Below are 52,096 nucleotides of genomic sequence, written 5' to 3'. Positions count from 1 at the left end.
GGCCCGACGCTCCGCGTCCAGCTTCCTACGCCCCTGAGGCGACCGATCCCCACGGATCCCGAACACCACAACCCCCGAACAACCCAGGTGTTGCGACGACTACTGGAACCCGCCACATGGGGCCCTTACGGGCACCCCAGCCAGGCCGAACCCATGTCAAATCGGGCCTAGGTGGGTCGGCTGCGGGTCCGTTGTGGGGTGGTTGGTGAGAGGTTGTGGGGTCCGCGGGGAGGGAGCTTTGGGGTTCTTGGTGCTGTGGTCAGGTCAGGGCGGTGATCAGGCGGTGGCAGCGGATGGGGTCTTCGGTCAGGCCCGCGTCCAGGCCCCAGAGCCAGTAGTCGATGGCGCGGAAGACGATCCAGTTCCGGGCTTGGTCGCGGTTCAGGTTGGCGGCGGTGACGACGATGTCCAGGTGGTCGGTGATCGCGGTGTCGTCGGGCATGTCGTCGAGCCTCGTCCAGAGGACTCTGGCCAGGTCGTAGGCGATGTCGCCGCGCAGCAGGATCGGGTCGACGGTAAGCCAGGGCTCGCGGGTTCCGGCCAGGACCTGGGCCGAGTGCAGGTCACCGTTGACCGCGAGCGTGGACGTGGTGGTGACCAGGGTTTCCACTGCCTTCTCCCCCGCGCGGAGGATGGCGCGGTCGAAGGGTTTGTTCTGGCGCAGCCAGTCGGATTCCAGGCTGTCGGCGCGGGCGAGGGCCAGGTCGGCCGTCGAACGGGCGGTCGGTGGGGCCGGCACGGCCAGTCGTCGGGCCATCACGCCCAGTACCTCCATGGCCTCCTCGGACGGGAGGTTCAGGGCGCTGTGGTGCAGGTCCAGGCGTTCCAGGAGCATGGCGCCGGCGGTCGGGTCGGCGTCGACGAGGTGGACGGTGCCCCGCCCCCGCCAGAAGCGCAGGGCCTCGATGTGCGCCGTCACGTCCTCGCTCGGCGCGTTCATGCGCAGCACGAGCGGTGTGCTCTCGCGGGTCACCGGGATGACCAGGGCGTGCGAGCCGTGCCTCACCGGGCCGTCCGGGCGCAGGTCCCAGGCCGCCAGGCGGTGCTCGATGGCGGCGGGGAGGTTGGCCAGCCAGTCCTGGTCGCGTGGTATCGGCGAGTTGCGGAAGGTCTCGGGGATCACGTGGTCGTCGTGGCCGACTCGACGGTGTCGTGGATGTGCATGACCTCGGTCAACTCGGTCAGCCGGAACAGCTTGTGCACGGAGGGCTGCATCGACGCCATCCGGAACTCCCCGCCCGCGCCGTCCAGTCTGCGGTGCCAGTCGAGCATCAGGGACAGCCCCGTCGTGTCCATGAACGGCACCCCGCTCAGGTCCACCACGACGTTGGCGCCCGTGCTCTCTTCGAGGCGGTCGGACAGCACGGGGACCGTGTCCGCGTCCAGTTCGCCCGACACCGCGACGACCGTCCAGCCGCCCCGCACCTCACTGCGCACCTGCAACTCCATGGTGCACGAGCCTAGCCACCAGATGGGCCCCGTGCCGATACCGCGCCCCGACGGACTGGTCACCCACCTGCCGCCGGACGCCGCCAGGACGCCGGTCGGCGCGACCGCCCGGTGCCGCGCCAGGTGGATGTGCGACGATGCCGTAACGGCCGATCAACGGGGAGCGGATGTGCGCAATGAGCCAGCAGCGCCGGTGGCCGTGACGCTGCCCGCGTCAGCGGGCTCATCGGCGCGGGCCCGTCAGGTGGTGGGCGACGCGGTGACGGCTTGGGGTTTGTCGGAAGACGCCGGAGACGACGCCGCCTTGGTGGTGACCGAACTGGTGTCCAACGCCGTGGACCACGCCACCGGACCGGTGGGCCTGACCGTCTCGCGGACGGAGTCCGGGCTCCGGATCGAGGTGGCCGACCGGTCGTCCGCGCTGCCCCAGCAGAGACCCGTGCAGGTCGACTCGGCACGGGGGCGCGGGCTGATCATCGTGGCGGCGCTGAGCCGGGCGTGGGGCACGGACCCCACCGCCGACGGCAAGGTCGTGTGGGCCGAGCTCGACAGCTGAGTCCCACGGTCGGGTGACGGCCGAACGGAGGCGGCCAGGGCGGTGACTTCTCGGCGTTCCGCGTTCAGGGTGCGGAAACCGGGTATCCCCGGTGCGCCGACTAGTGAGGAGGTCATGTGTCCACCACGACCGAAACCGGTCAGGTGACCGGAACGCAGGACAAGGACTACAACATCATCTGGTTCGTCGAGGCGTGCCTGAGCAACGCGCTGCGGCTGGAGGCCTACATCGCCGACGCCGAGCGCGCGGGCGACCGCGAGCTGGCGGACTTCTTCCGCCGCGCCCAGGGCGAGAGCCGCAAGGGCGCGGAGCAGGGCAAGGCGCTGCTCGCCTCGCGCCTCACCCGCTCCTGATCACGCACGGAAGGGCCGCCCTCGATCGAGAGGGCGGCCCTTGGTCGTCTTCGGGCTACTGTCCTTCGCGGAATCGGTCCAGGCCTTCCTTGGCCTTGTCCGTCCCCTTCTGGATGTGCTCGGAGTGCTCACCGCCGGTGCGTTCGTCGACGAACTGACCGGCCTTGTCGAGGCCCTCGTCGGCCTTGTCGCCGTGCTGGCCGAGAGCGTCCTTGGCCTTGCCCTTGAGGTCGTCGAACTTGTCGCCAATGCCCATCTGAGCTCGAACCTCCTCCGGGTGCCCCTCGTGGACACGCCACAAGTGGGCTACCGCCGTAGTCGGCCGTTGATGCGTTCGAGCCGACAACTCACCCGGTCGAGTTAGGTCGATGGTCGACGAGTCGTGGAGGGGTCCGTGCGCCGCGGAGAGGTCCGCGACCGTCCACTTGCGACACTTGCTCAGTCGCGCACCCCTGCTTGGTAGGACGGGACCGGCGCGTCCTGGTACGGGTACTCGGGCACGCGCTGCTCGGCCGTGCGCTGGTCCTGCGCCCGCTCGTTGCGGGTGCGCACCGGCGCGTCGTCCACGGGCAGGTCGGGCAGGCCGAGCATCAGCAGCAGCTCGCGGCAGTCGTTCGCGTCGACCGAGTTGTCGGCGACGGTGCGCGCGGCCTGGTGGCGCTGCACGGTCTCGGCCCTGTCGGCCGCGGCCCTCGCGTCGGCGAAGCCGACCGCGGCACCTTGTGATCGACCAGGTCTGGTCTGCGTCATGACGACCCCGCCTCCCCTGCCGGCAGGGCCGCGCCACGCGTGGGGAAAGCGTGGTGGATCGGACCGGCGTGCCTGCGGGCCATAGGGGTAGATGATGTGAACGGATGATCCGGCGACAAGCCGGTGCTCCCGTCCCCGGCCCTGGGATGCGGCCGGACTGGATCGGGGACCGCGCCGACCGAGTGCCGACAGCTCGTGCCCCAACCCGCTGGACTCTACTCCACGACCCCCGTCGGACGAAGCGCGGCACCGGGTCGTCAACAACCAACCAACTACGGAGATGTATTGCCAACAACCGCCGGTTCGCGCTTGACTGGCTGCGCTTCGTCGGAGGTCGACCGGAGGTGGACGTGGTCAACGTCAGAGTCGCGGTGGTCGGTGCGCTGATGGGGTTGGTCGGCCTGGCGGTGCCCGCCGCCGCCGAGCCCCGGGCCGTCGCACTGCCGGTGGTCGACATGGAGTCCGTGCTCAAGGCCGCGCAGATCGACCCGCGCCGGGCCGACTCGGCGATCACGCCGGGCAGCGGCGACAGCGTGCGACTGGTGGAACGGGCGCTCGCCGCGAAGGGGCACCTCGCCTCGACGTACGTGGACGGGCACTTCGGCACCCGGACGATCGACGCCTACGCGGCCTACCAGCGCTCGCTCGGCTACACCGGGCTCGACGCGTCCGGCATGCCCGGACCGACGTCGTTGCGGCTGCTCGGCGAGACGACCTACACCGTCACCCGCGTGGTGTCGGCGGGCAGCCGGGTGACCTACCACAGCGCGCTCATGAACACCCGCACGAAGGCCATGCTGGTCGAGGCGGAACGGCTGCTCGGCCGGACGCTCGGCATCACCCAGGGCTCGTACAACCCGGGCGGCGTGCCCGGCTCGGCGGGCACCCACGACGGCGGCGGCGCGCTGGACATCTCGGTGTCGGGCATGACCGCCACGACCCGCACGAACGTGGCCAGGGTGTTGCGCCAGGTCGGGTTCGCGGCGTGGATCCGGACGCCCGCGCAGGGCTTCGACTACCACATCCACGCGATCGCGTTGGCCGACCCGGACCTGTCCACCGGCGCGCGGAACCAGGCAGGCGACTACTACCTCGGCTTCAACGGGCTGGCCAACCGCGGACCGGACGACGGGCCGGCGGTGAGCCCGAAGCGGACGTGGGAGGAGTACCAGCGGCTCTAGGATGGCCTGATGGCCGTCCGAACGGGGTCGTGATGAGCAACGTGGAGACCCACCCGTCCGAGTTGATCTGCGAGAGCACGTCCGGCGTCGCGGCGGTCGAGGTCCTCGACCCCCGCGACGTGCCGCTGGGCGGGCCGCGGGCGATGACCGTGCGGCGCACGCTGCCGCAGCGGTCGCGGTCCATGATCGGCGCGTGGTGCTTCGCCGACCACTACGGGCCCGACGACGTGTCGGTCAGCGGCGGGATGGACGTCGCGCCGCACCCGCACACCGGCCTGCAGACCGCGAGCTGGCTGTTCAGCGGCGAGATCGAGCACCGCGACAGCCTCGGCGTGCACGCGCTGGTGCGGCCCGGCGAGCTGAACCTGATGACCGCCGGGCACGGCATCTGCCACTCCGAGGTGTCGACGCCGGAGACGACCGTGCTGCACGGCGTGCAGCTGTGGATCGCGCTGCCCGACGCCCACCGCGACGCGCCGCGCGACTTCCAGCACCACGTGCCCGAGGCGGTGGCGTTGGACGGCGCCTCGGTCAGGGTGTTCCTCGGCACGGTCGCGGGTCGGACGTCGCCGGTGCGCACGTTCACGCCGTTGCTGGGCGCGGAACTCGTGCTCGAACCCGGCGCGCGGCTGGCGCTCGACGTGGACGCGACGTTCGAGCACGGCGTGCTCGTCGACGTCGGTGCGGTGGAGCTCGGCGGCACGGCGCTGGCGAGCGGCGCGCTCGGCTACGTCGGACCGGGCGCGTCGGTGCTGCACCTGGCCAACGCCACCGAGACCTCGGCCCGGGTGGTCCTGCTCGGCGGCGAGCCGCTGGGCGAGGACCTGGTGATGTGGTGGAACTTCGTGGGCCGGACCCACGAGGAGATCGTCCGGTACCGCGACCAGTGGCAGGCCGAGTCGGAGCGCTTCGGCCGGGTCGAGGGCTACCCGGGCGACCGCCTCCCCGCCCCACCACTGCCGATGGGCCGCCTCCGCCCGCGCGGCAACCCACCACCGGCCTGACGTTCCCGGCGCCTGCGCACCGCGAGACGGGCAACCACCCAGCCTGACGGTCATGACGGAGTTCCTCCAGGTGACCACGACAGCCGCCGACCGCGTCACCGCCACGAACCTGGCGCGCTCCGCCGTCGCCGCTCGCCTGGCAGCGAGCGCACAGGTGTCCGGCCCGGTGCTGTCGTTCTTCTGGCACCTGGGAGAACAGGGCGAGGGTGAAGAGTGGCAGGTGGTGCTGAAGACCACGGCCGAGCGCTACCCGGAGTTGGAGGCGCACCTGCGGCGTGAACACCCGTGGGACAACCCGGAGGTGACTGCCCTACCGCTGGCCGCGGCCTCCGAGGACTACCTCGCCTGGCTGCGCCAGACGGTCAGCGCTGCGCAGTAGCGAGGAGCCCCGCGGCCTCGATGACGGTGGACACAACCGGCAGCGAGCGGTGCGGCTTCAACCGCCGCACGACCTTCTCGATCTTCTCGGCCGGCCGCACTGACCCCACTCCGCCTGCCGATCGCACCGCGTGCTCGGTGACCGTCGCGGCCTGTTCCACCTCCCCCGCATCGAGGTAGGCGTGGGCGAGCGACGTCAGGTAGATGGCCTTGTCACGCGCATGGGTGTCGCCGTAGCGGCTGAGCACGTCCTCCAAACTGGGTACGGCGCGAAGAGGTCGCCGGAGCTGCGTCCAACACCGTCCGGCCATGATTCGGATCTCGTCGTCGTCCACCCAGAAGACCCAATCGGGTTCGGGGCGGTCATCACGCCGGCGGACGACCTCTGCCGCTTCAGCCAGGACACGGTCGGCCGCGTCGCCCTGACCGGCGACCGCGTGCGTCCAAGCCATGCGGTCCAGCAACAACGCTCGCACCGCGGCCTTCCCGACGCCGGTGTTGGCCTTCCCCACCATGCCACTCGCCTACTTCCTCGCCGACCGCCCATGCCGTCGGTACTGCTGAGCCGTGAGGCACACGTCACCCCTGAACAGGCGGCCAACCGCCTGATACCCGGTGATGCACTGGCCGACCTGATCTACAACGTCGAGAGGAAGTGCGCATGAACGAGTTGGACGAGCCCAGCCCCGACATGGTGGCGCAGCCGCTGTGGACCAGAGACCAGTTCACCAACCTCCTGCACCTGATCGCCAATGAGCAGGCCCGCGGCCGTTCGCGATCGTGGAGGAGTACGGCGAATGGGAAGACAGCCGGGTCGCGGGCTACGGCCTGGCGTACTCAGCTGGCCGGCGCGCCGGAGGGCACCGGAGAAGTGGGCTGAACGGGGCCTGCGGGCGGCGACCAGACCTCCGGTCGCCGCCCGCGGCTGTCTTGGCACGCATCGCGACTCGACGATGGCCGATCAGGTTCGGCCGAGCAGGGCGGTGGCGATGGCGACCTGGACCGGGTTCAGGGCGGTCTCGCCGTCTTCCACGTCCCACAACGAGTTCTGCAGCACCCTGCCCAGGGTCCACGCCGCCGCACGGTCCCGGTCCAGGCCCAGGGCGTCGGTCAGCAGGTCGAAGCGGCGGAGCACGGCTCGCGGCACGTCACCCGTGGCGACCACGGCGTCCCAGCGGTTGTCCAGGGCGGGCAGCAGGTCGAAGCCCGGATCGCCCGCCAGCGGCTCCGGGTCGATCGCCAGCCACGGCTCCCGTTCGCCCGCCAGCACGTTGTCGTAGTGCAGGTCCCAGTGCAGCAGCCGGTCGCCCGCCTCACCCGCCACCTCGGCCACGGCGGACGCGCACGTCCGCACCAGGTCCCGGTCGGCCGCCGGACGCAGCGCCGGCACGGCGCCCGGCACCTGGTCGAGCATGGCGCGCGCGAGGTCGGCCAGCCGCCGCACGCCCGGCGGCGCGGGCACCGCGACCAGGCGGGCCAGCAGGTCGGCGAGGATTCGCAGGGCGACCACGTCGTCGGCCACCGAGGACAGCGGCCGGCTCGCGTCCAGCCTTTCCAGCAGCATGGCGCCCGGCTCGTCGGCGAGCAGCCGGACCACGCCGTCGCCGTCCCACGTGCGCAGGCCGATCGGCGCGGCGGCGTTCTCCTCGGTGACGGGCTGGAGCTTGAGCACGGCGGGCGTCCCGTCCGCGCGCACGACCGGCAGCACGAGCGACGCCATGCCGCTGCCGACCGGCCCGTCCGGCCGCAACTCCCACCGGTCGAGGTAGTCGCCGACCTGGCCGGGCAGCGCGGCGAGCCACGCCCGTCCCCACTCCGTGCGGTGGTACGACGCCGTCAGCGCCTCCGGGACCTTCACGGGCGCGGCGCGTACATGATCACGGCCACGCCGACCAGGCAGATCGCCGCGCCGACGTAGTCCCAACGGTCGGGCCGGAACTTGTCCACCACCACGCCCCACGCCAGCGAGCCGGCCACGAACACCCCGCCGTATGCGGCCAGGATGCGGCCGAAGTGCGCGTCGGGCTGCAACGTCGCCACGAACCCGTACAGGCCGAGCGCCGCCACGCCCGCGCCGATCCACAGCAGGCCGCGGTGCTCCCGCACGCCCTGCCACACCAGCCACGCGCCACCGATCTCGGCCAGCGCGGCCAGCACGAACAACAGCAACGAGCGGACCACGGTCATGGCCGCGACGATAGCCGGCGTCCCGTTCTTGACAACACCGGGTTCCGTTGTGAACAGTTGTTCATGAACAGGCGTTCACAACCGGGGAGGCAGCACCGTGCCGAAGATCGTCAACACCCACCAGGCCGAGGCGTGGAACGGGTACGAGGGCAAGCACTGGGCCGAGAACCAGGACCGCTACGACGCCGTGAACGCCGGTTTCAACGACCTGCTGATCACCGCGGCCGACCTCTCGCCCGACGACCGGGTGCTCGACATCGGCTGCGGCAACGGCCGGATCAGTCGGCTCATCGCACCCCACGTCGCCCACGTCACCGGCGTCGACCTGTCCGGACCGATGCTGGCCCGCGCGCGGATGACGGCCACGGGCGTGCCGAACATGACGTTCGAGCAGGGTGACGCGCAGGTCCACCCGTTCCCGCCGCACGCGTTCGACGTGGCGGTCAGCCGGTTCGGGGTCATGTTCTTCGCCGACCCGGTCGCCGCGTTCGCCAACATCCGCGGCGGGCTGCGGCCCGGCGGGCGGCTGGCGTTCCTGTCGATGCGCGACCTCGGCGACCTGGCCGAGGTGTTCGCGGCGTTCGGCGGCTCGCCGATGTCCACGTCGACCGAGACCGGCCCGCTGTCGCTGTCCGACCCGACCGTGATCGACCGGGTGCTGACCGGCGCGGGCTTCACCGACGTGACGGCCGAGGCGGTGGAGGCGGACCAGGTGTGGGGCCGCGACGTCGCCGACGCGACGGAGTTCATCATGGGCTGGGGCCCGGTCCGGTTCGCCCTGCGCGACGCCTCACCGTCCACTGTGGACGAGATCCGCGACTCCGTCGCCGCCGCGCTGGCACCGCACGCCGACGGTGACGCGGTCCGGCTGCGCGGCACGGCCCGGCTCGTCACCGCGAGGGCCTGACCGTGGCCCGGGTCGTCGACCCGGTGCCGTTCCCGACCGACGCCGCGGCCCACGGCTTCGACCTCCACCCACCGCCTACGATGCACGGCGATGGCACCGCGACGAGCAGCAGCACTGCGTGACGGCGACGTGAGCCTGCGCGACCACCTGATCGCCGCGGCCACGCGCCTCATCGCCGAACGCGGCACCGCCGGGCTCACGGTCCGCGACATCGCCCGCGCGGCCGACGTCGCGGTCGGCGTGCTCTACAACCACTTCGCGGACAAGGAGGAACTGCTCGCGCTCGCCCTGCACGAGCACGTCCGCGAGGTGGAGCGGCGCATCGGCCGGCCCGACACCGACGGCACGCTGGCGGAGAACCTGCACGCCTTCGTCACGCACGCGCTGGCCGTGCACGCGGCGTTCCTGCCCGCGTTCGCCGGGCTGATCGGCCACCCCGAGGTGTTCGCCCGGTTCGACGCCCTGCCCAACCCGATGGCCGACGGACGCGGCCTGCACACCGCCCTGGCCGACTACCTGCGGACCGAACGGGACCGCGGCCGGATCGCCCTGGGCACGGACCTGCACGCCGTGGCCACGCTCGTCGTCGGCGCGTGCCACGAACTCGTCCTCCCCCGCGTCTACCGGGGCCTGACCGAGCCGGTGGACGTGCCGGCGGACCACGTCGACGCCCTGGTCACCACCGTCCTGAACGGCATCACGCCGCGCTAGGCGGGTCGTCGCCGTGGTCGTACTCGTCCGGGAGTTGGACGCCTTGCCGCCACTGCAGGCACAAGCCCTCGGCCAGGCGCCGTTCGTCCGCCCTCGTCCGGGGCAGCGGCAGGTGCAGGGCGGTCAGCAGGGCGAACCGCCCCAGGTCGAAGGCCACGATGAGCGCCTCGCCGTACGCGACCGCGGCGCGCACCGCACCGGCGTAGGCGAGCCACCCGACGGCCAACGGGGCCAGGGCCAGCAGCCACCACCACCCGCTGCGGGCCAGCAGGGCGGCGGACGCGACCGCGGTGACCGCGCCGGTCAGGGCGAGCCGGGCGGTGCTGTCGAGGCTGTCGCGCCGGGCGTCCACCACGGCCCGCACCTGGTCGGTCAGCACGGGGTACAGGCGCGGCCACGCGACGACGGCGTCCCAGCCGTAGTTCGCGCCCGCCCGCTGCTCGGCGGCGGCCAGCACGTTGCCCAGGGTCGTGGCGCGCACGTGCTCCTCGTCGGGGAAGCGCCGTTCGAGCTGCGTGCCCGCGAGGCCGGCGGCGAGGACCTGGGCCGGGGTCGGTTCGGCGTCGCCGGGCAGCTCGGTCCTCTTCTCGAGCCTGCCGCGCCGCCACCGCTGCACCACCCGCAGCAGGCGGTCCAGCGGCGTGAGCAGCCTCGGCCAGTACCCCTCCAGCAGCCGCACCACGGTCAGCTGCAACGGCATCAGCGCCACGGCGAGCAGCGTCAGCGCCACCGCGAGGCCGATGACCTCGCCCACGCCGAGCCCGGCGGCGGTCTTCCACGCGCGCGACCACGTCAGCGGACCGGGCGCACCCGCCCAGACCAGCAGGAGCAGGAACACCGCTGCCGCGAGTGAAGGCAGGTAGCTCACGACGACGAAACGCGGCGAGAACCCCTCGCCCGCCGGTTTGGCCAGTCCGGCGAGCGTCACGGCGCGGCCTCCATCGGACCGTGGCCGTTCGGGCAACCCGGCGCGCCGGACATGCCGACGTGCACGCGGTAGGCCGTGGTCTCGCACGTCCCGCAGGCGAAGCGCAGCACCGCGTACCGCGTCGACTCGCCGGGCAGGGTCGCGCCGTCGCCCTCGCCCAGCCCGCGCACGGCCGATCGCCCCAGCCGGTCCAGGTGTTCCCGGGTGGTCACGCCGACCTCGCCGTCCTCGACGCGCAGCACCAGCGCCGGCACGGCGGCGTCCGCGGCGAAGACGGTCGCGGCGGCACGGGCGGCGTCCACCGGCCCCGTCCCGGGCGGCAGGTCCAGCCATGGCGCGCCCGATCGGGTGGCGCCGGGGTCGACGAGGACTCGGTAGAGCCAGGGCTGACCGGTCATGACCCGGGACGATACCGGCAGTAACGAGCGGTCAGCGGCGTGCGACCCCCATTCAGGGAGGACGTGTGGACAGTGGTCAACTGATCGAGTCGATCTTCCGGCGGGTCGACGCATTCCTCGACGACGGGGACGCGGACCCGGTCCTGGCGCCCGAGGCGATCGAGGAAGCGGGCGCGCTCGCGGACGTGGGGGACGCGGACGCGCTAGCCGCTGTGGCGTGGCTGTGCTGGTGCCGGTACTTCGCCGGCGATCCGGGCACCGACGTCGTGTCCGCCTACCTGGACCGGTTCCTCGTGCTGCGGGCGGAGCACCCCGACGGGTTGCCGCACCACCTGGTGGCCGCGCTCGACCTGCTGGACGGCGTCGACACCGGCGTCGGAACCGGCGGCGACGAGTTCGACCCGCACTTCCTCTACAGCCTGGGCGGCGCCTTCTTCCGCCGGTTCGACGCGACCGAGGACCGGCTCGACCTCGATCGCGCGGTGGCGGCGATGACGGCGGCCGTCGGGAGGCTGCCCGCGGACGACGAGTTCCACGGCGCGGTGCTGTGCCAACTCGGGGCGTTCCTGACCCGGCGAGGTCAGCCGGCCGCGCCCGACGACCCGGACCACGCCGAAGCCGAACGGGTGCTCACCGCGTCCCTCGCGGCGGCGCGACCGGAGTGGCGCTACCGGCCGGTGGCGTTGATGAACCTGGTGAACCTGCGGGCCGTGCGGTACGAGACGAGCCCCGGTCCCGAGTCGGCCCGCCTGCTGATCGAGGAGATGGCGCGGACGTTGCGCGAACTCGACCCGGGCGACGAGATCCGGGGGCTCACCGCCGACCTGGCCGCCGACCTGCTCGTCGACCTGGGCGACCACGTGCGGCTGGAGGAGCCGGACACCATGATCGCCCTGTACCGCGTCGGGGTCGAGGCCACGGAGCCCGGTCAGCCGCTGCACGTCCACGCCCTGAGCGAACTGGGCGGCGCGCTCACCTTCCGCGGCGGCAACGGCGCCGCGACCGCCGACTTCGACGAGGCGATCGAGGTGCTGCGACGCGCCGCGGACCTGGCCGAAGGGCCGCTGCTCGCCTTGGCGCACACCAAGTTGTGCCTCGCCCACCTGGGCCGGTTCGAACGGCTCGAAGACCCGCGTGACATCGCGGACGGCATCGCGGCGGGGCGTGCCGCCCTCGGTCCGGCGAGCGGCGAGCGGATGTTGACCGACTTCTGCGTGACGAACCTGGCGAGCGCGCTCATCTCGGCGCACGGCTCCGGCGTGGCGGGCGCCCTGGGCGAGGCCGTCGAGTTGCTGCTGACCGCGGTGGACACCGAGGACGCGAACGTGCGCGCCAGGGCGAGGTTGATGCTCGGCAACGCCTACCGGAAGTCGTTCGGCCAGACGAGCGACGCGGCGACCCTCGACGAGGCGATCCGGTGGCACCGGTCGTCGATCGAGATGTTCCCGCCGGAGGAGTTCGGCTACGCCGACCACCTCAACAGCCTTGCCGCCGCGCTCATCGAGCGGGCGCGGCGGTTCGGCGGCGACGAGGACCTGGACGAAGCGATCGAGCTGTTCACCGCGGCCGCCGCCCGCATGCCGCAATGGCACCCCGAGCGGTTGATGTACCTGGCCAACCTCGTGCAGGCGCACCTCGACCGCCACGACCGGCACGGCGACCCGGAGTCCGCCGCGCGGGCGTCGGCCATCGCCCGTGAGATCACCGGTGCCGAGGTGCCCGCGGGGATGGCGGCCACCCGGCTCGGCGCGATCGCGAGCGCGCTGATCACCGCCTACGACTTCGGCGGCGCCCCCGCCGACCTGGACGAGGCGGTCGCGGTGCTGCGGCGCTGCGTCGCGGTCACGTCCCACCGGGATCCGGCGGCGCTGAACCAGCTCGGCAGCGCGTTGATCCGCCGGCACGAGCGGACGGGCGCGGTGGCCGACGTCGTGGAGGCGGTCGGGTCCCACCGCGCCGCGCTGGCGTCGGTCGCCACCACGGACTCGCGCCGGGGCGAGTACCTGACCAACCTGTGCAACGCGTTGGAGCAGCTCTACCACGTCACCGGAGACCTCGGACACCTGGACGAGGCCGTGCGCGCCGGCGTGGAGTCGACCGCGGTGGACGTCGGGTCGCCCACCCGCGTCTCGTCGCTGACGAACCTCTCGAAGGCCGCCGCGACGCGCTACCACGTCCGGCGTGACCCTGCCGACCTCGACCGCGCCGTCGAGGCGCAACGCGAGGCGCTGGCGCTCGTCGGGCCGGGCAACCCGCGGCGGGTGCGCTACCTGTCCAACCTCGGCGGCTCGCTCGCCGACCGCTTCCTGGTCAGCGGCGAGGCGGGCGACCTGGACGAGGCCGTCGCCCTGCTGCGGGAGTGCGCCGAGCGCACGACGGCGGGCGACACGAGGCACGCGACGCACCTGCACAACCTTGGCCTCGTGCTGGTCCGCCGGTTCCGGGCCGGGCACGACCCGGCCGACCTCGCGGAGGCCGTCGACGCGCTGTCGGCGGCGGCCTCGGGCACATCAGCCGCGATCGTGCGGGTGCAGGCGGCGCGGTTGTGGGCCGTGTCGGTCGCCGAGCACGACGTCGCGTCGTCGCTGGCGGGCTACGAGCAGGCCGTGGCGTTGTTCCCGGTGCTCGCGTGGCACGGCCTGCGCCGCGAGGACCAGGAACGGCAGCTGCTCGACCTGGTGGGCGTCGCCTCCGACGCCGCCGCGACCGCGTTGGCCGCCGGTCGGCCGGAGCGCGCTGTCGAACTGCTGGAGCAAGGCCGATCCGTGCTCTGGTCGCAGCTGCTGGACCTGCGCACGGACTTCCTCGCGCTCCGGGGTGCGCGCCCGGACCTCGCGCAACGGTTGGAGGAGTTGCGCGACGGCCTGGAGGAGCCTGCGGCGACGGACGACCTCGATCCCACGCCCGTCGCGCTCGACCGGCGCATGGCGCTCGCCCGCCAGTGGGACGAAACCGTGGCCGAGGTCCGCGGGCTGCCGGGACTGGCCGACTTCCTGCGGCCCCGGCCGTGCGCCGAACTGCTCGGGGCCGCGGCCGACGGGCCGATCGTGATCGTCAACGTGAGCGCGCTGCGCTGCGACGCCCTCGTCATGACGCCCGACGGGGTCGACGTGGTGCCGCTGCCGGACCTGACGGCGCAGGACGCCTCGGAACGCGCGGACGAACTGGCCGCCGCGGCGCACGCCGCGCACGACCTCGCCGGGGTCGTCGCGCACAACGCGGTGCTGAGCGACGTGCTGGCGTGGCTGTGGCAGGCGGTGGCCGAGCCGGTGCTCGCCCACGTCGGCGCGGCGCCCCGGCTGTGGTGGTGCCCGACCGGCGCCTTGACCCGGCTGCCACTGCACGCCGCGGGCATCCCCGGCACACCGGCGTCCGTGCCCGACCTCACGGTGTCGTCGTACACGCCGACGATCCGGGCGCTTTCCCTGGCGCGCGAGGGGAAACCGGCCGGGGGCGACGGGGTGCTCGTCGTCGCGGTCCCCGAGGTGCGGGGCGCCGTGCCGCTGGACGTCGAGCCGGAGGTCGCCGCGCTCGCCGAGCTGTCACCCGGCCGGTGCACCGTGCGCCGCTCCGCCGACGCGGTCCGCGACCGGGTGCTCGCCGACCTCCCGCGGCACGGCCACGTGCACTTCGCCTGCCACGGCGTCGTGGACCCGTCCCGGCCGTCGGCCTCGGGCCTCCTGCTGCACGACGAGCGGCTGACGGTCGCCGACGTGTCCCGGCTGCGGCTCGGCGCGGAACTCGCCTACCTGTCGGCGTGCGACACCGCGAGCGGCGGCGACCTGCCCGACGAGTCGCTGCACCTGGGCGCGGGGCTCAACCTGGCCGGGTACCGGCACGTCGTGGCGACCCTGTGGCCGATCCACGACGCCACCGCCGGCGAGGTCGCCCGCGGCTTCTACGGGCACCTGGGCGCGTCGACCGCACCCGACCGCGCAGCGTTCGCGCTGCACGAGGCCGTGCGGGACATGCGGGCCCAGGGCTGGGACACGCTGCCGACCAGCTGGGTGCCGTACGTGCACGTGGGGCCGTGACGTGCCGGGCCACCCGGCGCGGCTCACCCGTCCGACCGCGTCGCGTTCGTCGACGCGGTCGGACGCCCCCCTTCGACACCCGCCGCAGGGTGTCGTCGACGGGCCGGCGACCCCGCGTCCCCCTGGAGCACCGGGTCGGGCGGTCCGTCGTGCTCAACGGTGGCGTACCGGCGCGCGGCGGCGCGAGTGCAACGGGACGCTGGGACACCGCGGATCCGTTGACCTGCGATGACGTGGACCGGTGGGACGGCCTGTGGGACGCTGGGTGATCGAGGGGGCGGGGAATGTCGTTATCGGGGCACGTGGACGCGTTCGCGCGCGCGCTCGCCGAGCTGAAGCGGCGCAGCGGGCGCAGCTACCGGACGCTGGGCGAGCGCACCGGGCTGAGCAGCTCCGGGCTGCACCGCTTCTGCCAGGGCTTGGCCGTGCCGGAGCACTTCGAGGTGGTGGCCAGGATCGCGCGGGCGTGCGGCGCGACCAAGGCCGAGCTGGTCGAGCTGCACCGGCTGTGGGCGATGGCGACGTCGGAGAGCGCGGGCGCCCACGACGAGCCGGTGGCCCGGCAGCTGCCCGCTCCCCCGGCCAGGTTCGCCGGGCGGGAACGGGAGCTGGCGCACGTCACGGCCGCGCTCGCGGCGCAGCCCGCCGCCGTGGTGATCTCGGCGATCAGCGGCGCCGGGGGCATCGGCAAGACGTGGTTGGCGTTGCACTGGGCGCACCGCAACCTGCACCTGTTCCCGGACGGTCAGCTGCACGTCGACCTGCGCGGCTTCGACCCCACCGGCTCGCCGGTGCCACCGGAGGCGGCCGTGCGCGGCTTCCTGGAGGCCATGGGCGTCGCGCCGGCCACCATCCCCACCGACCCGCAGGCGCAGGCCGGCCTGTACCGCAGCGTGATCGCCGGCAAGCGCATGCTCGTGGTGCTCGACAACGCCCGTGACACGGCGCAGGTCGTGCCGCTGCTGCCGGGCAGCCCGACGTGCACGGTGCTGATCACCAGCCGCCGCCGGCTGACCCGCCTGGTCACCGCGCACGGCGCCCGCCAGGTCGACCTGGACGTGCTGCCGGAGGGCGAGGCGCGCAACCTGCTCGCCCGGCACCTCGGCGCGGACCGGCTGGCCGCCGACCCGCGCGCGGTGGACGATTTGGTCGCGTTCTGCGCGGGCCTGCCGCTGGCGCTGGGCATCGTGGCGGCCCGCGCGACGAGCCACCCCGAGTTCTCGCTGGCCGCCCTGGCCGACGAGCTGCGCGACCACGCGGGCCGGTTGGACGCGTTCAACATCGACGACGCCGAGGCCAACCTGCGGGCCGTGTTCTCCTGGTCCTACCGGGCGTTGGCGGAGCGGACGGCCGCCGCGTTCGGGCTGCTCGGCCTCGCGCCCGGGCCGGACATCGGGTTGCCGGCCGCCGCGGCGCTGATCGGCACGTCCACCGCCGAGGCCCGGGTGCGGCTGCGCGACCTGGAGGCGGAGAGCCTGGTGCAGGAGCACACGCCGGGCCGGTACCGGATGCACGACCTGGTGCGGCTGTACGCGGCCGAGCAGGCGGCGCGGGACCTGGCCGAGCCGGTGCGCCACGACGCGTCGACCCGGCTGCTCGACTTCTACCTGCACACCGCGTACTCCGGAGAACGCCTGCTCGACCCGTACCGGCCGCGGATCGTGATCGGCCGCCCGGTCGCCGGCGTGGCGCCGCACCCGCTGCCCGACCTGGCCCGCGCGGTGACGTGGTTCGAGGTCGAGCACGCCAACCTGATGGAGGCGCAGCAGCTGGCCGCGCGGCACGGCAGGCACACGACGACGTGGCGGCTGGGCTGGGTGATGCACACGTTCCACTACCGGCAGCGGCACCGCCGGGACAACCTCGTCACGTGGCGCACCGCCGTCGCCGCCGTCGAGCACCTGGACGACCCGGGCGACCAGGCCCGCGCGCACCGGCGGCTCGGTGTGGCGCTGCTGGACGTCGGCGAGCACCGCGAAGGGCTGGCGCACCTGCACCGGGCGCTCGAGGAGTTCCACCGGGCGGGTGACGTCGCGGGCCAGGCGCGCACGCACGAGGCGTTCGCCGCCGCGTGGGACCAGCAGGGCGACAGCGAACGCGGGTTGACGCACGCCTACGAGGCGTTGGAGCTCTACCGGGGGCTGGACGACCGTACCCGTGAGGCCAACATGCTCAACTCGGTCGGCTGGTACCACGCGGCGCTCGGCGACCTGACCCGTGCGGCGGAGTACTGCACGGCGGCGTTGGCGCTGCACCGGCGGGTCGGCTACGTCGACGGCGAGGCGTACACGTTGAGCAGCCTGGGCCACATCGCCCACCGCACCGGCGACCACGCGCGGGCGGTCGAGCACTGCCGCGCGGCGATCACCGTGCTGCGCAGCCTGAACGATCGCGGCGAGGAGGCGAGCACGCTGGACCTGCTGGCGCAGGCGCACTCCGCGTTGGGGCAGCACGACCAGGCGCGCGAGGCCTGGTCGCAAGCGTTGGAGCTGTACCACTCGCAGCACCGCACCGCCGAGGTGCTGGAGGTCCGCTCGCGGCTGGCCGCGATCGACACCGTCGCCTGAGCACCCCGCGGAACACCCGGTTACTCCGGTGGCCGATCGTCCGGCCGTCGCGGCCCGACTCCGGGTGCGGGGTCCGCGCCGGGCAATCCGCCTGACATCCCCAACCGAACACCCCATGGGATCGACCTGTCCACCATGCGCGACGCGGTCGCGCTCCGGCACGTCGACCAGGGCAGCGCCGCCGACATCGTCCGCGCGGCGTGCGACCTGCTGGTCGCGGGGCTGGACGGCCCCGGGCTGTGCGCGCTCGCGGCCGTGTCGATCCACCACGCCGACGAGGACGTGCCGCTGCTGCTCGAAGCAGGGTTGGAGGACGTGGGCCTCGAGTACCACCCGAAAGGCTCGGTGGCTGCCGCCGAAGCGGCGCTGAAGGCGATGGCGTCGCGCGTCGTCTCGGGCGTCCTCGCACCCGGGGCTCTCGCCGAGTGGGCGCACTCGACCCTCGGTCACGAGACCCTCCCGTCGGCCGAGCGCCTGGCGGAACTGGACGACGCCTACGACCTGCTCGAGTACGCCCGGGGCCAGACCTTCGAGCAGTTGGACGCCGGGATCGCCGCTGAGGCACGGCGCATCGTGATGTCCGACTCCACGGCGGTCAGCGGCTGAGCGCGCTTCGGGTGCCGTGCGCGATCTCCAGGTCTTCACGCGCCGTGACGACGAGGGTTCGGGCTTTTGCGCCCGGACCGGTGATGTCGGTGTCGCCGTCGGCCCGGTCGTTGCGCTCCGGGTCGACCGCCACCCCGAGGAACGCCAACCGCTCGGCGGCACGGCGGCGCACCGTCGCCGACTTCTCGCCGACACCGCCGGTGAACGCGAGGACGTCGAGACCGCCGAGCGCGGCGGCCATCGAGGCGACGCCGCCGACCAGCCGGTGCGTGTAGACGTCCAGCGCCAGCACGGCGTCCGGGTCGCCGTCGGCCGCCGCCGCGTCGATCTCGCGCAGGTCGCCGGTGCCGGCCAGCGCGGTGAGACCGGACCGCTCCTCCAACGCGGTCGCGACCTCGTGCGGGGTCAGCTCCTCGTGCTCCTCCAGCCACAGCACCAGACCGGGGTCGACCGTGCCCGACCTGGTCGCCATCACCAGGCCCTCCAACGGGGTGAAGCCCATGGTCGTGTCGACGCTGCGGCCGTCGGCGACCGCCGCCAGCGACGCGCCGGCACCCAGGTGGCAGCTGACGAGCCGCAGGCCGGGCGACACGAGTTCGGCCACCCGGCGCGCGCAGTAGGCGTGGGACAGGCCGTGGAAGCCGTAGCGGCGGATCGCGTACCGGTCCCGCCACTCCCGGGGCACGGCGTAAGTGGCCGCCGACGCGGGGATGGTGGTGTGGAACGCGGTGTCGAAGCACGCGACCGCCGGCACGTCCGGCAGCAGCCGGTGCACGGCGTCCAGGCCCGCCAACGACTTCGGCTGGTGCAGCGGCGCGAGCGAGGTCAGGTCGACCAGCGCCTGCCGCACCAGGTCGTCCAGCACGACGGGATCGGTGAACCGCGTGCCGCCGTGCACCACGCGGTGCCCCACGGCGTCCGGTGTCGGCCAGTCCTCCAGCACGTCGGCGAGCCGCTCCGGGTCCGGCTCGACGTCGGCGGTGCGCTCCACCTCGTCGTCGGCCGCCAGCAGCCGCAGCTTCAGGCTGGACGAGCCCGCGTTGACCACCAGGACCCGCACGTCAGCCCCACGTCCAGCCGGCGATCGCCGGGTCGTCCTCGCCGTGCTCGCGGGTGTGCTGGCGCGCGGCGAGCCGGGCGTCCGCCATGCGCTGCCGCAGCGACGCCGCCGCGCCGCCCAGCGACGGCACCCGGTCGATCACGTCCATCACCAGGTGGAACCGGTCCAGGTCGTTGAGCATCACCATGTCGAACGGCGTGGTCGTGGTGCCTTCCTCCTTGTAGCCGCGCACGTGCAGGTTGGCGTGGTTCGTGCGGCGGTAGGTGAGGCGGTGGATGAGCCACGGGTAGCCGTGGAACGCGAAGATCACCGGCTTGTCCTCGGTGAACAGCGCGTCGAAGTCGCGGTCCGGCAGGCCGTGCGGGTGCTCGGTGTCCGGTTGCAGGCGCATGAGGTCCACCACGTTGACCACGCGCACCTTCAGGTCGGGCAGGTGCCGGCGCAGCAGCTTCGCGGCGGCCAGGGTCTCCAGCGTCGGGATGTCGCCCGCGCAGGCCAGCACCACGTCCGGCTCGCCCTCGGTGGTGCCCGCCCAGTCCCAGATGCCCAGGCCGCGCGCGCAGTGCGCGACCGCGTCCGGCATGTCCAGGTACGTCAGCGCGGGTTGCTTGCCCGCCACGATCACGTTCACGTAGTGCCTGCTGCGCAGGCAGTGGTCCGCGACCGACAGCAGCGTGTTGGTGTCGGGCGGCAGGTAGACGCGGACGATCTCGGCCTTCTTGTTCACCACGTGGTCGAGGAAACCGGGGTCCTGGTGGCTGAACCCGTTGTGGTCCTGCCGCCAGACGTGCGACGACAGCAGGTAGTTCAACGACGCCAGCGGCGCGCGCCACGGGATCGCCCGGGTCGTCTTGAGCCACTTGGCGTGCTGGTTGAGCATCGAGTCGACGATGTGGATGAACGCCTCGTAGCTGGTGAACAGGCCGTGCCTGCCGGTGAGCAGGTAGCCCTCCAGCCAGCCCTGGCACAGGTGCTCCGACAGCACCTCCAGCACCCGGCCGTCCGGTGCGAGGTGGTCGTCGCCGGGCACGGTGTCCGCCCGCCACTTGCGGCCCGTCACGTCGAACAGGGCCGACAGCCGGTTGGACGCCACCTCGTCCGGGCCCAGGACGAGGAAGTTGTCCGGGTTGAGGCGCACCACGTCGCGCAGGAACCCGCCGAGCACCCTGGTCGCCTCGCTGCTCGCGACGGCGGGCCGGTCGACGGTCACCGCGTGGTCGCGGAAGTCGGGCATCCGCAGGTCGCGCAGCAGCCGACCGCCGTTGGTGTGCGGGTTGGCGCTCATCCGCCGGTCGCCGGTGGGCGCGAGGGCGCGCAGTTCGGGCACGAGCCTGCCGTCGTCGTCGAACAGCTCCTCGGGCCGGTAGCTGCGCAACCACTCCTCCAGCAGCGCGCGGTGCCCGTCGTCGGTGCGGGTGGCGGCGAGCGGGACCTGGTGCGCGTGGAACGTGCCCTCGACCTGCTTCCCGTCCACTTCGCGCGGTCCGGTCCAGCCCTTCGGGGTGCGCAGCACGATCACCGGCCACGGCGGGCGTCGCGCCGACCGCTTCATCTCGGCGATGTCGTCCAGCACGGTGTCCAATGTGGACGCGAGCTGTTCGTGCACGGCTTTGGGCTCGTCGCCGACGACGAAGTGCGGCGTGTGGCCGTAGCCGCGCAGCAAGGAGGCCAGCTCGTCGTCCGGGATGCGCGCCAGCACCGCGGGATTGGCGATCTTGTAGCCGTTGAGGTGCAGCACGGGCAGCACGACGCCGTCGCGGGCGGGGTCGAGGAACTTGTTCGAGTGCCAACTGGCGGCCAGGGGCCCGGTCTCCGCCTCACCGTCGCCGACCACGCACAGCGCCAGGAGGTCGGGGTTGTCGAACACCGCGCCGTACGCGTGCAGCAGGGCGTACCCGAGCTCGCCGCCTTCGTGGATCGAGCCGGGTGTCTCCGGCGCGACGTGGCTCGGGATGCCGCCGGGGAAGGAGAACTGGCGGAACAACGCGCGCAGGCCGTCGAGGTCCTCGCCGATGCCCGAGTAGACCTCGCTGTAGGTGCCTTCCAGGTAGGCGTTGGCGACGAGCCCGGGACCGCCGTGGCCGGGTCCGGTGACGTAGAGGGTGTTCAGGTCGCGTTGCCGGATGGCGCGGTTCATGTGCGCGTAGAGGAGGTTGAGGCCGGGGGTCGTGCCCCAGTGGCCGAGCAGGCGGGGCTTGACGTGCTCGGGGCGCAGCGGCTCGCGCAGCAGCGGGTTGTCGAGCAGGTAGATCTGTCCGACGGACAGGTAGTTCGCCGCACGCCAGTAGGCGTCCAGCAGGTCCAGGTCGTCCGCGGTCCGCTCGGTCGACGGCATGGTCCCGACGCTAGCTCTGATCACGGGGGTCCGAAACTCGAGCGCCCGCTCGCGGGAGCCGGCGCCGCGGTCTGTACTGGCGGGCGTTCGCGAGCGGAGGAGGGCCGTCGTGCGTGGTGTCCTGCTGCACGCCCGAGTGACGTCCGGGTGGAGAAACGCGACGATCCGGTGATCGTCGAGCCGACCGACGCGGTCATCCGGCTGTCCGCGGCGTGCGTGTGCGGGTCGGACCTGTGGCCCTACCGGGGGTCGAGGCGGTCGACGGCCCGGCTCCGATGGGGCACGAGTACGTTCTCCCACGTGCACCTGCACGGCGGCCCCGCGCCCGTGCGCCGCTTCCTGCCCGAGCTGGTCGAGCTGATCTGCGACGGGCGGATCGACCCGGGCCGCGTCTTCGACCTCACGCTGCCGCTGGACCAGGCTGCCGAGGGCTACCGGGCGATGGACGAGCGCCGGGCCATCAAAACGCTGCTCACGCCCTGAACCAGCCCCGTGCCGGGTGTCCGACGACGACCGGCGCGGCCGCACTGGCGGGCGGGGAGCGACGCGGCGGGTGACCATGGGCGCGGGAGGTGGCTGTGTCCGAGGTCGCCGGCGTGCGGGCGGAGCGGGCGGCGGGGTTGAGCGCGGCGGAGGTCGCGGAGCGCGTCGCCGACGGGCGGACCAACGCCGTCCGGTCCCGCACGAGCCGCAGCACGGCTCAGATCGTCCGGGCGAACGTCATCACGCCGTTCAACGGCCTGCTGACCGCGTTGTTCCTGGTCATCCTGGCCACCGGGCGCTGGCAGAACGGCCTGTTCGGGCTGGTCGTCGTGGCCAACACGGCGATCGGCGTGGTCCAGGAGCTGCGCGCCAAGCGCACCCTCGACCGGCTCGCCGTGCTCAACGCGCCACGCGCCCGGGTGACGCGCGACGGTGTGACGTCCGAGGTCGACGTCGGCGACGTGGTGGCCGACGACCTGATCACCGTGCGCGCGGGCGACCAGGTCGTGGCCGATGGCGTGGTCACCGCGGCCGACGGCCTGGAGGTGGACGAGTCGCTGCTGACCGGCGAGTCCGAGCCCGTCCACAAGGCCGTCGGCGACGACGTGCGCTCCGGCTCGATCGTGGTCGCCGGGTCGGGCCGGTTCCAGGCGACGGCGGTCGGCGAGGACGCCTACGCGACCCGGCTCACCGCCGAGGCGCGCCGGTTCACCGTGGTGCGGTCCGAGCTGGTCGCGGGCACGAACAAGCTGCTGCGGTGGATCTCGCTGATGATGCTGGTGGTCGGCCCGCTGCTGCTGTGGGGCCAACTGCGCAGCCCCGACACCGACGACTGGCAGGAGGCGATGACCGGCGCGGTCGCGGCGCTGGTCGGCATGGTCCCCGAAGGGCTGGTGCTGCTCACCAGTCTGGCGTTCATGCTCGCCGCGGTGGCCCTCGCGCGGAAGCAGACCCTGGTGCAGGAGCTGCCGGCGGTGGAGGTGCTGGCCCGCGTCGACGTCGTCTGCCTCGACAAGACGGGCACGCTCACGCACGGCGACATCGTGTTCGACCAGCTCCTGGCCGACGGACCGCAGGACGACGTCCGGGAGGCGCTGGCGTTGCTGGCCACGGCGCCCGACGCGAACGCCACGTCCGCCGCGCTGGCCGAGGAGTTCTCCTCCACCACTTGGCAGCGCACGGGAGGCGTGCCGTTCTCGTCGAGCCGGAAGTGGTCCTCTGTGGACGCCCTTGGTCACGGCACGTGGGTGCTCGGCGCGCCGGAGATGGTGTTCCCCGAGGGCGGACCGCCGGCCGAACGCGCCGCCGACCTGGCTGCGCGGGGCAAGCGCGTGCTGGTCCTCGCCTCGGCCCACTCCCCCGCCGAGGGCACGTCGCTGCCCGCCGGCCTCGCCGCACGCGCGCTGGTCGTGCTCGCCGAACGGATCCGCGACGACGCCGCCGACACGGTGCGGTACTTCGCCGAGCAGGGCGTGACGCTGAAGGTGATCTCCGGCGACAACCCGCGCACGGTCGGCGCGGTCGCGGTGTCGGTCGGCTTGCCCGGCATCTCCGACGCGGGCGAGGCGGTCGACGCGCGCACGCTGCCCGACGACCCGGACGCGCTCGCCGACGTGCTGGAGACCTCCGCCGTGTACGGGAGGGTCACGCCGCAGCAGAAGCGGGCGGTGGTGGGCGCGTTGCAGCGGCGCGGGCACGTGGTCGCGATGACCGGTGACGGTGTCAACGACGCGATGGCGCTGAAGGACGCCGACATCGGCGTGGCGATGGGCAACGGCGCGCCGCGACCAGGGCGGTCGCGCAGCTCGTGCTGCTGGACAGCCGGTTCGCGCACCTGCCGGACGTGGTCGCGGAGGGTCGGCGGGTGATCGCCAACATCGAGCGCGCGGCGAACCTGTTCCTGGTGAAGAACGTGTACTCGCTGGTGTTGGCGCTGGTCGTGCTGGCGAGCGGGATCGCCTACCCGTTGGCCCCGATCCAGCTCACCATGATCTCGACGGTGACGATCGGCGTCCCGGGTTTCGTGCTCGCCCTCGCTCCGAACCGCCGCCGTTACGTGCCCGGGTTCCTGGGGCGCGTGCTGCGGCTGGCCGTGCCCACGGGTGTGGTGATCGGGCTGGCCGCGTTCGGCGGCGACCTCGCGATCCGCTCGCTCGACCCGGCCGGCGGGCGGGTGGCCGGTCAGACGGTGGCGACGGTCGTGGTGCTGGTGGCGTCGCTGTGGACGTTGTCGCTGCTGGCGCGGCCGTTGACGGGGTGGAAGGTGGCGCTGCTGGCCGGCATGGCGACGACGGCGGCGGTGATCCTCGCCGTGCCGGTGCTGGCGACGGACGTGTTCCTGCTGGACGTGACGCCGCAGCGGCTGTTCGTGGGTGCGGTGGTGGGTGCCGTGGCGGCGGCGTTGGTGGAACTGGTCGGCCGGATCAGCCGGCCGACCGCGGCCTGACTGTGGCGTTACGCGCCCACCGTGCCGTCGATGCCCTCGCGCAGGAAGTCGGCGTGGCCGTTGTGCCGGGCGTACTCGTGGATCACGTGGAGCATGACCAGGCGCAGCGACACGTCCTCGCCCCAGCGCTCGTGGTGGCCCGTGACGTCGAGCGACTCGGCCTCCCGCTCGATGCGACGGGCGTGCTCGACCTCGGTCCGCCAGGCCTCGAACGCCTCGGACCTGGTCGCGGTGGAGGCGTCGTAGGCGACCTGGAAGTCGCCGTCGGCCGACCAGACCAGCGGGACGTCCTCGTGGTTGATCACGCGCCGGAACCAGGTCCGCTCGACCTCGGCCATGTGCCGGACCAGGCCGAGCAGGGTGAGCGTGGACGGCGGCATGGAGCGGCGGCGCAGGTCCTCGGTGGACAGGCCGTCGCACTTCATGGCCAGGGTGGCGCGGTGGTAGTCGAGGAACGCGCGCAGCGTCTCGCGTTCGTCGGCGCGCAGGGGTGGGCCGACGCGTTCGGTGGTCATGGGGTCCATGGTCCCGGGAGGGCTAGGGTCGCGTGCCATGGACCCGCTGGTGCCCCGGTACGGGGGCGGATCGCTGGCCGACGTCGTGCCGTCGGTGCTCGCCGGGCTCGGCGTGCCGGGGATGGTGGACGTGCTCGGCATCTCCGGCCCGTCCCGGGTGTGCGTGCTACTCGTGGACGGTCTCGGGTGGCGGTTGTTGCGGGAGCACGAGGCGGACGCGCCGTTCCTGTCGTCGTTGGCGGGCCCGCCGATCACGGCCGGGTTCCCGTCGACGACGGCGAGCAGCCTGGCCGCGTTGGGCACCGGGGTGCCGACCGGTGAGCACGGGTTGGTCGGGTACTCGTTCGCCGACGGTGGCGAGGTGCTGAACGCGTTGCGGTGGTCGCGGTACGGGGCGACCCCGCACGTCGACCTGCGGGACGTGCTCGTGCCGGAGGAGGTGCAGCCGCGGCGGACGGCGTTCGAGGCGGCGGCCGACGCCGGGGTGGCGGTGCGGCTCGTGCTGCCGCGCGAGCAGAAGGGCAGCGGGCTGACGCGGGCCGTGCTGCGGGGTGGGCGGTTCCAGGGCGTGCTCGGGTTCGGCGACCTGGTGGCGCGGGTGGCGGAGGCCATGCAGTCGGCCGACCGGGTGCTCTGCTACGCCTACCACGCCGATCTGGACGCGCTCGGGCACGTGTACGGGCCGGGCAGTGCGGCGTGGCGGTGGCAGTTGCGGTTCGTCGACCGGTTGGCGGCGGCGGTGGCCGACGGGTTGCCGGCCGGTGGGGCGTTGGTCGTGACGGCCGACCACGGGATGGTGGCGGCGGACGACAAAGTGGACTTCGACACCGACGACGTGCTGCGTGACGGGGTGCGGTTGCTCGGCGGCGAGGCGCGGGTGCGGCACGTCTACACGTCGGCGGTGGAGGCGGTGCGGGCGCGGTGGGTGCGGCGGTTGGGTGATCGGGCGTGGATCGCGTCGCGTGCGGAGGCCGTGGCGGCGGGGTGGTTCGGGCCTCGGGTGGACGACCACGTGCTGCCGCGGATCGGCGACCTGGTGGTGGCCGCGAAGGGCTCGCTGGCGGTGGTGCGTTCGACGGTGGAGCCGGGACTCACTACCTTTGTCGGGCACCACGGCTCGCTGACGGAGGAGGAACAGCAGATTCCGGTCTTGAACACGATCGGGTGATCATGGCCCGAAAATGTACGGAAACACTGTTCTCGTACATCGGTTGGATAGACCGAGCGCCGACCAGCCCCACCCCGTCACCGCCGCAGCCGCCCGGACGCGGCTCGGCATAGCATCACGTGTCGGCCGCCAGGGGACGCCCGGCGCTCCAGGAGCGCTGGGACCGCGCCGGGAGGCGCTGGGCCGTGCCACCCGGCCGCCGACACGACCGCGGCCGGGAACGGGAGGCGACGAGTGGAGCACGGGTCGCCCGTCGTGGACACCTCGGTCGCCGGGGTCGTGGAGGCCAGGTGGGGTGTCCGCCCGGAGCCCGCGATCGCGCGGTACGCCGAGCCGGGCTGGCAGCTGTCGCCCGTGCCCATCGACCGGCGGTGCCCGAAGTGCGAAGGCGAGCTGCACGGCCTGTACCGCGCCCACCCGGATCGTGGCAGGCAGCAGCTGCAGGCCGCCGTCGCGTGCCCCGCGTGCCCCGCTTCGTTCACGCTGCGGGAGTTGAAGCTCGCGCAACGCTCGGTGCTCGGCGACCTGCGCCCGGACGCCGTCTCGCGCCGCCTCGCGGAGGACGCCCAACTCGAAGCCCTGGCCCGCAGCTCGCGCGCCATCCGACCACCGGCCACCGGCCGCCCACCGGCCCCTGCCCGGCCGCCTGCCGCGCCGCCCGAGCCCCAGGAACCACCCCGGAACCCGCCGACGCGAGCCGACCGCGCCACCGCGCCGGGCACCGGGATCGGCGACCCCGAGACCGGGCTGGACCTGCCGCCGGGGTCGGGTTCGCGGCAGCCGGCGGCGAGTTCCGGCTCGCCGGAGACGGGTTCGCAGCGGCCGGAATCGGGTGCCGGATCGCCGGACGGGGGTTCGCGGCGGCCGGCGGCGGGTTCGCAGTCGGCGGGCTCGCGGCCGAAATCCGGTGCAGGATCGCCGGAGACCGGTTCGCGACGACCGGGGTCACGGTCCGCGGCCTCGGCGTCGGATTCGCGGCGGCCGGAACCCGGTGCGGGGTCGCCGGAGGACGGTTCGCGGCGGCCGGGGGCGGCGGATTCCGGGCGGCGGGCGGACGCGCAGCGGGCGGGCGGATCACGCGGTGAGGTCGTGGACGCCGAGGTGGAGGCGGCGGACGGGCCGGTCGACAACGGGGGTGAGGCGCGGGTTCGGGTGGGGCGGCGCGTGTCCACCGTGGCGATGGCGGCTCGGATCCGGTCGATCCTCAGCGGTTCCGAGGTCGTGCCGGCGGCGCGTTCGGCGGCGGTGCCCGTGTTGCCTCCGGCATTGGCGGCGCTGGAGTCGCGGCCCGTGTGGTGGTGCAAGACGGTCGACCCCGCGTTCGACGTGCCCGACCTACCCGCCGGCGTGGACGCTCGGGTCGTTTTGCCCGATTTGTCCGCATTCACCCCGCTCAAGGAACGACTCGAAGCGGCCGGGGTGCCGTTCCGCGCCATCCGCCACTGGCTGGAGCAGGAGGAAGTGTCCGCGACCGCCGCCACCGCCTGGCTGTCCGACGTCGGCGGCGTGGTGCCGGAGCGGTGCGAATCGGTCGTCGGCGAGGGGGCGAGAGCGGCTCGCCTGGCCTTCGAGATGCTGTGGGACCTGCACGAACCGACCAACGCCGACGACGTGCCCGACCCCGTCCCGGTCACCCGGCACGTGCCCGCCGACTGGACGCGGTTCCTTCCCTTCCCCGTGCTCAACCCCGCCCAAGCCCAAGCCGCACCTCACCTGGTCGACGGCGACTCCCACCTGCTGATCACCGCACCGACCGGCGCGGGCAAGACCGCGATGGGCATGCTGGCCGTGCTCAAGGCGATCCTGCACGAAGGCCGCAAAGCCGCCTGGCTCGTCCCCCAGCGCTCGCTCACCGACGAACTCGACCGCGAACTGGAAACCTGGCGCGACGAGGGCCTCCGCGTCGAACGCCTCTCCGGCGAGTACGCCGTCGACGTCGAAGCCGTCAAAGCGGCCGACCTCTGGGTCGCCACCACCGAGAAGTTCGAGGCGATCTGCCGCGCGTCCTCCCTCCAGGCCGCCCTCGGCGAGGTCGGCTGCCTCGTCGTGGACGAGATCCACCTGCTCGGCAGCCCCAACCGCGGCGCGTTGCTGGAAGCCCTGCTGGCCCGCGTCCGCGGCATCGACTCGCCGGTCCGGATCGTGGGGCTCTCGGCGACCGTCTCCAACGCCGCCGAGGTCGCCGAGTGGCTGGAAGCCGACCTCGTGGCCACGACCTGGCGACCGTCCAAGGTGACCTGGCAGCTGCCGACGATCCCGGCCGCCTCCGGCTTCACCGCGAACAACCGGCTGCGCGAGCAGGTCGTGCTCGACCTGACCCAGCGGCACACCGCCGAGGGCGGCAGCGTGCTGGTGTTCTGCGGTTCCAAGCGCAACGTCCGCTCCACCGCGATGGCGATCGCCGCCGACCGGGGCGCGCCCGTGCACACCGTCGCCCCCGACGACGTCGACGGCCTGACCAAGGCGTGCGCGGAGGTCGGCGTCCGCCTGCACTACGCCGACTACGAGCACAAGCACGCCGCCGAACGGGCCTTCCGCGCACGTGAGGCGGACGTCCTGGTCGCCACGTCCACCGTCGCCGCCGGTGTGAACCTGCCCGCACGGGCCGTGATCGTGCGCGACGTCTCCATCGGCGGCGAGCCGATCGACACGTCCACCGTGCTGCAGATGTTCGGCCGGGCCGGGCGCATCGGCGCGGGCGAGACCGAGGGCTGGTCGTACCTGATCGTCGACGAGACGCAGCGCGCCGACTGGCAGACCAGGCTGGTGGCCGGGTACTCGGTCTACTCGCGGATCCGCGACTCCCTGCCCGACCACGTGCTGGCCGAAGTGCTCCAGGGCCGGATCGGCACGGTGGACGACGCGCAGGCGTGGTGGGTCGAGACGCTGGCGCACGCGCAGGGCGACGACGACCTGGAGCCGGTGCAGGAGGCCGTGGCCTTCCTGGTGGACGAGGGTCACCTGACGTCGACCGGCGACCGGCTCGACATCACCGAACTGGGCCGCCTCACCGCGCGGATGATGGTGTCCACCCACACCGGCCACCGGTTGCGCCGCACGCTGGGTCTGCTGCCCGTGCCGCACGACCCGGACGAGGCGGAGAACGCGCTCAGCCTGGTCCTGTCGGTCGCCGTCCGCGACCTGGCGGGCATCCCGGTGCCGGAGCCGGTGCGGCCGGCCGTGGCCACGGTGATCAAGGCGGGCGGCAAGACGTCGCAGATCACCCACACGACGTCGGTCAAGGGCCTCGGCTCGCAGACGACCACCGCGCCGGGCGACCTGGCGTGGGCGGCGCTGCTGCTCGCGGCACGGTCGCCGCACCTGTTCGACGGGAAGCGGCGCGTGGCGGGCGGCATCCCGCTGGCCACCCTGCACCCGGTGTACGAGCAGGCGCCGAGGTTCCTGGCGTGGCTGGCCGCGCAGGGCGTGCTGGGCACCGTGCACCCGTGGATCGCCGTGGTGGCCGCCGACCTCGACCACCGCGTCCGCTGGCGGAGCCTCGCACCGGGCCGCGGCGCGGGCAGGCTGCTGTGGATGTGCGAGGAGATGGCCACCCGCGCCCACCTCAGGGACGTGGTGCCGGGCCTGTGGCGCTCGGCGGTCGCGCGGGGTCTGCGCGCGCCGGACTGGCCACCTGGGCGTTCACCGGCGGGCTGCGTCCTGGACCACGCCGGCTACACCGCGTTGCTGCGCGAGCGCACCACCAACCACACCCTCACCGCGCACGCCGACAACGCCACCGTCACGGGCGGCACGGGCGCGACCGCGGTCGCCTGGCGTGGCCGGACCTGGACGACGCCGACGACGGCCGCGACCGTCGCCTATCCACCGGCGGACGACGACGACCCGACCGAAACCGGGGTGGCCGTCTTCACCCGCCGCGGCGACTACCGCGCCACCGGCTGGCTCACCGCCTACACCGCCCTCGACACCGAAGGCACCCCACCGCCACCGGCACGGACCCGCCGAGGGCTGGGCCGATGACTACCCGCGGTCGAGCGCCTCGGCCAACACCGGCGCGAGGCTCCGGCTGAACGCGGCGTCGAGGTGGTGCCGAGCGCGTGATGTCGTCGTGGCCCGACAATGGAGCCGGGAGGGGTGATCGGTGACCTATCCGCCGGAGCCGTGGGAGCTGCACGGTCGCGCGTGCGTGTCGGTGTGGCTGGTCCGGGCGACGGCGCTGCCACCGCTGCCGGTGCGGCCGGTGACCGCGTTCGGGCGGGCCGTGGTCGGGACGGCCTTCGTGGACTACCGACCGCCCGGCCTGGCCTACCACGAGGTGCTGGCCGCCGTACTGGTGCGGCGTGGCCTGCGGTTCGGGGTGTCGATCACGCGCATCTGGGTCGACAGCCCGGCGTCGCGGGCGGGCGGCCGGGAGCTGTGGGGCATCCCGAAGGAACCGGCCGAGTTCGAGTGGGGTCGGGACCTCGCCGCGTCCGCCCGGGACGAGCACGGTCCGATCGCCTCGATCCGGGCACGAACGCCCCGGTTCGGCGTGCGGCTGCCGGCGGTCGGCTCGACCTGGCAGGCGTTCGGTGACGGCCTGGCCCGCACGCCGCTGCGCGCCACCGGCCGCGTGGCCCCGGTCCGCGCCCGCTGGCACGTCGACCCGACGGGCGGACTGGCGTGGCTGCTCCCCCACCGGCCGCTGGTCAGCGTCGCCGTCCACGGGCTGCGGCTGACGTTCGGGCCGCGCCACCGCTAGGACCGGACCGGCTCCGGCACCTCCGCCTCCCTGGCCGCCAACGACCACCTCGACGACCCCGACCGGGACGCCCTGTTCGGCCAGGGCCTCGACCGCTTCCCGACCGGCCTGGCCGGCTCGCCCCGAACGGCGCTGGTCGGTCCGGGCGCACACCCGAACCGACCAGGACCTTCCGCTCACGCCACCGAGCACTCCGCGAACCGCTCCAGCCCTTCGGGCTTCTCCGCGACCCGACCGATCGCCGTCTCGATCCGGTTCAACGCGGCGGTCCGCTTGCTCGCCAACGGACCCAGGATCGCGTTGTCCACGAAGTTCGGCCCACCCTGGCCCTCGGTCTCGACCAGCCGCTCGTTCGCCTCCTCCACCTGCTCGTCGAGGTTCGCCAACTCCCGCGCCACCTCGTCCTGAGCCGCCGCGGGCACCTCCGCCAACGCGCCCACGGGCGACGGGCACTCGATCACCTGCTCGCCGACCTCCTCCACGACGGGGGGCGAGGTGACCTCGACGACGTCGCCCGCCTCGCCCAGCGCGCACTCGGCGAAGTCCTCCAGCCCGTCCGGCCGCTGCCCGGCGACCCGGCCGATGGCGATCCCGATCCGGTCCAACGCGGCGGTCCGCTTGCTCGCCAACGGACCCAGGATCGCGTTGTCCACGAAGTTCGGCCCGCCCTCGCCCTCCGATCGCGCCAACCGCTCGTTGGCCTCGCCGAGCTGCTTGTCCAGGTTCGCGAGTTCCCGGGCGACCTCGGTCTTCGCCGCGTCGGGCACGGCGGACAGCGCGCCGACCGGCGACGGGCAGACGATCGCCTGCCCGTCGCCGCCACCGGCGGTGGCGAGGGCGGCCACCGCGGTGACCACCATCGCCGCCACGCCGACCGCACCGATCACCACCGCGCGTTTCCTGCCGAACTGCGGACGTGTGTGCCTCATGGACCACCTTCCTGTGTGGGTACGGGCGCACCTGCGCGGCGGGGTGACCCGTTCTCGTCCGGGGGTACGGCCACCCGGTGAGCGGTGTTCACCCGTCACGCCGACATTGCGCCGGACGTCCCATCACGTCAGGGGTCGTCGCTAGGCCGAACGCAGGAACGCGGCCACCCCGTCGAGCAGCCGGTCCACCTCGGCCTCGGTCGAGTACGGCGCGAGCCCGACCCTGAGCCCGCCGGTGTCGCCGAGCCCCAGCCACCGGGACGCCTCGATCGCGTAGAACGAGCCCGCCGGCGCGTTCACGCCCAACCCGGCCAGGTGCCGGTAGACGTCCGCCGCCGCGTGCCCGGCGAACGTCACCAGCACGGTGGGCGTGCGCAGCCGCGCCCGCGACCACACCGTCACGCCGGGCAGCGCCGCCAGCCCCGCCTCGACCCTCTCCCGCAACCGGTCCTCGTGCGCGCCCACCGCCGTCAACGACGCCGCGATCCGCTCACGACGGGTCCCGCCCGACGGGACCACGTCGGCGATGAAGTCCACTGCGGCCGTGCAGCCGGCCAGCACCTCGTACGGCAACGTGCCCAGCTCGAACCGCTCCGGCACGGCGTCCGGCGACGGCAGCAGCTTGTCCGGCCGCAGGTCCGCCAGCACCTCCGGCCGCCCGGCCACCACACCGCAGTGCGGCCCGAAGAACTTGTACGGCGAGCACGCGAAGAAGTCCGCCCCGAACGCAGCCACGTCCACCGGGTGGTGCGCGGCGAGGTGCACTCCGTCCACGTAGAACAGCGCGCCGCGCTCGTGCGCCGCGGCGGCGATCCCCGCCAACGCGGGACGCGTGCCGACCAGGTTCGACGCCGCCGTGACGGCCACCAGCCGGGTCCGCTCCGACAGCGCCTCGGCGACGTCGTCCAGCTCACCGGTCGCCGGGTCGAACCCGACCCACCGCACCACCGCGCCGACCGCCTCGGCCGCCTGCACCCACGGCCGCACGTTCGCGTCGTGGTCGAGCCTGGTCACCACCACCTCGTCACCAGGCGCCCAGGTCCGCGCCAGCGTGCGGGCGAAGTCGTAGGTCAGCTGCGTCATGCTGCGCCCGAACACCACGCCCTCCGGCGGCGCGCCGAGCAGGTCGGCCACCGCGCGCCGGGCGTCCAGCACGATCGTGTCGGCCGCGCGTTCGGCGTCGGTCACCACGCCCCGGTTCGCCAGGGACGAGGTCATCGCGTCACGCATGGCGTCCGCGACGGCGGCGGGCACCTGCGAGCCGCCCGGACCGTCGAAGTGGGCGGTGCCGGTGGCGAGGGAGGGGAAGCGGGCGCGGACGGAGTCGAGGTCGTAGGTCATGCCACCACTCTGGCCGCCGATCCACATCGGACTCCAGTGGTCCCGGTCACGTTCCCCTCTTGACATTGGTCCAACCACCGCACAACGCTGTGGAAGCGCTCTCACGGATCCGTCCGCGTCGGCGTCCGACCGCCTGGCCGCCCTGAAACCGGCCGGGAGGTCGGGACAACCTTGCCCTGCACCGAGGAGTCGCAACCATGCGCACCCTGACGAAGTGGTCGAGCGCGTTCGCCGCGCTCGTCACGGCGGCGTCACTGGCCGCCGCCACACCGGCCGCGGCCGTCGGACCGGACCTGCTGCCGATCACGATCACCAACAACAGCGGTCGTGCCGAGGCCGTCCACCTGTACGTGCTCGGCACCGACATCCGTCCCGGCGGCCGGCTCGGGTACGTCAACCAGTCGGGCGCTTTCACGCCGTGGCCGGCCGGGGCCAACCCGCCCTCGCCCGCGCCGGACGTGTCGATCGCGGGCCCGCCCAACGGCGGCAACATCACCCTGCGCGTGCCGCGGTTCATCTCCGGCCGCGTCTACATGTCGTTCGGGGAGAAGCTCAAGTTCTTCCTCACGCCGGACGGCCTGGTGCAGCCCGCGCCGTGGTCGCCGAGCGACCCGAACCGGGACATCCTGTTCGACTGGAGCGAGTTCACCTACAACGACGCGGGCCTGTGGTTGAACAGCTCGCAGGTCGACATGTTCGCCGTGCCGCACGCGGTCACCGTGACCGGCGCGAGCGGCGTGACGAAGAAGACCGGTGAGCTGGTCGCCAATGGCCGCGACAACGTCATCAACGGCGTGCGCAACCAGGCCGGTTGGGCGAACTCGGTCCGCACCCGCGCCGACGGCACGGTGGTGCGCGTGCTCGCGCCGGGCAAGGCGGCCGACGCGGGCCTGTTCGACCGCGCCTACCTCGACCCGTACATCACGCAGGCGTGGAACGCCTACACCACCAAGACGTTGACCGTGGTGCCGTTCGGCGACCGGCCGGACATCCGCTACTTCGGCCGCACGTCGGGCAACACCCTGAACTTCACCGACTCGTCGGGACGTCAGGTGGCGTCGTTCGCCAAACCGTCCACGTCGAACGTGTGGGGTTGCGACGGCGCGCTGCACGCGCCCAACGACCAGGTCGTCGGTCCGATCGCGCGCACCCTGTGCGCCGCGCTGCACCGCTCCACGCTCGGCCGGATCGACACCCAGCCCGGCGGCGGGCCCGCCGACTTCTACCAGGGATCGCTCACCAACCACTACTCGCGGCTCGTGCACCAGAACATGGTGGACGGCAAGGCCTACGGCTTCGCGTTCGACGACGTGCAGGCGCAGGAGTCGCTGGTGCACGACGGCGACCCGCGTTCGGCGGGGATCGTCCTGACTCCGTTCACCGGTGGCGGCAGCACTCCTCCGCCGGGGCCGGCGGGCAGCATCGTCAGCACCTGGCACGGCAAGTGCGTCGACGTGCCGAACTGGAACTTCGCCGACGGCCAGCGCCTGATCGTGTGGGACTGCACGGGCGGCACGAACCAGCGGTGGGAGTCGACCGGCGGCACGTTCCGCACGCAGAACGACATGTGCATGGACGTGGCCTGGGGCTCGACCTCGAACGGCGCCGCCGTCCAGGTCGCGAGGTGCAGCGGGAACCCGGCCCAGCAGTTCGTCCTGACCGCAGCGGGCGACCTCGTCAACCCGCAGGCGAACAAGTGCGTGGACATCGCCGACTGGAACCCGGACAACGACGCGGTCCTGCAGCTGTGGGACTGCGCGGGCACCGCGAACCAGAAGTGGCGTCGTTGAGCGCGCCGTAGGGCAGCGCCCACCGCCCGGACGCGGCGCGACCACCCGCCGTCGCGCCGCGTCCACCTCGCAAGGCGAAGATCAGAGGAAGTCCCGGAACCACGAACCCGCCAGCTGGGCGACCTGGTCCAACGCCCCCGGCTCCTCGAACAGGTGCGTCGCGCCCTCCACCACCTCGAGCCGCCACAGCACCGCCAACTGCTCCGCCGCCGCGCGGTTCAGCCCCAGCACCTCCTCGTCACGACCGCCGACCACCAGCAACGTCGGCGCACGCACCCGCGACAACGCCCGCCCCGCCAAGTCCGGCCGCCCGCCGCGCGACACGACCGCCCTCACCAGGTACGTCCCGGCCGCCGCCACCAACGCCGCCGCCGCGCCCGTGCTCGCACCGAACAGCCCGATCGGCAGATCCCGCGTCGCCGGCGCCCTCGACGTCCACTCCACCGACGCCGCCACCCGCTCCGCCAGCAGCCCGATGTCGAACCGCAGCCGCCCGGTGACCCGGTCCTCCCGCTCCTCGCGCTCGGTCAACAGGTCGAGCAGCAGGGTCGCGTACCCGTCCCGCCGCAGCGACTCCGCCACGGCCTGGTTGCGCCCGCTGTGCCGCGAGCTGCCCGAACCGTGCGCGAACACCACCACACCGGCCGGCTCGGACGGCACGCCGAGGTCGGCGGCCAAGTCGACACCCCAGGCGTCGACCGACACCGCCATCGTGCCGCTCCTCGTCATGACCTCCGGGTTCACCGGCTCACGCGCGGGCAAACGAGCAGTGTCCGATCGGGGCACGCGGGTAACCCGTCGGTGTGCCCCCTGCCCGGCACGGGAGGAGCGACCATGGCCGACGAACGAGCGCACGCCCGAGGAGGACCGATGTCCGAGCAACAGGAGGCGATCGAGCCGCGGTGGGGCGCGGGCGAGGGCCACAGCCCGCGCCGCGACCCCGAAGCACCAGGCCCGCAGTACTCCGCGCCCGACGACGAGGGCGACTTCGTCGACGAGGAGCCGACGTCGATCGCCGATGAGGCCGGGTCGAACTACCTGCGCGGCCCCGAGGACGCCGCCATGCACATCGAGGACGAGGACGGCCGCCCCATCGAATGACCTGATCAGGTGACTCTGCCACGATCAAGGGATCCTCGATCGGGCACCAGGTGGCCTGCCTAGCCTCCGCCCGTGCCTGAAAAGCCCGCCAAACCCGACACCGCCGTCACGCTCACGCACCGGGCGATCTCCCTGCGCGCCACGGACCCCGCCGGAGCACGGGAGCTGCTCGGCGTGGCGCTGGCCGAGGACACCGAGTACGAGCCGGCCTGGCGCTGGCTCGCCGAGCTGGTCCCCGACGACGCCGAACGCCTGTTCTGCCTCGACCGGGCGTACGCGATCAAGGCGGACCCCGCCACCGACCGCGCCCGGCGCGCACTGCGCGGCGTCGAACCGAAAGCGCCACCCGAGGCGCAAGACGTGGTCGAACCACCGCGACCGGAACCCGTGGACACCGCGCCGAAACGCCGCACGAAGCTGAAAGCGCCGGTCGCGGCGGCCGTCGTGGTCCTGGTGACGCTGACCGGCGCGGGCGTGTGGACCGCCGTCAGCGAAGCCACCGACAGCCCCGTGCACGTCGCCCTGGTCGCGGGCCTGACCGGGCGAGACCCGGCCGCCGCCGCCCACGTCGAACGCGGCGTGCGGATGGGACTGGACGACGTCAACGCCGACGGCGGCGTCCACGGCCACCCGGTCGAGCTGCTCGTCTACGACGACGCCGACCAGCCCGAACGCGCGAGGCAGATCGCCGAGGAGATCGTCCGCGAGAACAAGGCGCTGTACGTGATCGGGCACGGCGTCACGGTCACCTCCCTCGCCGCCGCCCCGATCTACCAGGCGGCCGGCATCCCCGCGGTCACGCCGTCGGCCAGCGGGTCGAGCGTCACCGACGGCAGCGACTGGTTCTTCCGCAGCACGTTCGGCGACCGCACCCAGGGCGACTTCCTCGCCGCGTACGCCGCCGAGGTACTCGGCGCGGACAAGGTCGCGATCGTCCACGACGACCACGCCTCCGGCCGCTCCGCGCAGGCCGCGTTCACCGAGTCCTACCGGCGGTTCGGCGAGGTCGTGGCCACCGTGCCCGTCACCGACGACCCGCGGGCGGCCGTCGACCGGATCAAGGCCCTCGCCCCCGGCACGCCGGTCCTGCTCGCCACCGAGGACCGCAACGGCGTCCCGCTGGTGAAGGGGCTGCGGGACGCGGGCGTGGACGCGCCGATCCTGGGCACGGCCACCTTGGGCACCATGTCGTTCCACGACGCCCTCGGCGGCGTCACGCACGACCTGCACCTGGCGACCCCGATGGCGCACGACTCGCTGTCCGGCCCCGCGCTGGCCTGGGCCGAGGACTACCAGCGGCGGTACGGCGAACGCCCGCGCTGGCACGCCGCCACCGCCCGGGAGGCGCTCAACGTCGGTCTGCACGTCGTCACCGCCCACCGCATCGGCCTCGACGAGACGACCCTCGCCGACGACCGCGAGCGGCTGCGCGACAGCCTCGCCGCGTTGAAGGACAAGAAGAACGCGTTCCCGGCGCTGCTCGGCCCGCTGTACTTCACCGCCAACGGCTCGGCGCAGATGCCGGTGTCGTTCGTGACCAGCGACGGCGAGCGACTGGTGTCCGCGCCCGTGCAGCTGACGGTGTACGAGCCGCCGACGCCCGAGGCGTTGGGCGCAGGCCTCGCCGACGGCACGGTGATCGCGATCGGCGAGGACCGGTACCTCACCCGCCGCCAGGTCGTGGCCACCGGCATCAACATCAACGAGCTGCGCGACCTCGACACCCGCGACGGCACGTACTTCATGGACTTCTTCCTGTGGCTCAAGTACACCGGCCCGCACACGGCGGCGGACGTGCACTTCATCAACGCGGTCGAGCCGGGCCTGGAGCTGGGCGAGCCGCTGCGCGACGTCACCGGCGCGGACGGCACCTACCGGCTGTACCGGGTGGCCGACCGGTTCAAGAACGGCTTCGAGTTCCGCAGCTTCCCGTTCGACCACCAGCGCCTCGAAGTCGTCCTGCAGAACCGGACCCGGACCGCCGACGAGGTCGTGTACGTGACCGACAAGGAGATCCTCGACGTGCCGCCCGAGCACCACCTGCGCAGCGGCGCGGACGCGGAGGCGACGATCAACGACATCCCGAACTGGCTGGCCACGTCGGCCCGCTTCTTCCAGCGGACGGTCGGCAGCAGCGACGCTCTCGGCGACGGCTCCGCGGTCGGCGCCGCCGGGGGCATCTACTACAGCCAGTACACGGGCGAGGTGGAGATCGTCCGCGACACGCTGCCGTTCCTGCTGAAGAACCTGCTGCCGCTGCTGCTGCTGATCTCCGTCACGTACCTGTCGCTGTTCTTCAAGGCCACCGACGGCGCCGCACCCGTGTCGATGGGCGTCACGGCGATCCTGAGCACGGCCGTGCTGCTGAACAACGTGACGTCGCAACTGCCGTCGGTCAGCTACACGGTCGCGCTGGAGTGGGGCTACTACGCGTTCATCCTGCTGGCCGCCGGGTGCGTGCTCGTCGCCATGCTCCGCAAGCGGCTGGCGTCGGTGCGGCGCGACGACGCGGAACGCCGGCTCGCCCGGGCCTCCCGCGTCGGCTACCCGGTGTACCTGCTCGCGGTGGTGGCCACGTACCTGGTGGCGTTCGGCTGATGTCCCCCCGCACGTGGCCGTCAGGCCAGGGCGCGTTCCAGCGCGGCGTGGCCCGCGGGTTCCCAGGTCGGTTTGCCGCCGGGCAGGCCGAGCCTCCCATTGCGCCCGATCCCGATCAGGACCAGGGCGCGCAGGACGGCCCAGCCGCGGGCCCGGGTGACGGTCGCGTCGTCGGCCTGCCCGTAGGCGTCGAAGAACCGACCCGCCGCGCCGGCGGGCAGCAGGACCCAGGCGGCGGCGAGGTCGGTGGCGGGATCGCCCGAGCACAGCTCGCCGAAGTCGATCACCCCGGCGAGCGTCCCGTCGCGGACGACGACGTTCGCCGGGTGCAGGTCACCGTGCAGCCACCGCGGCGCGTCCGACCAGACGGGCGCCGCCACGGCCTCGTCCCAGACCTCCCGCGCGCCGTCGGCACCCGGGTGGCCGGCGATGAGCTCCAACCAGCCGTCGAACCCGCCGCGCAACCGAGCCAGGGGGACGCCGCGCGTCGGGTTGACCGGCGCGTCGGCGGGCGCGGGGTCGTGCAGCGCGCTAAGGAACTCCGCGAGGACCTCGGCCGCGTCGGCACGGGTGATCGGCGTGTGGTCGGCCGGTTCGCCCTCGACCCAGCGCACGATCGTCCAAGGGTGCCCGAACAGGCTGGACGGCCGGCCGAGGCGCACCGGGACGGGCGTCGGCAGCGGCAGGCCGTCGGCCAACACCGGCAGCCACGTCTGCTCGGCGTGCAGCATGGCGGGCCCGCGATCGACCCGCGGCAAGCGCACGGCCAACTCGTCCCCGAGCCGCCACACCTGGTTGCCCCAGCCCCCGTCGACGTCCCGGACTTCGAGGTCCGCGAGATCCGGGTGCTGATCGCGCAGCAGTGCCCGCACCAGGTCCTGGTCGAACGCGAGGTCGCCCATCACCGGGCCCTTGATCGACGCATGGCCGGGCACGCTAGCACCGGCCGACCCGTAGGATCGCCGGGATGCCAGGTCGAGCACGGGCGCGCACGCTCGCCGAGGTGTACCGGCGGTTCGGCGAGGTCGACGCCGACGGGACTTCGCCGCTGCACGAACGCGTCGTGGTCGCCCTGAGCGAATCCGACGAGGCGCTGCGCGCCATCGAGTCGGCGCCGGCGCGCAAGCGGCACCCCGCGGTCATCCTCGCCGCGCTGCACGACCTCGCCCTCGCCGGACGCGCCCCGGCACTCGCCGCCGCCTACGCCGCCGGGGACGGCGACGCCGCCGCCGACGCGGCGATCGACGCGCTGCTGCGCCTGACCGACTCGGTGGTCGACATCGCCGTGCGCCGCCGGCACCGCGCCGACGAGACCGGACGGGCCGCGGTGCTGTACCCGGCCATCGCCGAGGCGGCACGACGGGTGGGCGCGAGCGCGGTCGGGCTGATCGACGTGGGTGGTCCGGCCGGCCTCAACCTCACGGTCGACCGCGTCGGCATCGCGTACAGCGACGGCAACTCGCTGGGCGACCCGTCCTCTCCCGTGCAGGTGTCGGCGTCGATCGTGGGTGGCCTGCCCGTCCCGGCGCGGGCGCTGCCCGAGGTCGTCGCCAAGGTGGGCGTCGACGTCGATCCGCTCGACGTGACGGACGCGGACGACGCCCGCTGGTTGCGCGCCTGCCCGCCACCCGACGATCGAGCGCGGATCGCGAGGCTCGACGCGGAGATCGCGTTGGCGGCGACGGACCCCCCGCTGCTGCTGCGAGGTGACGCCGTCGACGTGCTGCCCGACGCCGTCGCCCGCGTCCCGGCGGACGCCCTGCCGGTCGTCACCACGACGTGGGCGTTGTCGAAGTTCCCGCCGGAGAACCGCGTGCGCTTCCTGCACCGCCTCGACGAGGTGGCCGCGGACCGGCCGGTGGCGTGGGTGTCGGCGGAAGGGGTCGGGGTCGCGCCGTCGATACCGACGCTCGGCGATCGCCCCGCCTCCGGCCACAGCATCCTCGGCGTGGCGGTGTTCGACGGGTCGGCCCGGCACGCCGAAGCCGTCGGCCGCTGCTGGTCGCGGGGCCGCCTCCTGGCGTGGTTGGTGATTTCCTAGGGCGCTGACCCGGCGTTGGCGTCCCACCAGTCGAGCACGCGGGTTCCGTACAGGGTCAGCCACTTCGACGGCTCCCCCGCCGGCACGTCGACCTCGAACCACACGCGTCCGGGGTGCCTGCGGGCTTGGAGCCACGTGCCGTCGGGCTGTCGCTCGGCGCGGACGAGCTCGATCGCGTCGGCCATGCGCGGGTCCGGCGGCGTGCCGTCGAGCAGCCAGACCTGGCGGAAGTACTCGGCCGCGTTGAGCACGCTGTAGAACCAGCGGAACGGGTACGAGAAGCGGTTCACCCACGGCGCCACCGGCTCGCCCGTGGACAGCCTGCGGAACAGCCCGCGGGCCAGCAGGTACTCCTCGCCGGCCCGGCGGGCGGCTCGGGTCGCGTCCGTGCCGCCGGTCGCGGCGTCGTAGGCGAGCAGTCCCTTGAGGGAGTTGAGGGTCGAGTGGAACGACGACCGCGTCGAGCCCTCGACCCACTCGCAGTTCCAGCCACCGTCGGGCAGGCGGTGCTCCACGAACCAGTCCACGATGCCGGTGACGTCGGCGCCGAGCCACAGGCCGTTCTGGACCGTCCACGCGTTGATGCAGCAGTCGACCTCGCCGCCCCAGTACGGCAGGTCGTCGTACTCCCAGCGGCAGTTGCGCTCCAGCAGCTCGGCCGTGCGGCGTTCGCGCAGGACCTCGGGGTCCATGCCCCACTCCCGCAACGAGCACAGCGTCCACGTCGTCGCCGTCCACGGCTGACCGGCGCCTTCGGCGGCCTCCGGGCCGTGGAAGTCGAAGCCGGCGGAGAAGAACGCGCCACCCGCCCACTGGCCGTCCGGGTCCTGGAGCGCGAGCAGGCGTGCGCCGAAGCCCTCGGTCGCGATCCGGGCCCGCGTCGCCTCCCAGACCTCGGGCGGCTCGTGGACGAGGTCGCGCTCGACCTGCCAGCGCAGCGCCGGATCGGCGTCGAGCAGCCAAGGCACCCTGGTCATGGCGCGACTCTAGTCGACCTGCTCGTCCTCCGGGCTGCCCTCGGCGAGCGCGGCGAGCACGTCCAGCGCGGCGGCCAGGGCCGGCGCCGGCGCGGAGCCGAGGGCGAGGCGGACGGCGTTCGGCGCGTGGCCGGGCCCGACCGCGAACGCGGCGGCGGGCGTGATGGCGATGCCCCGCCGTGCCGCGGCGGCGACGAACGTCTCGGCCCGCCACCGGTCCGGCAGCCGCCACCAGCAGTGGTAGGAGCCGGGGTCGGCGCTGATGTCGAAGCCGGCCAAGCGGGCGCGCACGAGCTGCTGCCGTTCGTGCGCGAGGGCCCGTTTTCGGTCCACTATGGACGCCACGGTGCCGTCGGCGAGCCACTCGGTCGCGGCGGCGAGCGCGAAGTGGCCGACGGCCCAGCCGCCGGAGCGCGCGGCGGCGGCGACCCGGTCGACCAGGTGTCCGGGCGGGACGGCGAACCCGACCGTCAGTCCGGGCGCGAGGCGCTTGGACAGGCTGTCCACCACGGTCGTGCGCTCGGGCGCGAGCGGCGGCAGGTCGGGGCCCAGGAAGGCGTAGATGGCGTCCTCGATCACCTGGACGTCCAGCTCGCGCACGGTGTCGACGAGTTCGGCGCGGCGTCGTTCGGGCATGGTGGCGCCGAGCGGGTTGTGCAGGGTCGGCTGGAGGTAGACGGCGCGCACGTCGGCCGCGCGGAGGGCCTGCGGCAGCACGCCCGCGTCGTCCACCGGCAGCGGCACGAGCGTGATGCCCAGCCTGGTCGCGATCGCCTTCACCACCGGGTAGGTGACGGCCTCCACCCCGAGCCGCCCGCCGACCGGCACCAACGCCGACACGGCCGCCGCGATCGCCTGCCTGCCGTTGCCGGTGAACAGGACCCGGCGCTCGTCCGGCGTCCACCCGCCGCGTGCCAGGGTGCCTGCGGCGGCGGCGCGTGCTTCGGGCGTGCCGCGGACGCCGACCGGCGTGAGCGCGTCGCCGAGCCCGTGCCGGACGAGCCGGTCGAGGCCGGGCGCCAGCAGGGCGGGCTGGTCGGGCAGCACGCAGAAGTTCAGCTCCAGGTCGACCCGCGCACCGCCCGGCTCGGCCAGCGCGGGCTCGACCGGAGGGCGTGCGGCCCGCACGAACGTGCCACGCCCGACCTCGCCGACCGCGAGCCCGCGTCGGATCAGCTCGCCGTAGACGCGGGCCGCAGTGGAGCCCGCGATGCGGTGCCTGCGGGCGAACGCGCGTTGCGGCGGCAGCCGGTCACCCGGCTTGAGCCGGCCGGCCGCGACCTCGGCGGCGAGCCGGTCGGCGATCAGGCGGTAGTCCGCCACGCGTGCACCCCACATTGCACCGAGAGCATTGTTTTCATTGCACCGGGCATGGTGGCCTTCCTAGGCTTCTCCCGTCAACGGATGCTGGGGGGATCATGCGGGTCAACGACATCGACATCGCCTACGACGACGAGGGCGACGGCGTCCCGGTGCTGCTCGTGCACGGCCACCCGTTCAACCGGACGATGTGGCGGCCCCAGGTCGAACGGCTGCGCTCCCGTTACCGGGTCATCGCGCCTGACCTGCGCGGATACGGTGAGACGACGGTCGTGCCCGGCACGACGCCGTGGGGCGCGTTCGCCGACGACCTGATCGACCTGCTCGACCGCCTCGACCTGGACCGGGTGGTGGTGTGCGGGCTGTCGATGGGCGGCCAGATCGCCATGGAATTGCACCGAGCGCACCCGTCACGCGTCCGTGCGCTCGTGCTGGCGGACACGTTCCCCGAGGCGGACCCGACGGCGGCCCGCGACCTGCGGCGAGAGCTGGCGGCGCGGGTGCTGCGCGAGGGCATGGGTCCGTACGCCGACGAGGTGCTGGACAAGATGATCTCGCCGCACAACGTCGTCGCGCTGCCGGCCGTCGCCGAGCACGTGCTGGGGATGATGCGCGGCACGTCGCCGGAGGGCGCGGCGGCGGGCTGGCGCGGGCGCGCGGAACGGCCCGACTACGTGGACTCGCTGTCCCGCGTCGCCGTGCCGGCGCTCGTGGTCGTCGGCGAGGAGGACGAGTACACGCCGGTCACCGTGGCCGAGCGGATGCACGCGACCATCCCCGGTTCGACACTCGCCGTGATCGCCGGGGCGGGCCACCTGCCCAACCTCGAACGGCCGGCGGAGTTCACCGACGCGCTCGAGCGGTTCCTGGCGACGCTCTAGGCGGGACGAGCGGACGTCCGGGCGCCGCAGAGGAGCCGGTCGCGCGGCAGGGCCGCCGGTGCGGGGCGCAGCTTGTCGGCGACCTGGGCGGCCGTGGGGCGGCGGCGGGCGGACAGCGAGGTCATCGCCGCGAGCAGGCGGGCCAGGCCGGCGGGCACGTCGTGCGGCACGTGGGGCGGGCGGTGCAGGCGGGCGATGGCGGCCTCGACCCGGTTGCCCTGGTACTCGCGGTAGCCGGTCAGGCACTCCAGGAGGAGCAGGCCGAGCGCGTAGACGTCCGCGGGCGGGCCCACCTCCTCGCCGCGCACCTGCTCGGGCGCCAGGTAGGCGGCGGTGCCGACGACCTCGGTGGTCTTGGTGATGCGGGTCGAGCCGAGCGAGCGGGCCAGGCCGAAGTCGGCGAGGTAGGCGGTGTCGGAGCCGTCGAGCAGGACGTTCGACGGCTTCACGTCGCGGTGCACGACCTGCTGTTCGTGCACGTGGGCGAGGGTGTCGGCGAGCTGGTGGCCGAGGGCGCGCACCTGCGCGGGCGTGAACGTGCCGTCCAGCAGCCGGTCGCGCAAGGTCGTGCCTTCGACCAGCTGCATCACCACGAACGACGTCCCGTCGCACGTGCCGACGTCGTAGACGGACAGCAGCCCGGGGTGCGACAGCCCGGCCAACGTGCGGACCTCGTTGTCGAACCGACGCCCGTCCACCTCGTCGCCGTCGAACACCTTGACCGCCACGAACCGGCGGAGCAGCAGGTCCCATCCCCGGTGGACCTCCGCCGCACCGCCCGTGCCGAGCTTGCCGGCCAACCGGTAGCGACCTTCGAGCACTCGGTTCTCGGTGGCCAACGACATGGCCTCACCCTTCGGTCGCAGATCCGGACGTCTGGCGAATTCCCGGAGGGCGGGGCCGCCAAACGCCGGCGCGACCGGGTATCCGTCCTCCTCAGAGGACATCCAGGCGACGCCCGGCGGCCCGGACCCCGGCCCGGTGCCGGCAGGCACTCGACCGGTCAGCCGCACATCACGTCGGCGGTCGGCCCGCCCGGTCGGCAGCGCAACCCTGCCCAGCCGTCGGGGTTGCCCGGCGAGTCGACCGCCCAAGCCGCTCGCCGGGTCGGCCACGCAAGCCGCTCGTCGGGTCGGCCACGCACGCCGTCCCCAGGTCGGCAGCCCAACCCGGGGTTGCCCCAGCGGGTCGGGCGCGCAGGTCCCTCGTCAGGTCCGTCGGCGCATCCCTCAGCGGTCCCCGGCGCATCCGTCGACAGGCCGCTCGGCAGCTCTCTCAGCCGACCACTCGGCGCGTCAGTCGCGCAAGGTGGCGCACTGTTCCGCGCCGGGGCAGTTCCGCACCAGCCGCACCTGCGGCGGCATGGTGATCGTGGCCGGCGGCTCGGTGGCGTTGCCCGGCCAGCGGATCGAGATGGTCATCGCCGAGGCGTTGTTCGCGTACGACTTCTCGACCAGGGTGCGGTCACCGTTCACGATGTTCACCACGTCGTACACACCCGACGGCACCTTGGTGATGTCCAGCCACTGGAAGTCGACCGTGTGCGGGTAGTCGTCGCCCGAGCCGACCGAGATGCCCTGCACCACGCTCAACGCCTCCGGCGCGTGGTGGCCGCACCGGTTCGTCCGCAACAACGCCGCCAACCGCCCCTGCGGGCTGTCGTCCGCGGTCGGCCGGTTCGGCAGGTGGCCGCTGACCGCGTACCGGTCGCCGAGGCAGAAGCCGGTCTTCCGGTCGGTCACCACCGTGTCACCCGACAGCGTGCGGAGTTGGAAGTGCTCGAAGCCGAGCAGGTGCCAGTGCTCGTGCGTCACCGCCGGCTCGTAGTACATGGTGGCCGGGATGGGGTGCTGCGCCCGCGCGTAGTCCATCGGGATCGAACCGTCCACAGCGGACTGGAACGCCTGCCGCGCGGTCATCTCCCGCTGCCCGACGTCGCGCCTGCTGCCGTGGATCACCAGCGGCCCGTCGCCGACGTTGTCCGCCGATGTGGTGAACCTCAACCGGACCGCCCCGATCGGGCCCACTTGCACGCACTCGCCGTTCGGCGCGGCCGGGTCGGCGACCGGGCACACGTCCCAGTCGACGCACCGCGACGGGTCGCCGGAGTACCCGCCGCTACACCCCACCGGCGCCTGCCGCAGGTCGGGCAGCAGCACGGTCCCGGACGCCTGCGCGTGCGAAGGTCCCACCACCACGGCGACGAGCAACGCCGTGGTGATCAAAGCCGCGTGTCTTCGGAACATCACAAATCCGTCCACTCCAGAATGATCCACTCACCAATCTACTGAGCCGCACCGACAACTCGAGCGCCACCACGTTCAGATTCACTCGATCGACTGAGCCACAAGGGAAATCCGCCCCCGTGACTCTAACCTTCACCGCGATCGCGCCCCGGGCGCGCGTCATCCGCGACTGGAGGTGGGTCCGATCGACCAGGGAGTCCCCGGCACCGTCACGATGGTGTGCGGCACCAGGCCGGAGCTGATCAAGCTCGCGCCGCTGATCCGCGTGATGGGCGCCAACGCCACCGTCGTCTACACCGGACAGCACTACGACACCGCGATGTACCACCGGATCCGGCAGGACATCGGCCGCCCGGGCCGGTTCCACGAGCTGGCCGTCGGGGGTGGCAGCCGCGGCGGTCAGCTCGGCGCGGCCATCGCGGCGGTGGACGAGCTGCTGGCGCAGCACCCGACCAGGGCGGTGATCGTGCAGGGCGACACGACGTCCGCGCTCGCCGGCGCGTTGGCCGCCAACGCCAACGACGTGCCGCTGGTGCACGTGGAAGCGGGGCTGCGCAGCTACGACCGGGCGATGCCCGAGGAGCACAACCGGGTCGCCATCGACCACCTCGCCGACCTGTGCTGCGCGCCGACCTCGCTCAACCACGCCAACCTGCTGGCCGAGAGCGTGCCCGAGGAGCGCATCGCGATCACCGGCAACACCGTGGTCGAAGCCCTCCAGACCGCGCTGCCGGGCCGTGACGAGGAGGCCGTCGTCCTGGCCGCGCACGAGCTCGAGCGCGACGGCTACGTGCTGGCCACCGTCCACCGGCCGGAGAACGTGGACGACCCGGTCAACCTGGAGACGATCCTGCGCGAGCTGAACCGCCTGCCGCTGCCGGTGGTGCTGCCCCTGCACCCGCGCACGGCCAAGCGGGTCGAGGCGTTCGGGCTCACGGCCCTGCTCGGGCGGCTCAAGGTCGTCGAGCCCCAGGCGTACCCGGCGTTCCTGGCGCTGGCCCGGTGCGCCGCCGTGGTCGTGTCCGACTCCGGCGGCATCCAGGAGGAGGTCAGCGTCCTCAAGCGGCCGGTGGTCGTGGTGCGCCGCAGCACGGAACGCCCCGAGATCGAGGGCACGTTCGGCACCCTGGTGCCGCCGGGACCGCGGGTGTGCGCGGAAGTGCTGCGGTGGCTGGACGACGTGGCGGGCCACCGAGCACGCCTGGAGCACATCCCGTCGCCCTACGGCACCGGCTCGCCGTCCGCCCGGATCGCCGACGCGCTCCGGCAACTCGTCCGCGGCGAACCGGTGCACGCCCGGCGGCTCAGCCCGGAACAGGTTGTGGTGCCTCCGCCAGCCTCGCGGCGACCCGTCGCGCCAGTCCCGCACTCGAGTTCCAGCTCGTGACGTCCGGGTAGACGTGCGCGGTGGTCGCCAGCAGCAGCGGGGTGCCGGCGACCACCACGGGCGGCCGGCGAGCCAGGTACCCGAGCGGGTACACCGGTTCCACGAACGGCGCCTTGAACACCCGCACGTCCTCCACGTCCTCGCGGCACAACGCGGGGTGCAGGGCCAGCAGCTGCGAGGTCCACCGCGCCGCGATCGCCGCGTCGTCCTCCTGGAACAGCGCTGACTCCCGGTCGGTGTACCGCATCGCGTAGACGAGGTGCCGCCCGTCGTACCGCTCCACGCCCGCCAGCGGCGTCATCTGGATCAGGCCGTCGAACTCCGTGCCGGACCGCACCACCGGCGTCCAGTAGTGCCCGGACAACGGCCGGCGCAGGAAGAACAGCGCGTTCACCACGCCCTGGTACGGCAACCGCACGTCGGGCAGCCGCGCGGCCAGGTCCTCGTCGGCGAGCCGCCGCAGCAGCGGCAGGGGCAGCGTCGACACCACGTGGTCCGCCGACACCGACTCGCCGCCGTCCAGCGCGATCCGCATCCGCTCGCCGGTCACGCCCATCCGCCGCACCGGCGCGTCCAGCCGCACCACCCCGCCACCGGCCTCGATCGACGCCCTCAGCGCGTCGATCACGGCCCGGTAGCCGCCGTCGGGGTACCCGCGCACCGACACGGCGCCTTCGCGCCCCAGGCGCTGCCACAGGTACAGCGCGGGCACGTCGCCGAAGCGCGCGCCGAACTTCGCGCCGAACAGCGGCGCGAGCAGCAGCTCCCACACCCGGTCGCCGTACAGGCCGCGCAACCAGTCCTCGGTGCGCGTGCGGTCGAGGTCCTTGCCCTTGCCCAACCGCCGCAGCAGCACCGAGACCGCGCCGAACCTCACCCGGTCGGGAACGCCCAACGGGGTGAACTTGAGCAGGTCCAGCGCCGTGTTGAACGGGAACGCGCGACCGTCCACGACCATGCCCATCCGGGTCGGCCGCCAGGTGATCGAGTCGCGCAGCCCGAGCTCGCCGAGCAGGTCGAGCAGGTGGTCGTCGGTCGGCATCACGCAGTGGTAGAAGCGCTCCACCCAGCGGTCGCGCCACGCGAAGAACGTGCCGAGCCCGCCGAGCTGGTCGCTGCCCTCCAGCAACGTCACCCGCGTGCCGGCGCGCACCAGCCGGTGCGCGGTGGCCAGGCCGCAGATGCCGCCGCCGACCACCACCACGTGCCCGCGGTCCGCCCGCCGCATCACAGCGCCCGGTACGGCGCGGGCGTGAGCCGGTCGCGGACCAGCAGCTTCACGTACTGCCCGACGGTGCGGGCGATCCTGATCTTGCTCGGGCCGTGCTTGCGGTCGTAGCGCAGGGCCAGCGGCACCTCGGTGACGACCGGCCGGCAGTGCCGCAGCTTGAGCAGCAGCTCGACCATGCAGGCGAAGCCGCGTTCCTCGATCAGCCGCTCGCCCCAGTGCCGCTCGGCGCGGGCCAGCAGGCTGACCCGGTAGGCGCGGAAGCCGCTGGTGCAGTCGCGGACGCCGTCGAGGTGCAGCACGCGGCGGAACAGCACGGCCGCGCCGCGCGACAGCAGCCGGCGCAGCGGTGGCGCGGTCGCGTCGTCGCCGCCGTCGACGAACCGGGAGCAGATCACCAGGTCCGCGCCGGCCGCGATCTCCCGCTCCATCCGGTCGATGAGGGCCGGGTCGTGGGTGTCGTCGGCGTCCATCACGACGACGACGTCCTCCTCGCCCGCCTCGGACAGCACGGCGCGCAACCCCGATCGGACGGCCTGGCCGAGGCCGAGGTTCACCGGGTGGCTGACCAGCCGGACGTCCAGGCCGGGCCACCCCTCGGCGACGACCTCGGCGGTGCCGTCGGACGAGCCGTCGTCGACGACCCAGGCGGTGAGCTTCCCGGCGGGGGTCGCGTCGGCGAGCCGGGTCAGCAGCGGCGGCAGCGAGGCCGCCTCGTTGTAGGCGGGCAGCACGACGTGGGCGCGGGCGTGGGTGCGCGCGCCGTCGGAGAGGGCCGGTCCGCCCTGTTCCGACGTGGCGCGCACGTCTCCTTCATCGACGCTCAATGGGCCCCATTTCACTGGATGGCGGATGACGGTCCAGAATTATTCGCCTCCGGACCGCGACGGGATTCGACCACCCCGGCGGTATCTCGTCGCACGTCTGGATGAATTACCGAAGGAGCTGAGCCCGACCGTCACCAGAAAGGAGAACAGTGATCACCGAAAGAGTGAATTAGGTCCTCAGCATCACGCTTGATACACACCGAGTGAGCAGATAGTCCCGTTCGGATGGTCTCGAACGGGTGACCAAATAATCGGCTTCATGGCGGGAAGGACGTCGTCCGAATGTGGTGTGGCGTGGACGGGACGCGCTCGGTCCCTGGCAAGGGCGGTCCGAGGTGAACGGGGTCGGCTCGGCGACCACCCCGACCCTGGTGTCGCGGTGGCGGCAGCAGAGGCCCCGCGAGGCGGCGGGATCGGACCTGCTGCGGCGGGTGAACGCGGTGGCGGTGCTGCTGGTCGCGGTGGACGCGACCGCGGTGGTGGCGGTGGCGGCCCGGTACTCGCCGGGCTCGGGGTGGACCGCGGTGGTGGCGGCGGCGCTGCTCGGCGTGCGGGCCGCGTGCCGGCTGTACCGGCGGCGGCTGTGGCTGTCCTGGTTCCACGACCTGCCGCGCTCGGTCGGCGCGACGGCCGTGGCGTTCGCCCTGGTCACGCTGGCCGGCCTGGTCAGCGGCGCGCCGCCGGGCACCACCCTCGCCACGCAGTGGGCGGTGCTGGCGTTCGCCGCGCTGAGCGAACCGGCGCGGCTGCTCGTGTTCGCCTTCGGCCGCTGGTGCCGGCGGAAGTTCGACCGCTGCGACCGCACGATCGTGGTCGGCGCCGGGAAGGTCGGCGTCGACCTGGTCGGCGCGATGCTGGCGCACCCGGAGTTCGGCCTGCGGCCCGTCGGGTTCGTCGACCCGGAGCCGGCGCTGGACCGCGAGGCCCTGCCGGTCGCGCTGATGGACGAGGCCCTGTCCGACGCGATCACCCGGTTGGGTGTCGGCACGGTCGTGCTGGCGTTCTCGCACGCCCGCGAGTCGTCGGTGGTCGACTCGGCCATCGCCGCGCACCGGCTCGGCTGCACCACCCTGGTCGTGCCCCGGATGTTCGAGCTGTACCAGGACGGGCCGGACATCGAGCGGCTGCGCAGCTACCCGCTGATGCGGCTGGGCACCGCGCCGACCAGCAGGCCGAGCTGGTGGGTCAAGCGCGGCATGGACGTGCTGCTGGCCGCCGTGGCGCTGGTCGTGCTGTCCCCGGTGATCGGGCTGTGCGCGCTGGCCGTGCTGCTGGAGAGCGGCCGGCCGGTGATCTTCCGCCAGGTCCGGGTCGGGATGGATGATCAGCCGTTCGTGCTCTACAAGCTGCGCAGCGTGAGAATGAACGGCGAAGACGATTCCCAAGTCACCTGGTCGGTGGTCGGAGATCGCCGGGTCGGGCCAGTCGGACGATTCCTGCGTAGCAGTTCGCTGGATGAACTGCCCCAGTTGTGGAACATCATCAAGGGCGACATGTCCATCGTCGGACCGCGTCCCGAACGACCGGGTTTCGTCCGCGAATTCTCGGCGATCCACGAGCTATACTGGGCCCGGCACCGCGTTCCGACGGGGCTGACCGGGCTCGCGCAAGTGCACGGGCTGCGGGGTGACACGTCGATTGTCGACAGGTCTCGATACGACAACTACTACATAGCCAACTGGTCGTTGTGGCTGGACGTGAAAATCCTGTTGCAGACGGTGGGTGAGCTGTTGTGCCGAAGGAATCGCTGAACCGGCGACGATCCCGCCGCGTGCTCGGCCTGGTGTGCGCCGCGGCGCTCCTGGTGCCGAGCGCGGCGTGCACGACGACCGCCGCCGCCGGCAGACCGACGCCACCGCACGCCCCGCTCGGTCCCGTGCCGAAGCCGCTCGCGCCGTGCGGCTGGTGGTACGGCATCGGCGAGCCGCCGACCGGCCGGGACATCACGTTCGCCGCGCAGCACTACAGCCTGGTCGTGCTCAACGCGACCGAGACGTCGTCGCTGCGCCGGCTCAAGCAGCTCAACCCGAAGATCAAGGTGCTGGTCTACAAGGACTTCTCGAGCGCGCGCAACTACCCCGGCGCGGTCAACGGCGAGGTGGACGCGCCGTTCCTGCCGACCGGCATCGGCTACTTCAAGGCGCAACGCGAGAACCCGAACTGGTTCGCGGTGGACACCAAGGACAACCGGATCGAGTGGAACTCCTACCCGAAGCACTGGCAGATGACCGTGTGGGACCCGGCCTACCAGAAGGCGTGGAGCGAAGCGGTCACCGCCGAGGTGGTGCGCGAGGGCTGGGACGGCGTGCTGGCCGACAACGACTTCAGCTCCCTGAAGTACTACTCGTCGGCCGTGCTCAAGGGCACGGAGGACGCCGCCGAGTCCGACCGGATGATCCGCGAGGGCATGGACGCGTTCCTCACCACGGCCGGTGACGCCCTGCACAAGGCGGGGAAGATGCTGATCCCGAACGTGTCCGAATCCCACCTGACCGCGGGAAGGTGGACGGCGCACTCGCGCTACGACGGCGCGATGGAGGAGAACTTCGGCCTGCGCGACAACGGCACGGGCGAACTGCTCACGTTCAAGGGCAACGAGTGGAAGGAGCTGCGTTCGCAAGCCGCCCTCGGCGAGACGTGGCTCCTGCTGATCACCCACACCAAGGGTGCCAGGGAGGAACGCATCGGCTACGCCACCGCCGCCCTGCT

The 52,096-nt window shown here is 73.2% G+C and carries 47 protein-coding genes (1 of these 47 only partly in view); 25 read left to right on the top strand and 22 right to left on the bottom strand.

Translation table 11 applies throughout. The features are described 5' to 3' along the window. Positions 1-259: 259 nt before the first annotated feature. Positions 260-1,123: an aminoglycoside phosphotransferase family protein gene (locus LNK82_RS26455; RefSeq protein WP_230569702.1), complete on the bottom strand. Its 864-nt coding sequence runs from the start codon at positions 1,121-1,123 to the stop codon at positions 260-262. Then, positions 1,120-1,449, bottom strand: a complete 330-nt coding sequence (locus tag LNK82_RS26450) for an STAS domain-containing protein (RefSeq protein ID WP_230569701.1) — start codon at positions 1,447-1,449, stop codon at positions 1,120-1,122. Before LNK82_RS26450 ends, LNK82_RS26455 begins: the two co-directional genes overlap by 4 nt. 169 nt (positions 1,450-1,618) lie before the next feature. Here LNK82_RS26450 and LNK82_RS26445 point away from each other — a divergent pair, with 169 nt between their 5' ends. Continuing rightward, positions 1,619-2,005, top strand: a complete 387-nt coding sequence (locus LNK82_RS26445; protein ID WP_230569700.1) for an ATP-binding protein — start codon at positions 1,619-1,621, stop codon at positions 2,003-2,005. Positions 2,006-2,121: 116 nt separating this feature from the next. Further along, positions 2,122-2,358, top strand: a complete 237-nt coding sequence (locus tag LNK82_RS26440) for a hypothetical protein (protein ID WP_230569699.1) — start codon at positions 2,122-2,124, stop codon at positions 2,356-2,358. 55 nt (positions 2,359-2,413) lie between these two features. Here the strand turns inward: LNK82_RS26440 and LNK82_RS26435 are convergent, their stop codons facing one another. Both LNK82_RS26435 and LNK82_RS26430 read right to left on the bottom strand, forming a co-directional pair. Then, entirely contained in the window at positions 2,414-2,614 is a 201-nt protein-coding gene (locus LNK82_RS26435; RefSeq protein WP_230569698.1) for an antitoxin, read from the bottom strand. A gap of 182 nt (positions 2,615-2,796) precedes the next feature. Further along, positions 2,797-3,108 carry a hypothetical protein gene (locus tag LNK82_RS26430; RefSeq protein WP_230569697.1) on the bottom strand — a complete coding sequence of 104 codons (312 nt, stop codon included), beginning with the start codon at positions 3,106-3,108 and terminating at the stop codon, positions 2,797-2,799. Between the two features lie 386 nt (positions 3,109-3,494). Here LNK82_RS26430 and LNK82_RS26425 point away from each other — a divergent pair, with 386 nt between their 5' ends. Genes LNK82_RS26425 through cutA form a run of 3 tightly spaced genes read left to right on the top strand, consistent with a single transcriptional unit; the run spans position 3,495 to position 5,672 of the window. Then, positions 3,495-4,289 carry a peptidoglycan-binding domain-containing protein gene (locus LNK82_RS26425; RefSeq protein WP_230569709.1) on the top strand — a complete coding sequence of 265 codons (795 nt, stop codon included), beginning with the start codon at positions 3,495-3,497 and terminating at the stop codon, positions 4,287-4,289. A 32-nt stretch (positions 4,290-4,321) separates the two neighbouring features. After that, positions 4,322-5,293: a pirin family protein gene (locus tag LNK82_RS26420; protein WP_230569696.1), complete on the top strand. Its 972-nt coding sequence runs from the start codon at positions 4,322-4,324 to the stop codon at positions 5,291-5,293. A gap of 52 nt (positions 5,294-5,345) precedes the next feature. Beyond that, a complete protein-coding gene (cutA, locus tag LNK82_RS26415) occupies positions 5,346-5,672 on the top strand; it encodes a divalent-cation tolerance protein CutA (RefSeq protein ID WP_230569695.1) in 327 nt (108 codons plus the stop codon). Here cutA and LNK82_RS26410 read toward each other — a convergent pair. Next, positions 5,656-6,186 (bottom strand): NsdA family TPR-like regulatory protein, encoded by a 531-nt coding sequence (locus LNK82_RS26410; RefSeq protein ID WP_230569694.1) that lies wholly within the window; start codon positions 6,184-6,186, stop codon positions 5,656-5,658. The genes cutA and LNK82_RS26410 overlap by 17 nt on opposite strands. A gap of 146 nt (positions 6,187-6,332) precedes the next feature. Here LNK82_RS26410 and LNK82_RS26405 point away from each other — a divergent pair, with 146 nt between their 5' ends. Further along, positions 6,333-6,551 (top strand): hypothetical protein, encoded by a 219-nt coding sequence (locus LNK82_RS26405; RefSeq protein WP_230569693.1) that lies wholly within the window; start codon positions 6,333-6,335, stop codon positions 6,549-6,551. An 81-nt stretch (positions 6,552-6,632) separates the two neighbouring features. On the opposite strand, the gene LNK82_RS26400 is transcribed toward LNK82_RS26405, so the two are convergent. Then, entirely contained in the window at positions 6,633-7,529 is an 897-nt protein-coding gene (locus tag LNK82_RS26400) for an aminoglycoside phosphotransferase family protein (RefSeq protein WP_230569692.1), read from the bottom strand. After that, positions 7,526-7,858, bottom strand: a complete 333-nt coding sequence (locus LNK82_RS26395; protein WP_230569691.1) for a YnfA family protein — start codon at positions 7,856-7,858, stop codon at positions 7,526-7,528. The genes LNK82_RS26400 and LNK82_RS26395 overlap by 4 nt, the downstream gene beginning before the upstream one ends. 97 nt (positions 7,859-7,955) lie before the next feature. Here LNK82_RS26395 and LNK82_RS26390 point away from each other — a divergent pair, with 97 nt between their 5' ends. Continuing rightward, complete coding sequence (locus LNK82_RS26390; RefSeq protein WP_230569690.1) at positions 7,956-8,765, top strand: class I SAM-dependent methyltransferase; 810 nt, start codon at positions 7,956-7,958, stop codon at positions 8,763-8,765. A gap of 90 nt (positions 8,766-8,855) precedes the next feature. Continuing rightward, the gene (locus tag LNK82_RS26385; protein WP_230569689.1) at positions 8,856-9,476 is read left to right on the top strand and encodes a TetR/AcrR family transcriptional regulator; all 621 of its coding nucleotides are present in this window, start codon (positions 8,856-8,858) and stop codon (positions 9,474-9,476) included. Here the strand turns inward: LNK82_RS26385 and LNK82_RS26380 are convergent. Further along, positions 9,463-10,404: a hypothetical protein gene (locus tag LNK82_RS26380; protein WP_230569688.1), complete on the bottom strand. Its 942-nt coding sequence runs from the start codon at positions 10,402-10,404 to the stop codon at positions 9,463-9,465. The two genes, LNK82_RS26385 and LNK82_RS26380, sit on opposite strands and share 14 nt — an antisense overlap. After that, on the bottom strand, positions 10,401-10,802 hold the full coding sequence (locus tag LNK82_RS26375) for a hypothetical protein (RefSeq protein ID WP_230569687.1): 402 nt from the start codon (positions 10,800-10,802) through the stop codon (positions 10,401-10,403). Before LNK82_RS26375 ends, LNK82_RS26380 begins: the two co-directional genes overlap by 4 nt. A gap of 65 nt (positions 10,803-10,867) precedes the next feature. On the opposite strand from LNK82_RS26375, the gene LNK82_RS47915 reads away from it, so the two are divergent. The 3 genes from LNK82_RS47915 to LNK82_RS26360 all read left to right on the top strand — a co-directional run bounded on the left by LNK82_RS47915 (position 10,868) and on the right by LNK82_RS26360 (position 18,009). Beyond that, positions 10,868-14,836: a CHAT domain-containing protein gene (locus tag LNK82_RS47915; protein WP_230569686.1), complete on the top strand. Its 3,969-nt coding sequence runs from the start codon at positions 10,868-10,870 to the stop codon at positions 14,834-14,836. Positions 14,837-15,120: 284 nt separating this feature from the next. Next, positions 15,121-17,403, top strand: a complete 2,283-nt coding sequence (locus tag LNK82_RS26365; RefSeq protein WP_230569685.1) for an ATP-binding protein — start codon at positions 15,121-15,123, stop codon at positions 17,401-17,403. Between the two features lie 135 nt (positions 17,404-17,538). Further along, complete coding sequence (locus LNK82_RS26360) at positions 17,539-18,009, top strand: hypothetical protein (RefSeq protein WP_230569684.1); 471 nt, start codon at positions 17,539-17,541, stop codon at positions 18,007-18,009. Here the strand turns inward: LNK82_RS26360 and LNK82_RS26355 are convergent. Together LNK82_RS26355 and LNK82_RS26350 are read right to left on the bottom strand one after the other, a co-directional pair. After that, entirely contained in the window at positions 17,999-19,069 is a 1,071-nt protein-coding gene (locus LNK82_RS26355; protein WP_230569683.1) for an acetate/propionate family kinase, read from the bottom strand. The two genes, LNK82_RS26360 and LNK82_RS26355, sit on opposite strands and share 11 nt — an antisense overlap. Before the next feature lies 1 nt (position 19,070). Then, on the bottom strand, positions 19,071-21,404 hold the full coding sequence (locus LNK82_RS26350; RefSeq protein ID WP_230569682.1) for a phosphoketolase family protein: 2,334 nt from the start codon (positions 21,402-21,404) through the stop codon (positions 19,071-19,073). Between the two features lie 147 nt (positions 21,405-21,551). Here LNK82_RS26350 and LNK82_RS48640 point away from each other — a divergent pair, with 147 nt between their 5' ends. From LNK82_RS48640 to LNK82_RS26335, 3 genes are all read left to right on the top strand, one after another. Then, on the top strand, positions 21,552-21,887 hold the full coding sequence (locus LNK82_RS48640; protein ID WP_230569681.1) for a hypothetical protein: 336 nt from the start codon (positions 21,552-21,554) through the stop codon (positions 21,885-21,887). 95 nt (positions 21,888-21,982) lie between these two features. Then, the gene (locus LNK82_RS26340; RefSeq protein ID WP_230569680.1) at positions 21,983-23,755 is read left to right on the top strand and encodes an HAD-IC family P-type ATPase; all 1,773 of its coding nucleotides are present in this window, start codon (positions 21,983-21,985) and stop codon (positions 23,753-23,755) included. Further along, complete coding sequence (locus LNK82_RS26335; RefSeq protein ID WP_230569679.1) at positions 23,695-24,333, top strand: hypothetical protein; 639 nt, start codon at positions 23,695-23,697, stop codon at positions 24,331-24,333. The genes LNK82_RS26340 and LNK82_RS26335 overlap by 61 nt, the downstream gene beginning before the upstream one ends. 8 nt (positions 24,334-24,341) lie before the next feature. Here the strand turns inward: LNK82_RS26335 and LNK82_RS26330 are convergent, their stop codons facing one another. Next, positions 24,342-24,848, bottom strand: a complete 507-nt coding sequence (locus LNK82_RS26330; protein WP_230569678.1) for a DinB family protein — start codon at positions 24,846-24,848, stop codon at positions 24,342-24,344. Between the two features lie 37 nt (positions 24,849-24,885). On the opposite strand from LNK82_RS26330, the gene LNK82_RS26325 reads away from it, so the two are divergent. The 3 genes from LNK82_RS26325 to LNK82_RS26315 all read left to right on the top strand — a co-directional run bounded on the left by LNK82_RS26325 (position 24,886) and on the right by LNK82_RS26315 (position 30,721). Then, entirely contained in the window at positions 24,886-26,016 is a 1,131-nt protein-coding gene (locus LNK82_RS26325; protein WP_230569677.1) for an alkaline phosphatase family protein, read from the top strand. 234 nt (positions 26,017-26,250) lie between these two features. Further along, a complete protein-coding gene (locus LNK82_RS47910) occupies positions 26,251-30,000 on the top strand; it encodes a DEAD/DEAH box helicase (protein WP_230569676.1) in 3,750 nt (1,249 codons plus the stop codon). Positions 30,001-30,121: 121 nt separating this feature from the next. Next, complete coding sequence (locus LNK82_RS26315; protein ID WP_230569675.1) at positions 30,122-30,721, top strand: acetoacetate decarboxylase family protein; 600 nt, start codon at positions 30,122-30,124, stop codon at positions 30,719-30,721. A gap of 176 nt (positions 30,722-30,897) precedes the next feature. Here the strand turns inward: LNK82_RS26315 and LNK82_RS26310 are convergent, their stop codons facing one another. Then, positions 30,898-31,650 carry a hypothetical protein gene (locus LNK82_RS26310; RefSeq protein WP_230569674.1) on the bottom strand — a complete coding sequence of 251 codons (753 nt, stop codon included), beginning with the start codon at positions 31,648-31,650 and terminating at the stop codon, positions 30,898-30,900. 141 nt (positions 31,651-31,791) lie between these two features. Then, entirely contained in the window at positions 31,792-32,991 is a 1,200-nt protein-coding gene (locus tag LNK82_RS26305; RefSeq protein WP_230569673.1) for a cysteine desulfurase-like protein, read from the bottom strand. A gap of 197 nt (positions 32,992-33,188) precedes the next feature. Here LNK82_RS26305 and LNK82_RS26300 point away from each other — a divergent pair, with 197 nt between their 5' ends. After that, positions 33,189-34,781 (top strand): beta-1,3-glucanase family protein, encoded by a 1,593-nt coding sequence (locus tag LNK82_RS26300; RefSeq protein WP_230569672.1) that lies wholly within the window; start codon positions 33,189-33,191, stop codon positions 34,779-34,781. An 81-nt stretch (positions 34,782-34,862) separates the two neighbouring features. On the opposite strand, the gene LNK82_RS26295 is transcribed toward LNK82_RS26300, so the two are convergent. After that, the gene (locus LNK82_RS26295) at positions 34,863-35,492 is read right to left on the bottom strand and encodes a dienelactone hydrolase family protein (RefSeq protein ID WP_230569671.1); all 630 of its coding nucleotides are present in this window, start codon (positions 35,490-35,492) and stop codon (positions 34,863-34,865) included. 159 nt (positions 35,493-35,651) lie between these two features. Between LNK82_RS26295 and LNK82_RS26290 the strand changes: the two genes are divergently transcribed. Beyond that, a complete protein-coding gene (locus LNK82_RS26290; RefSeq protein ID WP_230569670.1) occupies positions 35,652-35,882 on the top strand; it encodes a hypothetical protein in 231 nt (76 codons plus the stop codon). Positions 35,883-35,954: 72 nt separating this feature from the next. Further along, positions 35,955-38,480, top strand: coding sequence for an ABC transporter substrate-binding protein (locus LNK82_RS26285; RefSeq protein ID WP_230569669.1), 2,526 nt, complete (start codon positions 35,955-35,957; stop codon positions 38,478-38,480). Between the two features lie 20 nt (positions 38,481-38,500). On the opposite strand, the gene LNK82_RS26280 is transcribed toward LNK82_RS26285, so the two are convergent. Next, positions 38,501-39,415, bottom strand: a complete 915-nt coding sequence (locus tag LNK82_RS26280) for an aminoglycoside phosphotransferase family protein (RefSeq protein WP_230569668.1) — start codon at positions 39,413-39,415, stop codon at positions 38,501-38,503. Between the two features lie 32 nt (positions 39,416-39,447). Here LNK82_RS26280 and LNK82_RS26275 point away from each other — a divergent pair, with 32 nt between their 5' ends. Beyond that, entirely contained in the window at positions 39,448-40,521 is a 1,074-nt protein-coding gene (locus LNK82_RS26275; RefSeq protein ID WP_230569667.1) for a DUF2332 domain-containing protein, read from the top strand. Here the strand turns inward: LNK82_RS26275 and LNK82_RS26270 are convergent. Together LNK82_RS26270 and LNK82_RS26265 are read right to left on the bottom strand one after the other, a co-directional pair. Beyond that, the gene (locus LNK82_RS26270) at positions 40,518-41,498 is read right to left on the bottom strand and encodes a squalene cyclase (protein ID WP_230569666.1); all 981 of its coding nucleotides are present in this window, start codon (positions 41,496-41,498) and stop codon (positions 40,518-40,520) included. The two genes, LNK82_RS26275 and LNK82_RS26270, sit on opposite strands and share 4 nt — an antisense overlap. Before the next feature lie 9 nt (positions 41,499-41,507). Beyond that, positions 41,508-42,821, bottom strand: a complete 1,314-nt coding sequence (locus LNK82_RS26265; RefSeq protein WP_230569665.1) for an aminotransferase-like domain-containing protein — start codon at positions 42,819-42,821, stop codon at positions 41,508-41,510. 95 nt (positions 42,822-42,916) lie between these two features. Between LNK82_RS26265 and LNK82_RS26260 the strand changes: the two genes are divergently transcribed. Then, positions 42,917-43,699, top strand: coding sequence for an alpha/beta fold hydrolase (locus LNK82_RS26260; RefSeq protein ID WP_230569664.1), 783 nt, complete (start codon positions 42,917-42,919; stop codon positions 43,697-43,699). Here LNK82_RS26260 and LNK82_RS26255 read toward each other — a convergent pair. Both LNK82_RS26255 and LNK82_RS26250 read right to left on the bottom strand, forming a co-directional pair. Beyond that, positions 43,696-44,544 (bottom strand): serine/threonine-protein kinase, encoded by an 849-nt coding sequence (locus tag LNK82_RS26255; RefSeq protein WP_230569663.1) that lies wholly within the window; start codon positions 44,542-44,544, stop codon positions 43,696-43,698. The two genes, LNK82_RS26260 and LNK82_RS26255, sit on opposite strands and share 4 nt — an antisense overlap. A 450-nt stretch (positions 44,545-44,994) precedes the next feature. Further along, positions 44,995-45,945 (bottom strand): lysyl oxidase family protein, encoded by a 951-nt coding sequence (locus tag LNK82_RS26250; RefSeq protein ID WP_230569662.1) that lies wholly within the window; start codon positions 45,943-45,945, stop codon positions 44,995-44,997. Between the two features lie 214 nt (positions 45,946-46,159). Between LNK82_RS26250 and wecB the strand changes: the two genes are divergently transcribed. Next, complete coding sequence (gene wecB, locus LNK82_RS26245; RefSeq protein ID WP_268997095.1) at positions 46,160-47,332, top strand: non-hydrolyzing UDP-N-acetylglucosamine 2-epimerase; 1,173 nt, start codon at positions 46,160-46,162, stop codon at positions 47,330-47,332. Here the strand turns inward: wecB and LNK82_RS26240 are convergent. Continuing rightward, the gene (locus tag LNK82_RS26240) at positions 47,250-48,560 is read right to left on the bottom strand and encodes an FAD-dependent oxidoreductase (RefSeq protein WP_230569660.1); all 1,311 of its coding nucleotides are present in this window, start codon (positions 48,558-48,560) and stop codon (positions 47,250-47,252) included. The two genes, wecB and LNK82_RS26240, sit on opposite strands and share 83 nt — an antisense overlap. Beyond that, complete coding sequence (locus tag LNK82_RS26235) at positions 48,560-49,366, bottom strand: glycosyltransferase (RefSeq protein WP_230569659.1); 807 nt, start codon at positions 49,364-49,366, stop codon at positions 48,560-48,562. The genes LNK82_RS26240 and LNK82_RS26235 overlap by 1 nt, the downstream gene beginning before the upstream one ends. Positions 49,367-49,722: 356 nt before the next feature. Between LNK82_RS26235 and LNK82_RS26230 the strand changes: the two genes are divergently transcribed. Then, positions 49,723-51,138, top strand: coding sequence for a sugar transferase (locus tag LNK82_RS26230; protein WP_230569658.1), 1,416 nt, complete (start codon positions 49,723-49,725; stop codon positions 51,136-51,138). 20 nt (positions 51,139-51,158) lie between these two features. Beyond that, positions 51,159-52,096: the 5' portion of a putative glycoside hydrolase family 15 protein gene (locus LNK82_RS26225; protein WP_230569657.1), read on the top strand. It continues 466 nt past the right edge of the window; only the first 938 of its 1,404 coding nucleotides appear in the window; it begins with the start codon at positions 51,159-51,161; its stop codon lies beyond the right edge, outside the window.

The organism is Saccharothrix luteola (assembly GCF_020859565.1).
Lineage (GTDB): Bacteria > Actinomycetota > Actinomycetes > Mycobacteriales > Pseudonocardiaceae > Actinosynnema > Actinosynnema luteola.
This window is presented reverse-complemented; position numbering and strand designations above follow the sequence as displayed.

What these genes read in the sequence shown, in the direction of transcription:
- LNK82_RS26250 (WP_230569662.1), bottom strand. Translation starts at nt 45,945, where the DNA reads ATGTTCCGAAGACACGCGGCTTTGATCACCACGGCGTTGCTCGTCGCC.
- LNK82_RS26270 (WP_230569666.1), bottom strand. Translation starts at nt 41,498, where the DNA reads ATGACCAGGGTGCCTTGGCTGCTCGACGCCGATCCGGCGCTGCGCTGG.
- LNK82_RS26395 (WP_230569691.1), bottom strand. Translation starts at nt 7,858, where the DNA reads ATGACCGTGGTCCGCTCGTTGCTGTTGTTCGTGCTGGCCGCGCTGGCC.
- LNK82_RS26275 (WP_230569667.1), top strand. Translation starts at nt 39,448, where the DNA reads ATGCCAGGTCGAGCACGGGCGCGCACGCTCGCCGAGGTGTACCGGCGG.
- LNK82_RS26255 (WP_230569663.1), bottom strand. Translation starts at nt 44,544, where the DNA reads ATGTCGTTGGCCACCGAGAACCGAGTGCTCGAAGGTCGCTACCGGTTG.
- cutA (WP_230569695.1), top strand. Translation starts at nt 5,346, where the DNA reads ATGACGGAGTTCCTCCAGGTGACCACGACAGCCGCCGACCGCGTCACC.
- LNK82_RS26450 (WP_230569701.1), bottom strand. Translation starts at nt 1,449, where the DNA reads ATGGAGTTGCAGGTGCGCAGTGAGGTGCGGGGCGGCTGGACGGTCGTC.
- LNK82_RS26350 (WP_230569682.1), bottom strand. Translation starts at nt 21,404, where the DNA reads ATGCCGTCGACCGAGCGGACCGCGGACGACCTGGACCTGCTGGACGCC.
- LNK82_RS26405 (WP_230569693.1), top strand. Translation starts at nt 6,333, where the DNA reads ATGAACGAGTTGGACGAGCCCAGCCCCGACATGGTGGCGCAGCCGCTG.
- LNK82_RS26300 (WP_230569672.1), top strand. Translation starts at nt 33,189, where the DNA reads ATGCGCACCCTGACGAAGTGGTCGAGCGCGTTCGCCGCGCTCGTCACG.
- wecB (WP_268997095.1), top strand. Translation starts at nt 46,160, where the DNA reads ATGGTGTGCGGCACCAGGCCGGAGCTGATCAAGCTCGCGCCGCTGATC.
- LNK82_RS26290 (WP_230569670.1), top strand. Translation starts at nt 35,652, where the DNA reads ATGTCCGAGCAACAGGAGGCGATCGAGCCGCGGTGGGGCGCGGGCGAG.
- LNK82_RS26385 (WP_230569689.1), top strand. Translation starts at nt 8,856, where the DNA reads ATGGCACCGCGACGAGCAGCAGCACTGCGTGACGGCGACGTGAGCCTG.
- LNK82_RS26360 (WP_230569684.1), top strand. Translation starts at nt 17,539, where the DNA reads ATGCGCGACGCGGTCGCGCTCCGGCACGTCGACCAGGGCAGCGCCGCC.
- LNK82_RS26420 (WP_230569696.1), top strand. Translation starts at nt 4,322, where the DNA reads ATGAGCAACGTGGAGACCCACCCGTCCGAGTTGATCTGCGAGAGCACG.
- LNK82_RS26375 (WP_230569687.1), bottom strand. Translation starts at nt 10,802, where the DNA reads ATGACCGGTCAGCCCTGGCTCTACCGAGTCCTCGTCGACCCCGGCGCC.
- LNK82_RS26305 (WP_230569673.1), bottom strand. Translation starts at nt 32,991, where the DNA reads ATGACCTACGACCTCGACTCCGTCCGCGCCCGCTTCCCCTCCCTCGCC.
- LNK82_RS26240 (WP_230569660.1), bottom strand. Translation starts at nt 48,560, where the DNA reads ATGCGGCGGGCGGACCGCGGGCACGTGGTGGTGGTCGGCGGCGGCATC.
- LNK82_RS26330 (WP_230569678.1), bottom strand. Translation starts at nt 24,848, where the DNA reads ATGACCACCGAACGCGTCGGCCCACCCCTGCGCGCCGACGAACGCGAG.
- LNK82_RS26295 (WP_230569671.1), bottom strand. Translation starts at nt 35,492, where the DNA reads ATGGCGGTGTCGGTCGACGCCTGGGGTGTCGACTTGGCCGCCGACCTC.
- LNK82_RS26410 (WP_230569694.1), bottom strand. Translation starts at nt 6,186, where the DNA reads ATGGTGGGGAAGGCCAACACCGGCGTCGGGAAGGCCGCGGTGCGAGCG.
- LNK82_RS26430 (WP_230569697.1), bottom strand. Translation starts at nt 3,108, where the DNA reads ATGACGCAGACCAGACCTGGTCGATCACAAGGTGCCGCGGTCGGCTTC.
- LNK82_RS26425 (WP_230569709.1), top strand. Translation starts at nt 3,495, where the DNA reads ATGGGGTTGGTCGGCCTGGCGGTGCCCGCCGCCGCCGAGCCCCGGGCC.
- LNK82_RS26435 (WP_230569698.1), bottom strand. Translation starts at nt 2,614, where the DNA reads ATGGGCATTGGCGACAAGTTCGACGACCTCAAGGGCAAGGCCAAGGAC.
- LNK82_RS26310 (WP_230569674.1), bottom strand. Translation starts at nt 31,650, where the DNA reads ATGAGGCACACACGTCCGCAGTTCGGCAGGAAACGCGCGGTGGTGATC.
- LNK82_RS26325 (WP_230569677.1), top strand. Translation starts at nt 24,886, where the DNA reads ATGGACCCGCTGGTGCCCCGGTACGGGGGCGGATCGCTGGCCGACGTC.
- LNK82_RS26365 (WP_230569685.1), top strand. Translation starts at nt 15,121, where the DNA reads ATGTCGTTATCGGGGCACGTGGACGCGTTCGCGCGCGCGCTCGCCGAG.
- LNK82_RS26260 (WP_230569664.1), top strand. Translation starts at nt 42,917, where the DNA reads ATGCGGGTCAACGACATCGACATCGCCTACGACGACGAGGGCGACGGC.